This is a genomic window from Myxococcus hansupus (genome assembly GCF_000280925.3).
Lineage (GTDB): Bacteria > Myxococcota > Myxococcia > Myxococcales > Myxococcaceae > Myxococcus > Myxococcus hansupus.
The window spans coordinates 1-56,063 of record NZ_CP012109.1; the positions used below are offsets into that span (position 1 = coordinate 1).

The following is a 56,063-nucleotide window of genomic DNA, read 5'->3' on the forward strand; positions in this document are numbered from 1 at the left end:
CTCCCGGACGCCCGAGAGGCTCTCCACAGTCAGGGACGTCTTCACGGCTGACGCTTCAGCCACGCGGAGACCTCGGGGGTGCAGCGCTCACGCAGCGCCACGTCCTGGGACAGCCGCTCCAGCGTCTGGGCCGTGGCCTGCTGGGCCTCGGGGATGGGCTGGCCTTGAGCAGGGCCTGCATCTGCTCCAGGTGCTGGCGCGTGCGCAGCAGGCCCATGGCCTCGACGATGCGGCGCAGCAGCATGGGGGCGCCGCCGGTGCGGGCCACCACGTCCTTCCACTGCGTGCGCATCTGCTCCCACCACGCCTCGCGGCCGGTGCGGTTGCCCAGCAGCCCCGCCACGAAGCTGGGACACGTCCTGCGTCTTCACGGTGTCCGTGTAGAGCAGGCCGCGCGCGCGCTCGGTGAGCGCCGGGTCCTCGAAGGCGGTGAGGGCCAGCAGGTAACGCCGCTGCGTGGCCGGGTCGGGCTCCGACGGGAGCTTCTGGAGGAAGGCGTCGAAGAGCGCCGCGTCGCCCGCGCGCGCCACCATGCCCACCGCGGCGTCCAGCAGGTTGGGCTCCAGCGCGTCGCGCTCGCCCTGGAGCATGCGCGCCACGCGGGGCTTCGCCTCGGCGAGCGCTTCCTTCCCGCGCGCCAGTCCACCCACCGCGCGCACCAGCGCCGCGCGCCGCAGCTTCACCCGGTCCGCTTCGTTCGGCGCCGCCTGCCAGCCCAGCTTCTTCAGGCCGGGGCCCAGCAGCTTCTCGACCCAGGCGCGGAAGCGCACCTGGTCTTCGCCGTCCACCAGCCGGCCTTCGATGTACGCGAGCCGTCCCACCAGCTCGTCCAGGACGGAGTCGTCCTCCTCGTCGCCGAAGCGGCCGGCCAGGTCCAGCATGTCCGCCACCGACACCTCTCCCGCGCGCACCAGCGCCCACTGGTCCGCCAGCAGGGAGATGCGCTCGGAGGGCGCCAGCGCCTTCAGGTTCGTGGCCAGCTTCTCCAGGCCCGGCTTGTCATAGGCCACCCGGTAGAAGCCGGTGGAGGCGGCGTTGGCCGTCAGCCACTTCACCTCGCCCTCGCCCTCCAGCTTCACCGTGGCCTGCGCGTCGCGCAGCAGCACGCGCTGCTCTCGCACGCCGCTGGCGTCCTGGTAGCGAAGTACGACGGGCACCGGCCACTTCTCGCCGCTCGTCACGCCGGGCTCGGAATAGAAGCGGCGCTGCGACAGCGACAGCGAGCGCCCGTCCAGCTTCACGGAGACGAGCGGGAAGCCGCTCTGGCCCACCCACGCGGTGGCCAGCTCCTCCACGGGCTGCTTGGCGGCCTCGCCCAGCGCGTTCCACAAGTCTTCCTTCACCGCGTTGGCGCGTGCGTGCTTGCGCATGTACTGCCGGATGCCCTCGCGGAAGGGGGCCTCGCCGAGGAAGCCCTCAATCATCCGCAGCACCGCGCCGCCCTTCTCGTACGTAATCGCGTCGAAGCTCTCACCGGCCTCGCCCGCGTTGCGCACCTCGCCGTGGATGGGGTGCGTGGACTTGAGCGCGTCCAGGTGCAGCGCGCTGGCGCGGTGCGCGTCGAAGTCCAGCCACATGCGCCACTCCGGGCGCCACTGGTCCACAATCTTGAACGCCATCCATGTGGCGAAGGCCTCGTTCAGCCACAGGTCGTCCCACCACACCATGGTGACCCAGTTGCCGAACCACTGGTGCGCCAGCTCGTGCGTCACCACCTCCGCCACGCGCTTCTTCACCGACAGCGGCGCGGTGGCCGGGTCCAGCAGCAGCGCCACCTCGCGGTAGGTGATGAGGCCGGCGTTCTCCATGGCGCCCGCCTCGAAGTCGGGGATGCCCACCTGGTCCACCTTGGTGAAGGCATACGGCAGCCCGAAGTAGTCCTGGAGCTTGGGGAGCACCGCCAGCGCCACGTCCTGGCCAAAGCGCGTCAGGTGCGCCTTCTCCGGCAGCGCCCACGTGCGCACCGGGACGCCCTGCACGTCCTGCGCGTCGGTGCCCACCAGGGGGCCCACCACCAGGGCGATGAGGTAGCTGCTGAGCACCTCCGTCTCCTGGAACGTCACCGCGCGCAGGTTGCCCTCCTGCGTGTCCTTCACCACCGGGCCGTTGCCCAGCACGGTGAGGCCCTGCGGCACGCGCACGGTGAGGGCCCAGCGCGCCTTGAAGGCGGGCTCGTCGAAGCAGGGGAAGAGGCGGCGCGCGTCGGCGGCCTCGAACTGGGTGGCCGCCACCTTGCCCGCCTGGTACAGGCCGCGCAGGCCCTCCGTGAAGCGGCCCGTCCACGCGATGTCCAACGTCGCGGCGCCGGTGGGCAGCGCCTCGTCGAAGCGGAGCACCACCGTCTCGCTCGCCGCCACGGGCTGGATGGACGCGGGCTTGTGCTGCGTGTTGCCCGCGCGGAACGTCACCTCACCCAGCTCCAGGGCGATGGCGTGCAGGATGATTTCCTTCGACGGCGCCGACAGGTCCAGCTCGAGCGTCTGCTGGCCGGAGAAGGACTTCGCGTCCAGGTCCAGGGTCAGCGTGGCCGCGTAACGGCGGGGACGGATGGAGGTCGAAAGGCGGAAGTTCTTGTCTTCGGTCGGGTGCGCCATAGGGATGCGGAATCTAGCCTCCGCGCCGCCGCCTGCCTGGACTTATGTCAGGGGTGTTTTCAGCCACACCCTTGGCGGCCCGGAAAGCCGTTGTCTGGCGGGGCGGGGCACGAGCTGATGGAAGAGGCTGGATTCCCGCTGGAAGAAGCCTTCCGTGTGGAAGGAAGACGGCAGCTCCAGCAGAAGAAAGTCCAAGTGGTGACACAGCTCATGCAGCAGGGTGCGCAGGTAGGTGCGGAAGGCCACCACGCGCGCGTGCTTCGCCGTCCGCATCCAGAGCTGGATGAGGGGACGTTGGCCTCGCTCCAGGGTGTACATGCCGTGCAGCTCGCCGGTGGAGGAGGACGGGCGGACCTCCAGGACCTCCAGCCGGGTCCTCACCACGCCGAGCCGCTCGCACAACGCGTCGCTCAGGCGGGCGGTGGCCTGCTCCGTGTCCTCCACCCGGCCCGTGGCCAGCGCCTCGCGCAGCGCGGTCACCAGGGCTCCAGCGTCCGGGGCTCGCGCAGGCGGAGCGCGTGGACCGAATCACTCATCCGGTAGACGCGTTGCTGCGCGTGGCTGAGGTTGTCGAAGTAGGCGAAGGTCACGGGCGCGAGTCGGTTCCAGACAGCTTCCCACTCGCGCCCGCGACTGGCTACAGCCCGCCAACCTCCAGCGCGCCCCCCAGCCCGGGGAAGGGCTTGGTGAGCAGGGCCTGGAAGACGATGTCCTCCAGGCGAATTTGCGCCGGAAGCTGCGGCAGCGTGAGGCCGGAGCGGACCACGGTGTTGCTGACGATGACCCAGACACGCCGGCGGCCGATGGCGCTCTTGAGCGCCGGAGCGTCGATGCGCACGGGCGTGCGGGAGTTGGGCTGGAAGTCCCGCTGCGGGAGGATTTCCGCCGCCGTGTCGTAATAGGCCGGCCGGTTGAAATCCGTGTACAGCCGCGGGTTGTCCGGCGTGGCGCTGCCGGTCAGCGACAGGCGCGCGGCCGTGCGCAGGGTGAGCGTGGGGGACGGGTTGACCACGACGAGGCTGGCGGCGACCTCGTTGACGACGATGTCCAGGTTCTGAGTGTTGACGGACTCCTCCGGCAGGTCGAGCGCCACCTCCGCGTAGACGGGCTCCAGCAGCGAGGTGACGGGCACCACCTGGTCGAAGGGCTCCGTCTGGATGGCGATCTCCGCCGAGCACGCGGACAACAGCAGCACGCAGGGGAGCAGCAGCAGGGCGCGCATCATCGGAAGCTCCAGGACAGGTCGACGACGGGAGGACGGGCAGGCTTTCACCGGGAAGCGCCGGGTCGCTCATGTCCACGTAGGTGGCGCCCAGCCCCAGGCCGAAGTGCTCACCGCCGTAGCGGATGCCCGCGGCGGCGCGCAGGGTGGAGCCGCCCTTCACGCGCACGCCCGCTTCACCCACCACGGACCAGTGCCCGGAGAAGTTGAAGGCCACCGCGCCGGTGAAGGAGAGGTAGTCCGACGTGTAGATGCCGTAGCGCGCCTCGCCCTGCACCAGGAGCGGGCCCAGCGCCATGCCGTAGACGGCGTAGAACGACGGGCCGGACAGCTCCGGCTCGAAGCGCTGGAGCGCGGGCGTGTCCGCCTCCGACGTCACGATGCCCGAGTAGACGGAGGCGCCCACGAAGCGCGTGTAGCGCGCGCCCAGCACGAAGCGGTGGGATCCCGAGGCCATGGCCCAGCGCACGCCCAGGTTGGGCGCCAGCAAGGCGTTGGCATACAGGGACGTGTCCACCGCGAAGCCCGCGAACAGCGGGATGGCCGTGCGCTGGAGCCCCAGGACGGGCGCGTCGATGACCTCCGCCGCGTCCGTGGTCAGCAGGCGCGCGGTGTTGGTGCGGACGCCGCCAGCATCATCTTCGGCGGCGGCGAGTGAGGGAGACAGCAGGGCGGCGAGCGCCCAGGCTGCGAAGGGATGAGGTTTCAAGCCACGCGCCCCAGGAAGGAGGAGTGGGCCCCACGTTACGGCGAATCCGCCGCGCGCCGAATGCCTGCTCGCTTCCGCGCCCACGAACTGTCGGGTGGCACGCCCGAGCAGTCACGGGCGACCTCCCCGTGGGCGTGTGGTCTCGCGCGGTCCGTGTGGAAGCGGCGCGCGAGGCAGGACAGGCGGTGTTCTCGTTTGCAGCCCACTGGATGCGGCACATACCTTCCAGGCCCGTGGAAGGACCTCCAGCGCCAGGGGACGTGTCGAACCGGCATCCGCGCGAGCGGGTGTTGGCGCTCTTGCGCTTGTACGGCTGGAACGCCACGTCGTTCCAGGTGCTCCAGCCCATCTACCATTACTGGTTCGACCCGGCGGGGGACGCGTGCGTGGCGTACGTGGACACCGGCGGCGCCTGGGTGGCCGCCGGGGCGCCCATCGCTTCGCAGGAGCGGCTGGCCGCGGTGGCGGAGGGCTTCCATGCGGCGGCGCGGGCGGCGGGCCGGCGCGTGTGCTTCTTCGCCACGGAGGCGCGCTTCCATGAGCACGTGCCCATGGCGTCGCTGTCCATTGGCGAGCAGCCCGTCTGGGACCCGGCGAACTGGGACGCCGTCGTGCGTGGCAGCCGCAGCCTGCGGGAGCAGCTTCGCCGCGCACGGGCTCGCGGCGTGACGGTGCGCGAGGTCCCCGCCGCGGAGCTGGAGAACCCGCGCAACCCCGTGTCCTGGGCGGTGGCGCAGTTGAAGCGGCGCTGGCTGCTTTTCCGGCGCATGGCCCCCATGGGGTTCCTGGTCAAGCTCCACCCCGACGACTTCGCGCGCGAACGCCATGCCTTCCTGGCGGAGGTGGGCGGCAAGGTGGTGGGCTTCCTCTCGGTGGTGCCCGTGTACGCGCGGGATGGCTGGTTCCTCCAGGACCTGCTCCGGACCGCGGACGCGCCCAACGGCACCTCGGAGTCCCTGGTGGACGCGGCCATGCGGGCCGCGGCGGACAGGGGGCGGCGCTACGTGACGCTGGGCCTGGCGCCGCTGTCCGGGCCCGTGCGGCCGTGGCTGCGGCTGGCGCGGACGTGTGGCCGGCCCCTCTTCGACTTCGAGGGCCTGCGCGCCTTCAAGGCGAAGTTCCGCCCTGATGCCTGGGTGCCCCTCCTGCTGTCCTATCCAACGCCGCGAGGCGGACTGCTGGCGGTGTACGACGCGCTGCGCGCCTTCGCGCAAGGCAGCCTGCTGCGCTTCGGCGTCGCCACCTTGCTGCGCAGGCCCAGGCTGTTGGTGCACGCGCTGGCCGTGTTGCTCGTCCCCTGGACGGTGCTGCTCGCGCTGCCCGCCACCGCGCGGTGGTTCCCCTCCGTGCAGGTGCAGTGGGCGTGGGTGCTGTTCGACGTGGGCCTGACGGTGGGGCTGTTCTCCCTGGTGCGCCGCTGGCGGGACTCCCTGGCCACGGCGCTGGGCGTCCTGACGGCGGCGGATGCCTGCCTGACGTTCGCGCAGGCCGTCACCTACAACGTGCCCCTGGCCCAGGGGCTGCTGGATGGCGCCATCATCACCCTGGCCGTGCTCGCGCCCGCGGCGGCGTCCGGGCTGCTCTTCGCTTCCCGGGACTTGAGCCTGCCTGGGCGCTAGATGAACGCGCCGCTGTCGAGCGGCTCGTCCTCGGTGGGGACGGTGGCGCCGTGGCCGGGATGCAGGAACACCTCGCCGTGGTCCACCCGCGCCACCAGGTGGAAGCTCACCATGTAATCGCGGCTGGGCGGCCAGCCCTGCTCCAATTCGAAGTGCGTGTCTCCAATCTCCACCACGGTGCCGAGCCTCCGGCCGTGCTCGTCCCGCACCGCCATTCCCTCGCGCAACTCACCCGGATCCCACATGACGCCCTCCTGGATTGTCTTCCCTTGAGGAAAGATGCACGCGCCGGGGGTGTTCGGCAGCCCACGCAAGGTGTCTGCCATTGCTCCATTGATGGACATTCCCGGGAACGGACCCTGGACCGCGGCTCCGGTACAGTGCTGTTTTCAGGAAAGAACTGACCCCAGCCACGGTGCCGCGACTTCCTCGCGGTGTGCCCGGTGTCTGGTGGGGAGGGGAGACCATGCGCCCGCCGTGTGGCGTTGCACTGTCGCTCGCCGTCCTGCTGTTCGCCCATTCCGGGCAGGCTCAACCCCAGGACAGGGAGGTGGTGTCCTCGCCCGCTGACCTGCCACCCGGCGTGTCCGCGGTGCTGTGGAAGCTGTCCGTCCCGCCCCACCTCGCTCCCACGCCTGAGCGCGTGCTCCTGGGCGAGAAGCTCTTCAACGACCAGCGGCTGTCGGTGGACAACACGGTGTCGTGCTCCACCTGTCACGACCCGCGCCTGGGCTTCGCCGACGCCAAGCCGGTGTCCGAGGGCGTGAAGGGGCAGAAGGTGACGCGCAACAGCCCCACCATCCTCAACGCGCTCTTCAATGCCTCCCAGTTCTGGGACGGCCGCGCCTCCACGCTGGAGGACCAGGCGAAGCTGCCCATCCTCAATCCTCGGGAGATGGGCATGCCCGACGAGGCGGCGGTGGTGGCCAAGGTGAAGACCATTCCGGAGTACGTGCGGGACTTCCAGAAGGTCTTCAACCGCGAGGTGAACTTCGACGACCTGGCGGTGGCCATCGCCGCCTTCGAGCGCACGCTCTATTCGGGCAACGCGCGCTTCGACCGCTTCATCACCGGCGACGCGAAGGCGTTTTCCGCCGCGGAGCGCCGGGGCTGGGCGCTCTTCAACGGCAAGGCCCGCTGCAACACCTGCCACGCGGGCAACGTGGTGTCGCCGCTGTTCAGCGACCAGAAGTTCCACAACATCGGCATCGCGGCGCACAAGACGGACTTCCCGCAGCTCGCCCGCGAGGGATTGAAGGTCGTCCGCACCGGCGACGAGAAGCAGATTGACGAGCTGGCGCTGGAGACGCGCTTCTCCGAGCTGGGCCGCTTCCTGGTGACGAAGCAGGAGAACGACGTGGGCGCCTTCAAGACGCCCACCCTGCGCAACATCGCCATCACCGGTCCGTACATGCACGACGGCTCGCTGGTGACGCTGTGGGACGTCATGGACCACTACAACAAGGGCGGCGTCCCCAACCCGTACCTGGACGGCGGCATGCAGCGGCTGGGGCTGACGGAGACGGAAATCGACGACGTGGTGGCCTTCCTGTTCACCCTCACCGACGAGCAGTTCGTGAAGTTCGCCACCCAGGAGCAGGCCCGGCAGCGCGGGCTGAAGAGCAAACGCCCGGAGCGCGATACCGCGGTGGCCATGGGAAAGAAGGGGAACCTGGGTGACCTGGCCCCCAACCCGGACCTGGCGGTGAAGAACCCGGCGGACATCGGTGTGTACGGCACCGAGGCCCAGGTGAAGCCCGCTTCGACGTCCAAGCCCTAGGAGACGCCGTCATGGGGAACAAGTTCCGCAGCATCGAGACGAAGCACTACGCAGAGCGCGACGCCTTCTTCGATGACTTGAAGAAGCTGGACCGCCGGGCCTTCCTCCGCGTGGCGGGCATCTCCGCCGGCATCGCCGCGGGCATGGGCTTGCGCACGCCGCACAGCTTCCAGTTGGTCAACGTGGCGGAGGCGCAGGGGACGAAGCCGCGCTTCTCCTTCGCGTACATCTCCGACACGCACCTGTACGAGAAGAAGCTCAACGACCGCTTCGTGCGCGCCATCCTCAAGGCCGTGGATGACGTGAATGGCCTGGACCCGCAGCCGGACTTCGTCCTCTTCGGCGGAGACCTGGCGCAGTTGGGCAAGCCGGGCGAGCTGAAGCTGGGCGCGGAGATTCTGAAGAGCGTGAAGGCGCCCATCCGGATGATGACGGGCGAGCACGACTGGTTCCTCGACATGGGCGAGCTGTGGACGGACCTGTTCGGCCCGCCGAACTATTCGTTCGACCACAAGGGCGTCCACTTCGTGGTCCTCAACTCCATCCTGGAGAAGGACTTCTGGACGGAGCGGGGCCTGTCGCCCGAGGAGCGGATGCAGATTGTCGCGGGCCTGGACAACGGCATCCAGTCCCGCTTCGAGGTCGGCGCGCCGCAGCGCGAATGGCTGCGTCAGGACCTGGCGAAGGTGAACAAGGCGACGCCCATCATCGTCTTCAGCCACTCTCCGCTCTACAAGTACTACCGGCCCTGGAACTTCTGGACGGACGACGCGGACGAGGTGCAGGCCCTCTTCAAGCCGTTCCAGACAGTGACGGTCATCCACGGGCACACGCACCAGCTCCTCAGCAACCGCATTGGCAACATGAGCTTCCACGGCATGTTGTCCACCGCGTGGCCCTGGCCCTACGCGCCCGAGGGCCTGCCTCAGTTGACGGTGCAGATGAACCGCTCGGACCCCTTCAGCCAGTTCGACGGCTGCGGTGACGGGCGGATGGACGTGTTGGAGTCGGGGATGGTGGACAAGCTGTACAACCTCTGGGAGCGCAACCCCATCTCCGTGCGCGCGAGCTACCTCGCGTCGGGTGGGAAGCGGGACGTGCCGCCCCGGACCAAGCTGCCGAGCTACTGAGCGCGAGGGACACCATGACCTTCCGGATGAAGCTGCTTGTGGGAACGGGTGCCGTGCTGTCGTTCGCGGGGGGCGTGGCGCTGGCCACCGGCCCCGTGTCGCCGCCCGCGCGGGGCACCCAGGCGCCCGAGGTGAAGAAGCACGAGCTACCGGTGTCGAAGGACGGCAACCTCGTGGTGGGGCTGTGCGACGGCGAGACGTCCATGGAGGTGAAGGGCGTCAAGGCTGGCGAGTCACTGACGCGCGCCCAGGCCCAGCACGTGTCGGGCGCGCTGATGGAGGAGTGGCTGCGCAAGAATCCCAACGCCCACTGGGACGCGGTGCCCCTGGTGGCGCAGGCGCCCGCGCCGGGCTCCACCACGCCGCGCACCCAGCAGCCGCGCACGCCCGCGCCATCCAAGGGCACGGTGCGTGAGGGCGGCGTGACGCCGGAGAGCGGCGGCGCGGAGGTGAAGAAGCAGCAGGCGGTGCCCATCCAGGACGGCCACACCTACGGCGCGTTCTCCGACCGGGACGAGGCCATCTGGGCCGCCTCCACCGAGCAGTTCGTGGATGAGGGCCACCGCGTGTTCCATGACGCGCAGGCCATTGGCGGCACGGTGGGAATCTCCTGTGACATGTGTCACCCGGACGCGTCCAACACCCACCCGGAGACGTATCCGAAGTACCAGGTGCAGCTCGGCCGCGTGGCGCTGCTGCGCGACATGATCAACTGGTGCATCGAGAACCCGGTGCGCGGCAGGCCGCTCGCGGATGGCGACCCGCGCATGCGCGCGATGGAGGCGTACATCTACGCCAAGCGCAAGGGCGTGAAGCTGGAGTACGGGAAGAAGTAGGCCCGCTCAGCGCCCCAGGCCAGGGACGGCGCCACGCGTTCGCTGGAAGAGCCACCGGGGCTCCCACAGGAAACGCGTGGCCTGCACCACCTGCGGGTGGCCCAGCAGCACGGCGAGCAGCGCTCCCGCCACCAGCGCTAGCGCGACGCCCAGCGGCCCTTGGAGGTGCGCGAAGGCGCCCGTGGCCTCGGCGCCTCGTACGAAGAACCCGTGCAGGAGGAAGGCCGCCAGGCTCCTCCCGCCGAAGCGCGTCAGTGCGCCCTCGTTGCGCGGGGCGAGCGTGAACAGCGCCCACGTCAGCGCCAGCGCGCCGCAGAAGAGTGTCAGTCGTGTCGCCATGCCGGCGAGCGCGGGGGTTCCCAGCGCGGCATACCCGCTGCTTCCGTACAGCCATTGCGTGTTGGGGGCCGGCAGCCAGCCCAGGGCGATGGTGCAGACACCCACGCCCAGCCCAGCGGCCACGGCGGAGGCCAGCGCGACGCGCCAGGTCCGCGAAGCCGAGGACGTCAGCAGCCAGGTTCTGGGCATCAGGTGCCCCGCGACGAAGCAGGGCAGGAACACGAAGGTCCGCGACAGGCTGAACGGGTAGCCCACCCAGGCCAGCATCCCCGCGCCGAGCGACAGCGCGACGGCCCAGGTCAGCGGTTGGGGCAGGCGCCGCAGCAGCGGGAGGACCCAGCGCCAGCTCGCGAGACTCACGAGGAACCACAGCAGCCAGTACGGCTGAATCCCCCAGTGCGGACTCCACTCGCGGCCGAGCACCCACACGTCGAAGGCGACGTACAGCACCTGGAAGACGGCCAGCGGCGCGAGGAGCCCCCACCCGATGGCCTCCAGCGCCTTCGCGCCCGTCTCCGCGCGCGACAGGTGGCCGGAGAGGAACGCGAAGGCGGGGATGTGGAACAGGTACAGGCCGGAGTAGAGCGCCCTCGCCAGCGGCTCACGCGTCAGCAGCGGTTCGAGCGCGTGCCCCATCACCACCAGGAGGATGAGGAGGCCACGCACGTTCTCGAACAGCGGGATGCGGCCAGCGGTCGTCACGCCTCAATAGAGAAGCCCATTTTGAGGCTGCACGGGAGCGGGAAGCTTCGTTTCCCCCAGCATCTGGCGCAGGTTGATTTCAATGGTCCTGCACAGGGCCGTCATGGGGGTATCGCTGACGTCGTCCTCGAACGGCGTCTCGATGTCCCGGCCCACCGCATCCAGCCCGATGAAGAGGAACGCGATGACGGCGGTGACGAACGGGGTGAGCCAGCCCAGGTCCGCCACGACGCCCAGGGGCAGGAGCACCAGGTAGGCGCGCGTGATGGCCAGCAGAAGGATGTCGTACTGACGGGGCAGGGGCGTGTTCTTGATGCGCTCGCACGCGCCCAGCAGGTCGGTCAGCTCGGACAGCGTCCGGTCCATCGTCACGTGCAGGAACATCACCTTCTGCGTGTCCGACACCTGCCCGTAGATGCGGCGCAGGCGCGTGCCCATCCAGAGAATCAGCGCGGAGGGGACGTTCTGCTCCTCGCGCAGCGCCTCGATGACCTCGGGCCGGAAGAAGGGGACGATTTCTGGCAGCGGGTCCTGCCGCCGCAAGTGGCAACGCATGGCGTTCACGAAGCCCATCTGCGCGTACACCAGCTCCCGCGCGTCCTCGGTGACGTCTCCGTGCATGTTGGAGATGACGCCGCGGGCCTCGCCCTGGGCCTCGCCCGAGTCACCGAACTCCGCGATTTTGGCCCGGGGGCTTCCCTGCTCCGGGTGAACGCGCGCCTGGCCGAACTGGTCGCGAACCGCGCCGTCGCTCGCCCGGGTCCCCGCCACCGTCAACACGGAGCCGCCACGCTCCACCGCGGTCTTCAGCAACGGTGAGACGGGCGACGGCAACTCCAGCCCCGCCGGCGTGCTGCCCCCGTTGGTCTCCGGGTTGGGCAGCAGCGTCAGCACCTGACGGGCGAAGGTGCGCGACCAGTTCACCACGCCGCCCCAGAGCGTGCGTGCCTCCCACCAACGGTCGTACGCGGAGCCGTTGCGGAAGGCGAGCAGCACGCCCAGCGCCGCCGCCAGAATCGATACCGGCATGGCGGGGACGGCCATCCACGATGCGTCGAACACGCGGTAGCCGATGTTCACCGCCAGCGCGAACAGCACGTGAATCGCAACGGCTTTGCCGGTGTAACGCAGGATGATCTGCCAGGACAGCCTCCGGCCGACAATCATTCGAGGAATGCTCCAAGTTGGGTGAGGGTGCCTTGCGCAATGCGTCTAATGACGCGAACGCGGATCGGCAACGCGCGCCACCCCGTCCGCCGCGCGCGTGTGTCCTGCGGCGCGCGGACGAACCTCGGAGTGTCCGGGAACGAGCAGAGCCGCTACCCGGGTCCCTGGAACCCCCCGGAGCGGAACGTGAGCACGAGCGTGTCGCGGTGGCCCGTCCCCTCCAGGGGCTGGATGGGCGTGCTCTCGTGGATGACGCGGGCGTCATCGAGCAGCAGCGCGGACCAGGGCTCCGTCAGCGTGAAGCGCAGGCCGTTGGGGCCGTCGGCCTCGAAGACGCGCGTCTCGCCGCCCTTGATGTTCTCGCGGCCCACGAGCAGCACCGCGACGAAGTCCACGCCGTCCCGGTGCGCGCCCTCCGGCGTCGGCCGGCCGATGCCGTCCGTGGTGTCGATGCGGAACTGGTGGGCTTCGACGAACCAGGGGCGCTCGCCCTTGAGCTGGGAGCAGGTGGCGGCGATGCCGCGAATCAGCCCCGCCCACACGGGACGAGACACGACGTCCGGTTGCACGGGTTCGAACCAGCGTTCGAGCCCGCCGTGCAGCGCGTTGTATTCCACCGGCTGCCAGTGCGCGCGGTGTGGCACCTGCGTCACCGATGCGCCGTCCACGATGAAGCAGGCGTGCCGCCGCGAGCGGTAGCGGCCGCCGTCCCGGAGGAAGCCGTCCAGGGGCAGGTCGTTCCAGGACGGTGGCAGGGCGTCCAGCGCGGAGGACACGAGCCCGGCGAGCTCGCAGAGGCCGTCGCGTCCGAGCACGGCGTAGCCGCGCTCTCGCAGCGCGGCGGGGACTTCGGTCGCGGGGATGATGGGAGGCTGAAAGCTCATGGCGGTCGTCGGATTCAGAGAGGGGTGTTCGCCGAAGGCGCGGGGGCGGGCGGGGGTGGGGACGCCTGTTTCAAGGACTCGCGGAACGCGCCGTCCCGTGCCGCCACGCACACGGTGTAGCCGTCCAGGGCGCCGCAGGTGACGCGGTCGCCCAGCCGCTCGAAGAGGGGCCGCTTCGCCGCGTCGACCACGTAGACGGTGTCCTCCGCGAGGCGCCCGTGCTCCACGTCGTCCATGAGCGCGGCGCAGACCTCCGCGACGCGGGGCTCGTTGAGCCGGGCGGAGTACCCGCTGTTGGTCGTCAGGCCCCGGCGGTAGGCGAGGTCCCCGAAGCGCACGTAGGTGTGCTCCGGGAAGCCGTTCTCCACGCAGGGCCGCTGCGAGCCGAGAATGACGGGAGGCACCAGCGTCACCTGTCGGTAGGCCGCGTCCACGCGCTCCCATTCCGGGGCCTGGAGCCGTGGCCAGGGAGCGCCCACGAACATCCTCTGGGACCAGGCGTCCGGAGCGTCCACGACCTGGAGCAGGACCGCGCCCAGCAGCAGCGCGGTGGCCACGCCGGGCCGCTGCCGCCAGCGCCAGAGGACCCACGCCACGCCGCCTGTGAGGAGCAGGTAGTAGAGCGGCCAGATGAAGCGCCCCGACGCGCGGAAGGCGCCGAGCATGGGCATGACGGGCTCCATCAGCTTGCGCATGGTCAGCACCGTCCGGCCCGCCACCGTCATCGTCGACGAGAAGCCGAGCACCGTCAGCGCGAGCGCCACCAGCACCAGCGGCAGCAGGGGCTTCACGCGCTCCCAGCTTCGGGGCCTGTCACTGAACACCCATCCGAACAGTCCCGCGACACCGAGCGCGAGCGCGCCCGTGCCCAGATAGCCGAAGCCTTCGTACTGCCCGCTGTTGACGGGCAGCGAGGGCAGCAGCCGGGAGCTGCCCAGCGGGTTGATGAACGTGAGCAGGTCCGCGCTGAAGATGCCGAAGCCAATGGTGCCGGTGCTGACGCCCTGGCCCACGTAGCCGAACGCGAGGAAGGGGACGCTCACCGCCAGGCCCAGCCCCGCGAACACGCCGCCGGCGGCCCTTGAAGACAGGTGTCCTTCCCGCCACGCCTGGACGAGCAGCGCCACGCTGAGCGCGAAGACCATCACCGTCAGGTACGGGTGCGTCCCCGCGGCGAGCACGTTGAGCAGCAGCGCCCAGCGCAGCGAGCGTCTCGCGGCGGCGGCGGCCTCCCGCGGACGCAGGTACAGCCAGAGCATGGCGGTCAGCATCCAGTGCGCGCACAGCGTGTCATGTCCCACGCGGGCGAGGAGCACGGGCGCCGTCACGAAGAACGCCGCGCCCAGCACGCGCTGGAGGGGCTTGCGGGTGAAGAGGCCCATCAGCTTCACGGCCATGGCGCCCTGGAGCGCGAAACACAGCGCGAGCCACGGCCCGATGAACTGGAAGTCCCGAGGCAGCCACCGTGCGAAGGGCTTGAGCAGGAGCGAGAGCCAGGGGTTCGAGTCCGAGAAGCCCACCGTCATGACGTGGGGGGCCATGAGGCTGGGCGTGCGGCCCAGCGGGAAGCTCCAGGGCGCGTCACGGAAGTGCAGCCACCCGAGCACGTGCTGCGCCGGGTCCCCGATGCCCAGCCCATCCAGGTTCGTGGGGTCGAGCGTCGGCGCGCCTCCCGCCACGAGGAACCAGAGCACACCCACCACCGCGCCCACCCAGGGCAACAGCCGCTCCCCCTTGTCGCCGGGTTCTGTGGTCACCACCTGCGTGTACTCCTGGAGTCCTCGCGCGGAGCTCGGCCGCTCCGATGGACGCACGTGGCGGGACCCATACTCCCTCGCGGGCCATCACCGCCAGTCCGATGCGATGCACTCACGGCGAGCGCCGCGGCGCCGACAGGTCGCTCGCCGTGGCGCCGGCGGTATGGTCGGGGGAATGGGAGGGGGCTCGGCCTGTTGGTGGGCCACCTCGGGCTTCAGGAGATGCGGACATGAGAAGGGCGTACGTGGCGTCGTTGCTGACAGGCCTGCTGACCACCTCCGTCGCGAAGGCCGAGGAGGCACAGGACCCCTTCCTGTGGCTCGAAGAGGTGCAAGGCGCCAAGGCGCTCGAGTGGGTCCGCGCCCAGAACGCGAAGACGCTGGCGGTGCTGGAGAAGGACGCGCGCTTCGAGCCCTTCTACACGGAGGCGCTGGAGCTGCTCACCGCCACCGACCGGATTCCCACGCCGCGCTTCCGCGCCGAAGGTGTGGACAACTTCTGGCAGGACCGGACGAACCCGCGCGGCCTCTGGCGGCACGCCACCGTGGAGGGCTACGCCGGCGCGAAGACGTCCTGGCAGACGGTGCTGGACGTGGACGCCCTGGCGAAGGCCGAGAACGCGAACTGGATTTGGAAGGGCAGCAACTGCCTGCCGCCCGCGGACCAGCGGTGCCTCGTGTCGCTGTCGAACGGTGGCAAGGACGCGGTGGAGCTGCGCGAGTTCGACGCCACCGCGAAGCGCTTCGTGGAGGGGGGCTTCCAGGTGCCCGAGGACAAGCTGTCCGCGGCCTGGCTGGACGCGGACACGCTGCTGGTGGGGCGGGACTGGGGCGAAGGCACGCTGACGGAGTCGGGTTACCCCTTCGTCCTCAAGCGCTGGAAGCGCGGTACGCCGCTCGCGGAGGCGCAGGAGCTCTTCCGGGGGGAGCGCACGGACGTGTCCGCGTCGCCCATTCCCCTGCGGGACGCGGAGGGCACGCTCCAGGCCGTGCTCGTCAGCCGAGGACTGACCACCTTCGAATCGGAGTACTACCTGCTGGGAGACGCGGCGCCCGTCCGGCTCCCCTTTCCCCGGAAGGTCTCCATCCAGGCCTTCGTGGAGGGGCAGGTCGTCTTCACCATCGAAGAGGACTGGGGCCGCTTCAAGCAAGGCGCGCTGCTGGCGTACCCGCTGGCCGCGCTGAAGGCGGACCCGGCGAAGGCGACGCCCACGCTCATCTTCCAGCCCGGGCCGCGTCAGGCCATCGAGTCCGTGGGCGCGACGCGCGGCCGGGTGCTGGTGAATCTCTACGAGGACGTGAAGGGCGCGCTCGACGTCTACACGCCGTCCAAGAATCGCTGGAGCCGCAAGCGGCTGGCGCTGTCGAAGGATGCCTCCGTCGCCATCACCGCGACCAGCTCGTCACATGAGCGGTTCTTCGTGAAGTCCCAGGGGTTCCTCGCGCCGACGTCGCTCTGGCTGGCGGACGCGAAGGCGGGCACGGTGAAGAAGGTGAAGTCCCTGCCGGCGCGCTTCGACGCCTCGAAGCTCCGGGTGGACCAGTACTGGACGCAGTCGAAGGACGGCACGCGGATTCCGTACTTCCTGGTGCGGTCGAAGGCGCGGAAGCTCGACGGCACCACGCCGACGTTGGTGTACGGCTACGGCGGCTTCCAGATTTCCAAGCCGCCCGTCTACCTGCCCGAGGAGGGCAAGTTGTGGATGGAGCGCGGCGGCGCGTATGTCGTCGCCAACATTCGCGGCGGCGGAGAGTTCGGTCCGCGCTGGCACCAACTGGCCCTGCGCGAGCACCGCCAGCGCGCGTTCGACGACTACGCGGCGGTGATGCAGGACCTGGTGCGGCGCAAGGTCAGCTCGCCACGCCGCATGGGCATCTACGGTCGCTCCAACGGCGGCGTCCTCACCAGCGTGGCGATGACGCAGCACCCGGACCTCTTCACCGCGGCCGTCATCGAGAGCCCGCTCATCGACATGATGCGCTACCACAAGCTGCCGGCGGGCGCGTCGTGGGTGGGCGAGTACGGCAACCCGGAGGTGCCAGAGGACGCGGCCTTCATCTCCAAGTACTCCGCCTACCAGAACCTGCGCGAGGGCGTGCGCTACCCCACGCCGTACATCACCACGAACACCAAGGATGACCGCGTCCACCCGGGCCACGCGCGCAAGTTCGCGGCGCGGCTGGAGGCCATGGGGCTGCCGTACTTCTATTACGAGAACACCGACGGCGGGCACTCCAACGACTCCGACCCGATGCTCAACGCGCGCCGGTGGGCCCTGCACCATGTCTACTTGTCGCGCTTGTTGATGGACTGAAGTGCCGGGCCCAAAGCAGGGCACGGATGATCGTTAAGTCACGTTAATCCTGATTTGTGGATTTTCCTGGAATAGGGCTGGTAGGGTGCTGATTGCAGCGCTTCCCCTTTCCAGGAGTTCCACAGGATGTCTCACTTCAAGATGCGGCTTCTCTCGTTGTCTGTCCTGACCCTGTCCCTCACGGCCGTTGGCTGTGGCCCCGCGGAGGAGGTGGCGCAGGAGTCGACGTTGGAGCAGTACTTCGATGAGGAGACCCTCCATGGCGGGCACGAGCACGACGGGGAGGTCTCCGCCATGGCGTCTCACGCGGCCTGCACGGGATTCTGTAACGACGAGTGCGTGGCGTATGCTCGCTGTCGGGCGCCTGGCCTCCCGTTTGGCCTGTTCACGTGGGGCGACAAGCGGGCCATCATCAATAGCAACCACGCGCACGTGGGCTGCGTCGCGATGATCCTGGGCTCCAACCCCGCCGGACACACCGCGTACGTCCAGGCCGTCAACACGTCCGTCAGCCCCCGCCGCATCACCCTGAACGAGTCCAACTGGGGCTCGCGCACGTGCAACACGCGCGCGGGTACGAAGGACAGCCTGAACATCACGAACTACTGGTGCCCGGGCTCGGTGCACACGGCGAGCTGCTCTGGCCCCATGTAGTCGGGCTGCCCGCCGGGTATTCGGGCACCGGGTGGGCCCTCGTTGTCAGGCTCACCCGGCCGTACCGGTCTTCGCCCCGCCAGGGTCCAGCGCCTCGGGACAGCACCTCCGAGGCGTCTTGGCCCCGCGATGGGAAGGCCATGCTGCTGACGCTTTCGACGACGCATTCCCCAGCGACCGACCTGGGGTACCTGCTCCACAAGAACCCGGAGCGGCCCCAATCCTTCGAGTTGTCCTTCGGTCAGGCCCACGTCTTCTATCCCGAGGCCACCGCCGAGCGCACCACCGTGGCGCTCCTGCTCGAAGTGGACCCTGTCGGGCTCGTGCGCAATCGCCGCGGGCCTCCTGGCGAAGGGGGCGCGCTCGAGCAGTACGTGAATGACCGGCCCTATGTGGCCTCCTCGTTCCTGAGCGTCGCGCTCGCGCGCACCTTCCGCTCGGCGATGTCGGGAGACAGCAAGGAGCGGCCTGAGCTGGCGGGGCAGCCGATTCCGCTCGTGGCCCGCCTCGCCGTGCTGCCCTGTCGCGGTGGCGAGCCCTTCCTGCGCAAGCTCTTCGAGCCCCTGGGCTACACCGTCACCGCCACGCGGCACGCGCTCGATGAGACGGTGCCGGACTGGGGTGACAGCCGCTACTTCACCGTCACGCTGGAGGCCCGCATGCGCGTGAGCGAGCTGCTCACCCACCTCTACGTGCTGGTGCCGGTGCTGGACGACGACAAGCATTATTGGGTCGGCGACGAGGAGGTGGAGAAGCTCCTGCGCCATGGCGAGGGCTGGCTCGCGTCGCACCCGGAGCGGGACCTCATCGCCCGGCGTTACCTGCGCCACCGCAGGAGTCTCGCGCGCGAGGCGCTGGAGCGGCTCGCAGGGGACGAGGCTCCGGAGCAGGCGGAGCGCGCGCAGGTGCGCAACCAGGAAGAGGCGGTGCTGGAGTCGCGGCTGAGCCTCAACGAGCAACGGCTCGCGGCGGTGGTCTCCGTCCTCCAGGAGCGCGGCGCCACGCGCGTGGTCGACCTGGGCTGCGGCGAGGGCAAGCTCCTCAAGGCCCTGCTCCAGGACCGGCGGTTCACGGACATCCTCGGCGTCGATGTGACATTCCGCACCCTGGAGATTGCCCGGGAGCGGTTGAACCTGGAGCGGATGCCCGAGCTTCAGCGGCGACGGGTGACGCTGCTCCATGGCTCCCTCATGTACCGGGACGCACGGCTCGCGGGCTTCGAGGCCGCGGCGGTTGTCGAGGTCATCGAGCACCTGGACCCGCCTCGGCTCGCGGCCTTCGAGCGAGTCCTCTTCGAGTTCGCGCGACCCAACACGGTGGTGCTCACCACGCCCAACGCCGAATACAACGTGCGCTTCGAGTCACTGCCCTCCGGCGCCTTCCGTCACCGGGACCACCGCTTCGAGTGGTCTCGGAGCGAGTTCGAGACGTGGGCCCAGCGCATGTGCGAGCGCTTTGGCTACAGCGTCCATTTCCTTCCCGTGGGGCCCGTGGACCCAGACGTCGGTGCTCCGACCCAGATGGCGGTGTTCTCCCGATGAAGCTCACCATTCCCGAACTGTCCCTGGTCCTGCTCATCGGCCCCTCCGGGTCGGGCAAGTCCACCTTCGCGCGACGGCACTTCAAGCCGACCGAGGTCCTCTCCTCGGATGCCTACCGCGGCATCGTCTGTGACGACGAGAACAGCATGGAGGCGACGAAGGACGCCTTCGAGACGCTGCGCTTCGTCGCGGCCAAGCGGCTCGCGCGAGGGCTGCTCACCGTCATCGACGCGACCAACGTGCAGCCGGAGGCACGCAAGCCCCTGGTGGCGCTGGCGCGCGAGTTCCACGTGCTCCCGGTGGCGGTGGTGCTGGATGTCCCGGAGAAGACCTGCCACGAGCGCAACCGTCAGCGGTCCGACCGGAGCTTCGGTCCCCACGTGGTGCGCAACCAGCTCCAGCAACTGCACCGCTCACTGCGCGGCCTGGAGCGAGAGGGCTTTCGCCACGTGCATGTGCTGAAGCCCGAGGTGCTGGAGTCGATGGAGTTCGTCCGCCAGCCGCTCTGGAACAACCTCAAGCACCTGCACGGGCCGTTCGACATCATTGGTGACGTCCACGGCTGTCGCGAGGAGCTGGAGGCGCTGCTGGGCAAGCTGGGCTACGACGTGCGCCCGCGCGCGGACGGCACCCCGGGGTTCGACGTGCGTCCGCCGGAGGGCCGCAAGGCCATCTTCGTGGGCGACCTGGTGGACCGCGGGCCCGACACACCCGGCGTGCTTCGGCTCGTCATGGGCATGGTGGAGGCGGGCAGCGCGCTGTGCGTGCCTGGGAATCATGAAGTGAAGCTGATGCGCAAGCTGCGGGGCCGGGACGTGAAGGTGTCTCACGGCCTGGCCCAGTCCCTGGAGCAACTGGAGCGCGAGCCGCCCGAGTTCCACAAGGCGGTGGTGGACTTCGTCGACGGGCTCGTCTCGCACTACGTCCTGGACGACGGGCGGCTGGTGGTGGCGCACGCGGGGCTCAAGGCGTCCATGCAGGGGCGCGGCTCCGGCCAGGTGCGTGAGTTCGCGCTGTACGGAGAGACGACGGGCGAGACGGACGAGTTCGGCCTCCCGGTGCGCTTCAACTGGGCGGCGGAGTACCGAGGCAAGGCAACAGTGGTGTACGGGCACACGCCCGTGCTCGAAGCGGACTGGCTCAACAACACGCTGTGCGTGGACACGGGCTGTGTGTATGGCGGCAAGCTGACGGCGGTGCGCTACCCGGAGCGGGAGCTCGTTTCGGTGCAGGCCGCGCGCGCCTACGCGGAGGCCATCCGGCCGCTGGGACAGGTCGCGGTGGGAGATGGGCTCAGCGCGCAGCAGGCGCACGACGACGTGCTGGACATCGAGGACGTGCTGGGCAAACGCGTGGTGACCACGCGGCTGGGCCAGAGCGTGACGGTGCGCGAGGAGAACGCCACCGCGGCGCTGGAGGCGATGAGCCGGTTCGCCATCGACCCGAAGTGGCTCGTGTACCTGCCGCCGACGATGTCGCCCTCGGAGACGAGCCAGGCGCCGGGCCATCTCGAACATCCCGCCGAGGCGTTCGCCTACTACCGCAAGGAGGGCGTGGCGAAGGTGGTGTGCGAGGAGAAGCACATGGGCTCGCGCGCGGTGGTGGTCGTGGCGCGCGACGAGGCGGCGGCGCGCCGGCGCTTCGGGGTGACCACGGGCGAGACGGGTGTCTGCTACACGCGCACGGGCCGGCGCTTCTTCTCGAACGCCACGCTGGAGGCGGCCTTCCTGGAGCGCGTGCGCGCGGGGCTCACGGCGTCCGGATTCTGGGAGGCGCACCAGACGGACTGGGCGTGCCTCGACGGCGAGCTGATGCCGTGGTCGCTCAAGGCCCAGGAGCTGCTGCGGGACCAGTACGCTGCGGTGGGCGCGGCCTCGCGCGCGGCGCTCACGGACGTGGTGTCGGTGCTGGGGCAGGCCACGGCGCGAGGCTTGGAGGTGGGCGCGCTGTCCGCCCGCTTCGGTGAGAAGGCCCGCAGCGTGGAGCGGTACGTGGACGCCTACCGGCATTACTGCTGGCCGGTGCGCTCGCTCGAGGACGTGCGGTTCGCGCCCTTCCACCTGCTGGCCACGGAGGGGGCGGCCCACGTGGACAAGGACCACGTCTGGCACATGGAGGCGCTGGCGAAGGTGTGCCAGGTGGACCCGGGGTTCCTCCTGGCCACGCCGTACCGGGTGGTGGCGCTGGAGGACGCGGACGCGGTGGCCGAGGGTGTGCGCTGGTGGGAGACCCTCACGGCGCGAGGCGGCGAGGGCATGGTGGTCAAGCCGCTCGACTTCATCGTGCGCGGGCGCAAGGGATTGCTCCAACCCGCCATCAAGTCACGAGGCCCGGAGTACCTGCGCATCATCTACGGCCCGGAGTACACCGCGCCCGAGCACCTGAACCGGCTGCGCCAGCGGGGACTGTCCACGAAGCGCTCGCTCGCGCTGCGGGAGTTCTCGCTGGGCGTCGAGGCGCTGGAGCGCTTCGCGCGCGGCGAGCCGCTGCGCCGCGTCCACGAGTGTGTCTTTGGCGTCCTCGCACTGGAGAGCGAGCCCGTGGACCCACGGCTTTGACGTATGCTTCATGTCCTGGCGCCCGGTGTGCTCAGGGGGAGGGACCCAGATGAACTTCCACGACGCGCCGTCCCCAGTCCTGTGGTGGGAGTCCAACCTGTGGTGGGTGCTGGCCTGCGCGATGTCCGTGGGCCCGGTCGTGGGCTCCTGGCTGCTTTGGAGCCCGCGTCAGTCGGGTGATGGCTTGCTGAAGGCGGCTGTCCCTGGCGCGCGCCGTGTCCCTGGGTGGGTGGACTCCGCTGCCTGGGCGCTGATGGCAGGCGCCCTCATGGGGCCCATGCTGTTTGTCGCGTCGTGGCTGATGGCGGAGCTCTCCCTGGAGCCGTTGTGTGAGGTGGTCGCGGGGGGCCTGCCTCCGTTCTCGTATTCACCCCTGCCGTGGTTCTTCGCGGCGCTGGGCGCCTGCGTGGGCGGTGGCGTCTACGTGTGGCGGATTCGCCGCCCGAGGGATGCGCGAGACGTGCTCCTGGCTGCGTCATCGAGCGTGGACCCGGCCCGCCTCTCTGCCTGAATCGTTCACCGTGAACTCGCGCTGATAGATGCCGTGGACCTCATCGAGGACCGCCTGCGCGCTGTGGGCGAAGGGCAGGGGCGTGACTTGGCCCTTGATGAGGAAGCTCCCGTTGGGGACACCGGGGCTCCCCAGGGCCGCGCTGTGAATCCGGCCCGCGCCCACTCTGGGTGGCTTGAAGAGGAACCGGGCCACGAGGCCGAGCGGCCACGGCATCCCCGCGCTTGCCGTGAGCGGCGTCTTGTTGGGCCCGGGGCACGCGGAGACGCTGGAGATACCCTGCGTGGACAGCTCATCCGCCAGCGCCTGCGTCCACAGGGACAAGGCCAGCTTGGAGCTGGCGTAGGCGCCCAGGAGTGGGCGGAACTTGCCCGTGGGGTGCGCGAGGCGCTTCGGTTCGAAGGACTTCACGTACAGCAGCGCGTTGGAGGACGTGTGGACCACCCGCTTCAACTCGCTGTTCGCCACGTTGGGAGCCAGGGCTCGCGTGAGCACATACGGCACGACGGTATTCACCTCGAAGCACAGCTCACGGCTTTGCGCTGAGAAGAGCAGCTCCCCGGGACCGACCGCCGCGTTGTTGAACAACACGTCGATGGAAGGCTCCTTCCGCGCAAGCTCCTGGAGGGCATCCCGGAGGCTCTGGAAGTCCGACAGGTCCGCACGGTAGGTCCGCAACCGGCCGGCTTCTTCAGCGGCGAGCACGTCGGGCGCCTCGGTGATGGGCGAGCGCACCAGCACCGCCACGTCCCAACCTTCCGCCAGAAGGCGTTGTGTCAGCGCGAGTCCGACACCTGTGCGCGCACCTGTGACCAGCGCCGTCCTCTTGCCGGGTCGCATGTCTGCTCTCCTTGTCGAGAATGTCTTTCGGTGCCCCGCTATATGGTGGCCACCGGATTTCCAAACAAGGACGCACTTTGAAGATACCGCCCTCGCCGATGGCGCTCCCCCCGGATGTCTGCAAGGAGGTCGGCGAGGTGCTGGCCCGCGTGGGAGACAAGTGGTCCATCCTCGTCATCCGGCACCTGCGCGAGGGCCCGGTCCGATTCAACGACCTGCGCAGGGACCTCGGCGGGATTACCCACAAGGTGCTGACGTCCACCCTGCGAGGACTGGAGCGTGACGGCTTCGTCCTGCGCACCGTTACGCCCACGGTGCCGCCGCGCGTGGACTACGCGTTGACGGAGCTTGGCCAGGAGTTGATGGAGCCCATCGACATGCTGGCGACCTGGGCGCTGCGCCGCCGTGCCGCCGTCCACCACGCTCGCGCCGCGTATGACGCTCGTGAAGAGCCTCCTCCGCGACGCGAGCCGAGCTGAACCCGTGGCAGCTTGCGGCTCAGGGGCGCTGCTGGGCCAGCATCCAGGCGAACACCTTGGGCTCCTTGTAGATGCGGTCCCAGATGTAGTGATTGCCATCATGGAGCAGGGTGAAGAGCAGGGGATTCACCGGCCCCGCGCCCGTGCTGTCGGTGTTCGTCTGCCCGGCAATCCACTCCCACTTCCCGGTACCGGGCCGGAAGAACGCCGTCGCCGTGATGGCTGGAGAGGGATAGGTGTCCATGACGGTCCCCGTGCCGCCCAGAGTCTGGCCGAAGTGCGTGAACCAGGCGGCGGTCGCCGTGTAGAAGATGTCGTTGTCGAGCAGGCCATGTGAGGCCCAGAGGGGCAGGTCCGCCTGGACAATCGACAGGGCATCAGCGGCGGTCGCGCCGTAGCCGCCGGTGCAGACGGGGATGGCGGCGGCGAGCTTCGCCGGGAATCGCGATGCATAGTTGAACGTCCCCGCGCCGCCCATGCTGAGGCCCGTCAGGTAGACGCGCTTCCTGTCTGTCTTGAGCGTCGACAGGATGTGCTCGAAGAAGGGGTCCAGGTGGTGCTGGACTTCATAGGCGCTCCAGAACCCCGACCTGCCGGTTTGCGGAGCGACCAGGATGAAGGGGTAGTCCTTCCCCTCCCGGTCGATGTACGCGAGCGGCCCGTTCCGGCGGACCCACTTCAGTTCGGCGCTGTCGCCATTTCCCTGCTCGCCCATGCCGTGGAGGAAGAAGACGACGGGCCAGTTCTCGCCTTCCTCGTAACCGGGAGGCAGGTACAGGACATGGCCATAGCCACCCGGCGTCGACGAGGACCGGTAGACCTCCTGCACGGTGCCTCGTCCCGTGGCGGCGGGCCTGACGTGGACCTGCGTCCTGTCGCTGGCGGTGGCGCCGTCATCGTCCGTCGCCGTCAGCTCGAACGCGTAGAGCCCCTGCACCAGACCGGAGGCCGTCGCGGTGAGCGCCGTGGCGCCCGTCAGCGTCGCGGTGTTGGGGCCGGCGACCTGCGTCCATTGCCTCGCCACCACCGTCCCATCGCTGTCCGTCGCCGTGCCCGTCAAGGTGACGGTGTTCGTGGGCAGCACCACCGTTTGGTCCGCTCCCGCGGAGACCGTGGGGGGAAGGTTGGCGGGCGGCTCACCCGTCACGGGGGCGCCGTAGATGACGACCTCGTTCATGCCCGCGTAGCGGGTCCTCGACAGATGGATGTACCGCGTGCGTTGGGTGACGGGCACCACCCACCAGGCCTGCCACCGGGTCAGGGTGATGCTCGTCATCGGTGTCCACGCGCCCGGCTCGCCCACCGCGAAGGAGACCGTCCCGCTGTCGAAGGTGTCGAAGACCGCGATGTCCGTGAGGTCGTGCGGCGCGCCCAGGTCGATGATGAGACCCATGGGGTACGCCGCGTCGTTGAAGATGACGTCGCCCCAGGTCGTGAGGGGATTGGAGCCTGTCCCCGCACGGGGGTCCCCGACGAGCGCCTGCTCATCGAACAGGTTCTGGTACGGACCCGCGACCGGGCGGAGGCCGTCGGGCTGCACCATGGCCGCGGTGATGGTCAGCTTGCTGCTCGTGACCAGCGGCATCGCCGTGTCGGCCAGAGGGCCTTCGGGCTCGGGGCTGCCGCAACCGGACAACAACGCCAGGGCAAGGGCCGCTCTTGTGATGCTGTCATGAATTTGCATGGGAATCCCAATGGCAAGAGGGGAACCCGCCATTGGAGCAATGACAGTGCTTCAGGGGAAGTCTTTGTTTGCGCGAATGGATGGCGGGAGCTGCCTTTTCCAGTTCGCGCAATGCCCCTGACGTGCGTGTAGGCCCCCTGGGCCGTGCGGGCCAGATGAGGGGCATCCCTTAGGGGCGCTGGTATGGAAAGGAGGCCCCCTCCAGAATCGCCAGTCTCCTTTCGGACGAAAGCTCCAATCACATGCGAACGATACGCCTCGGTGCCGCGCTGCTCTTGTTGGCTGCTTGTGATTCCACGACGCCGGACCCCGCTCCGGATGACCCGCCCGGACTTCACCGGGTGACGCGCATGCAGGCCACGCGGGGTGTCCAATTGGAGGTGCTCGACTTCGGCGGCGAAGGACCGGCCTTGGTGTTCCTCGCGGGCATGGGCAGCACCGCGCACGTCTACGACGAGCTGGCCCCCGAGTTCCGCGCCACCCATCACGTCTACGCCCTCACCCGGAGAGGCTTCGGGGCCTCGGACTGGCCTGACTCGGGTTACGACACCGCCACCCTGGGCGGCGACGTCGTGAAGGTGTTGGATGGGCTGGGTCTTTCGAAGGCGTCCTTCGTGGGCCACTCCCTCGCGGGGGACGAGCTGACATGGCTCGCGCTCCATCACCCCTCGCGCGTGGACGCGCTCGTGTACCTGGACGCGACGGACAGCCGGGGGCGAATCGCCGCGTTCCTGGAGGGCTCGCCGCTGCCGCCGTTGCCGTTCTCCGTGCTGGACGGCCTCCCTTCACGCGAGGCCGTGGCGGAGCGGCTGGCGCGGGACCTGGGCGGAAGACTTCCCTCGCATGAGCTCGAACAGTCCTACGTGTTCGACGCCACCACGGGCGCCTACGCGGGAGAGCGCCGCCATGCCAGGGCCACGGAGCAGTGTGTCCGGGGGGCCGCCGTCCAGGACCTCACGCGCGTGCCGGGGCCGGTGTTGTCCCTGCATGACGGTCAGGGTTTCACCGGTTGGGTGGAGGTGCTCGCCACGAGCGAAGCACTGCCCACGGACTTCCGGCAGCGGCTGCGTGACTTCCTGCCCACCCTCCGCCAACACGAAGCGGAACAAGAGGCCGCGCTCCAACGCCACCCAGGCTGGCGGCATCTGTACCTGGAGCGCGCGGGCCACTACATCTGGCTCACGAACCGCGCCGACGTGGTGACGCGGATGCGTGAGTTCTTCGCCAACACCACCGCGCCATGACGGCGGGCGGCACCGCGGCCGTCTGCCCGTGCGACCCGCGCGGGCAGACAGGTGCGCGGCGGGTTAGCTGCGCTGCGCGTAGTACTCGACGATGAACGGCTCGTTCACGTCGACGGGAATCTCCTCGCGCTCGGGCAGGCGGGTGTAACGCAGACCCTCGCCATTGCCCAGCACCTGCACGTAGCCGGGCACGGGGCGCGACTTCATGCGGTTGAAGGACTCCTGCACCACGGCGAGCTTCAGGTGCGCCGCGTGGTACCGGACCTCGCTGCCGGGCTTCAGCCGGAAGCTGGGGATGTCCGTCGCCTTGCCGTCCACCAGGAAGTAGCCGTGGCGCACGAACTGGCGCGCCTGACGGATGCTCGTGGCCAGGCCCGCGCGCAGCACCATCGCGTCCAGCCGGCTCTCCAGCAACTGCAGCAGCACCGTACCGGTGTTACCCGGCGCACGCCGCGCTTCCAGGAAGGCCGCACGGCACTGCTTCTCCAGCAAGCCGTAGTACAGCTTCAGCTTCTGCTTCTCGCGCAGACGGCGCGCGAAGTCGCTCACGCTCGTACGCGCGGTGGCACCGTGCTGACCAGGGGGGTAGGGCCGGCGCAACACCGGGTCCTTGTCCGGGTCCTTCGCGGTGATGCGCGAAAGCGGAATCCCCAGTCGACGACACATCTTTCCCCGCGGTCCCAAGTCGCGTGCCACGTCGTATTCCTCCGACCCTCTCCCGGTGTGAATATCGGGATGAATTTGATAATCAGTATCAATTTCATTACCTTCGGATCAGGGTCGCCGTCAAGTCCGGAATTTCAGGTGGGGTGGGGGCGGTAAGACGCTTCAGGTAACATGTCTCAGCCAGAGGCGAGCCTGCGCCCTGGTGTGAACAACTCCTCGGAGAAGCACCCCATGTTGCGCATCCGCGCGGATCAACTGGGCATTCTGCGTGATGACGCGGTCCGGCGCAGGGCCCGGGAACTCATCGAGCGCTACACCGTGAGTGCCCGGTTGGCGCTGTCCGAAGGCCGCGAGCAGCCACCCGCGGTGAAGGACGTTCGGGCGGCGGTGACGACCGTGGTGGAGCGTGGCGTCACCGGTGAAGCGGAGGTCCATGGCTACGTGGCGCTCGCGGAGGCGGAGGCGTTTCCCGTCGAGCGAGGCGATGCGGCGTGTTGTTTCCTGGCCTACCTGGACGACACCGACGTCACGGACCCTGGTGAACGTGTGCGGCGGCTGCTGTTGGCCGCGGAGGAGCGGCGTGTGATTGCGGAAGAGAACCGCCGTGTGGAAGCGGCGTTCCTGTCTCGGCGTCCGGCCTCGGGAGGCACGTCATGACGGGAGGCTTTGCCTCGGACCCCGCCATCCAACCTTGCTCGCGCGAGCGGTCCTTCATCGAGGTCGTGGTGGTGGGGGATGACCAGGCGCCGCTCCCCGACATGGTGTTGGAGCTGCGCGAGCCCGGCTCGCACCGCGTCGTCCGCGCGCGGACGGACAAGCACGGCCGGTTCCGTTTTCGTGGCTTGAAGCCCGGCGCCCATGACGTGCGGCTGCCGGGCGTGGACCCGTCGCTGTGGCGCCCGCTGGGCTGGATGGCGTTGAAGCCGGAGGGGGAGGCGGCCTCGGAACCCCCTTGGGCGGAGCCTCCTCCCGATGAGGCCATCACCTGGACGTGCCGGGGCCATGAGACGCTGGGCATCGTGGCCGCGCGTCTGGGGCTGCGTCCGTCCCGGCTCGTCGAGCAGCAGCAGGGCGCTGCGCCCGCGCAGGACGTCCCGCTCGCGCAAGGCGCGGTGCTCCAGGCGGAGCCGCCGCCCGTGCGGTGGGAGTCCGTGGCCACGGGGCGCCGGCAGGTCCTGCATCGCATCGGTCTGCCCGTGTCGCTCGTGTTGCGGATGCGTGATGACCTCCATGCGCCGCGTGGCCGCCGGCCGTATCTGCTGAAGATTTCGCTGGAGACAGGCGCCGCGCTTCCGCACCGGCGGGGCACCACGGATGAGGAGGGGCGCGTGGTGGAGTTGTTGCCGCCCTCCGCGTCCTCGGGCGAGCTGCTGCTGGACCTGGGCTCGGGCGCGCCCGTGAAGATGAAGCTCCGGTTCGCGGCGCTGCCCATCCCCGCTGAGGACGCGGGGCTCCAGCCACGGCTGGAGAACCTGGGCTATCCCTGCGGCGGTGAGCGCGGCGCGCCGGGGCCGCATACCCGCGCGGCGCTCCAATGGTTCCAGTACGCCTCCGGGTTGCCCGTCACGGGCGAGGCGGACGCGGACACCCGTCTCCTGCTCTTCGCGCTGCACCAGTCCTGAGCGGACGCAGCTTCACGAGGTCATCACCATGGCGTGTCCCCACCTGGATGGCAGCCCCGCGACGATGGGCATCCCCCAGCACCTGTGCCCGGGCTGTGGCCCTGTCTGCGCCGCCTGTTGGCCGACACACGTGTGTCCGGCCACTGCGTCTCCATCCATGGACGTGGAGGAGGAAGAGGAGGAGGACATCCAGGTAGAGCCCGACCCCAACAGCATGGACGTGGACGAGGACGCCACCCCGAACAGCATGGAGGGCGTGGAGGGGTTGTTCGACCTGGATGACTGGGACGAGGAGGAGCTCCTCGACTCAGGCACGTTCGAGCGCAGAAGCACCGGGGACATGTTGAGCGAGGTGTCGCAAGCGGTGTCCGCGGACGAGGCCCACCTCCCGGAGACCGACCTTCCCGACGAGGACCTCACCCAGGACGAGCCCTCCGAAACCGTTGTTCCGCTGGGGGCGACGAGCACGTTGGCGCCCGTGGAGAAGGCGAAGCGCCCGGTACAACTGCGGCTCCTGCTGTGGAACGTGGCCAATCTCGGCGGCAAGTTCGGCTATCCCTACCCACGTCCCCAAACCACCATCGATGCGACCGCGCGCATCATCCACGCGGCGAAGCCCGACGTGGTGACCATCCTGGAGGTGCTGGAGCGCGGACAACCGGACCGTGCGCCCAAGCCCCCCGTGGCCATCTCCGCCAGGCCTCCTCGTGGAGCCCAGAACAAGGACTGGGAGGCGTTGCTCGACCACTTCGATTGCCTGGAGGGGGAAGGGATGGCCGATGTGCTGATGTCCCAAGTCGGGCCTGCCTTCATCAACAGGGTCCAGGCCGCCATCTGGCCAGGCGCCGCGCCCCACGCGGATGAGCCCGCTTCGGCCTTCACCATTCCCGGCTTGACCGTGGAGTGGGTGAATCAGGCGTGGGACGCCACCTGCAAGAAGCAGCTCGCGGCGGCGTTTCCGAAGCCGGCCACGGAAGAAACCGCTTCGGCCGATGAAGAAGACGACGAGGCGGAGACCGCGCAAATCCTCGCGGAAGGCATCGCCAACCGACGCCCGGGGCCGGAGCCGGCGCTGGCGGACTGGCGCTCCAAGGTGATGCCGCTGCTGGTGCAGGAGGAGTACACGCACTGGTACCAGCGCGCCGAGCGGAACTACGAGACCTCGGGGAGAACGAAGAGGGGCTGACCCCCGCGGAGGCGAAGGCCCGCGACTCTCGGTGCTCCGTCGCGCTCGATGAAATCCGCGAGGTCATCAGCTACCGCTGGAGGCACTTCTTCTTCGCCTTGATGGGAAAGAAAGCGCCAGCTTGGAAGAAGAAGCCGGCCAAGGAGTCCAAGGATGCGCTCGACCTCCAATTCCTCTGGTACCAGCTTCTGCTGTCGAACCAGAAGGGCGCCACCGAGGACTACGAACGACGCGTGAAGGAGTATGAAGCGCGCCAGGCGCAGAAGAAGAGCAAGTCGACGGCGCACCCGGGCATCGAGGAGTTCATCGCCATCCGGGATTCGCTCAACGCCCTGGGGGCGCCACCTATGATTCGTGGCCGCCCAAGGTCCCCGAAGAGGCCGTGGAGGGTTTGTACACCCGGGCGGAGACGTATGGCGTCCTGTGGCGCAAGGACCGCATCCAGGTGTCGTTGGAGGACGTGAAGTACCTGCGAGACCACGCGAAGGACGCGGAGATGAAGCCCGTGGTCTTCGACAAGCGCGAGCCCCTGGTCGTGCCCATCCAGGTGCTCGAGGCGGAGGGCGCCCCGCGGCTGGGCATCATTCCCTGGCATGCACCGGCCCCCAGCACCGGCAACTCCGCCGCGCGCGCCAAGGACTTTCCCGCGTTCATCCAGTACTGCCAGCAAGCGCGCAAGGCCCAGCACCTGGAGGTGTTGCTCTCCGACCTCAACGTCGACACCGAGAAGCCCCGGGAGTTGGTGGAGCACTGTGACATCGAGCTGAGCTGGGGCGAGCTCTTCACCGGAATTCGCGGCCCGAACGCGCCCGACACCGACCTGTTGGCGCACAACGAGGGTTGGTCGACGCTGCCCAAGAGCAAGTTCCGGCCCTGGGCGGTCAATGATGTCGACGTCGCGAAGCGGCTCAGCCCGTCGTGGAGCAAGTCCATCGAGCAACTCAAGGAGCAAGCCGGTTCGATGGAGCCAGGGCCCGAGCGGTCCGGGCTGGAGTCGAGCGCCAAATGGATGTCTGGCTTCACGAACCTGCTGGATGCCTTGAAGAAGCGGATGGGGAGCAACGACTTCGAACCCGCGGTGATGCCCAAGAGCGGGAAGCTGGTTCCGCAGCGGTTTGGTTCACCCAAGGCGTTGCTGGGGCACATCGAGAGCTTCGCGTCACCCCCGCAGCGCCGGTTTGGCGCGAGCGCCTACGACAAGATTTGTCCCATCTCCACCCAGTCAGGAACCTGGCAGCTCGTCTATCAATCGGGCTTTGTCGTTCCGTTTCCTCACGCGTTCCTCTACGCGGATGAACCGGAGCTGCTCTTCATGCCGGAGGCGTCGTTGCCGGTGCGAGTGCGTCCCTGGGTGCGCTTGTTGGAGGGCAGTGAAGAGGGACGGGCCATCCTCGACGAGCTGCGCCCCAAGGCGAAACGGCCCGCGAAGAACAAGACCGAGCAGGAGCGGTACGAAGCCCTCATGGCCGCGGCGCGGAACCTGAGTGACCACATGCCGGTGGTGGCGGACCTGCTGCTGATGGACACGTCCGTGCCGCTCCTGCCCGTGGAAGAGAAGCCCTTCGTGCCCGTGCCGATTCAACCCGTGCCCAAGCGCATCGAGGACCTTTGCGCGAACTACGAGGCCGCGCCGGAGGGCTCGGACCGGGACAAGGCCTTGAGTGCCCTGCTCGAGGGCTGGGGTGGTGCCTCGGGGGAGGAGCGGAACACCGCTGCCACGCGGCGGGTCGAAGGCGCGCTCCAGCATCACGAGGCCGTCTCCGAGGCGCGAGACAAGACGGAGGACCTGGAGCTTCGCCACACGTCGCGCAAGCAGAAGGCGCTGCCCGGAAAGGCCTCGAATGCGAAGAAGCTGACCACCCACCTGGCGGAGCAGCATCAGCACGTGGTGCCCAACCTCGGCGGTGGAGACTGCCTCTTTCGCAGCCTCGCGCAGCTCGTGTTCGGAGATGAGAGCCGGCATGCGGAGATTCGTCAGGCGGTGGTGAACCACCTGGAAGACCTGCTGGCGGGCCAGAGCCTGGATGCGGGCAATCAGGTGGGGCCGGAGAGCCTGGCGAACTTCCGCCAGGCGATGCAGGAGCTGCTCGACTGGCACCGGGCGGAGTGGCCGGAGGCGCTCGCCTACCAGCAGGTCCACGGCATTTCGGAGTGGCAGCAATACCTCCTGGGGATGCGCCACGCGGGTGAGTGGGGTGACCTCATCGCCATCAGCGCCGCCTCCCACCTGTTCGGGGTGCGCTTCCGGGTGCACGCCCGGCTCGTGGGCGGCGCGTTCTGGACGGACGAGGTGAACTTCGTCAACGCGGCGCAGGTCGAGGTGCGCGAGTACACGCTGCTGAACTCCGGCAACTACCACTTCGAGCTGGTGCTGGGGGACGACGTGGGGGCGCTGGGGGCCGGCTTCGTGGCGACCCCGCCGGGATGGGGGGCCCTCGCCGTGGCGAGGCGCCTGGTGGCCGATGCTCCCGTCGTCGCGAAGTCCAGCCATGCGATGGACGTGACGCAGGACGAGGTGTCGTCCCCTTCAACGGTGACGGATGGCGAAGGCCGCGTGCTGAACGGCAAGGCCTCCCATGGTGCGAAACTCGCTCATGCGCCCGTCATTCTCTGGGACTCGAACTTCCATTGGCAGCTCGTGGATGCCGTGGCCAATCCAGACTGCCTCTTCGTCTTCGGAGAGAACGAGGCCTGGAAGAAAACGCCACCCCACCCGAGACAGACCAATACCCAGGCGCTGCTTCGCCAAGAGCCCAATGCCATTGGCTTGCGGACCTGCTGGAAGCCTTCGGCCAGGCCCCTGGAAAAGGGCAACATGGTGGAGGGGGAGCACGCCGTGCGGAACGTGCCCGCCATCACCGAGGACCTGGACGAGGTGATGACCGCGCTCAAGACGAAGAAGTTCCGCGCGCTCGTCATCCCCTGGGACATGCACGCGAACAGCGTGGCCTTGGGAATTGGCGTCGCCAATCTGCCGGGGTACGCGCCGTCCACCTACAAGTTCCTCAACGCCGAGATTCTCAAGCTCATCGATTGGGCCAAGAAGCACCTGGGCACCGTGCAGGTGCTGTCGCGAAACACGGGGCTCGTGCCTTCGGTGGCGCAGAGCCACCCGAAGACGCTGTTCATCGACGAGACCTCCGAGGCGATGCGGCATGCGGGACCACCGGATGGGAGCAGCTCGTTCGTGCTGGGCGCCGAGGACAACATCCTCCGCGTGAGCACGTTGCTCTTCCCGGGGGCGGAGTCCGCCGAGGATGGGTTGCTCACGGACGACACCGAGCAGGACAACGTGAAGCGGCTCGACCGGGACTTCGACGACATCGAGCAGAAAATCAAAAGCGGGCACTTCCACAGCGTGTCCGTGCCCGCCGATTCGGACGGAAAGTTCATCCTGGGCGAGCAGTTGGGCCGGCTGAAGACCTCCGCTCCGAAGACCTGGCAGCACCTGGAGTCGAGGCTTCAGCGACTCGTCGAGCTGTGCGAGGCGACGCGCGTGGTGGACAACAGCGCCTCGGGCGCGACGACGTCACTGGGGCACCCGGGCTCCGGTGATGAGGCCGAGGCGTTCAAGCGGAAGGGGAAGCGTCCCTCGGGCGAGTGGGGCGGGGGCGACGTGGGCCCTGCGTCGGCGAAGCGGCCGAGGAAGGTCTCGAAGCTGAAAGGGAAGTTGCCCACCGACGCGTTCGACGACGAATCAGAGCTGCCGGAGCCGAGCCACCTTCAGACTGAAGATGCGCTGGGGCTGGAGCCCGCGAAGCCAAAACAGAAGCGCAAGCGCTCTTCCGAGGACCTGGAGTCGCAGGCGCAGGAGGACGACGAAGCCACGCAGGAGATGGACAACGCCGACCTCATGCAGGACGTCGCCTACAGCCAGGACGAGGAGGAAGAGGTGCGAGAGGATGACGTGCCCGTGCCTCCTCCCAAGAAGAAGAAAAGTCGCATCGAGATTCCGTCCGAAACCCCTCCACCAGGGGATGAGGAGGAGGGGGACTGAGTTCAGAAGGGCCGCGTGGCTCGCTCAGGGGACGCGCGGCGCCGTCTCCCGGAAGACGGCGCCCGCGAGCACCGCGACGACGGTGACGCCGGCGTAGGCGACGAGTCCGGCGGAGACCATGGCGAACAGGGAGGTGAGTCCCGCGTCGAGCCCCGCCGCGACGAACCACCCGGCGCCCGCGCTGATGACCAGGCGCGAGGTGCCCGCCAGGAAGGGCCACAGCACGCGGCCCGCGCCTTGCGCGGCGAACGCGAGCACGAAGCCCAGTCCCAGGAACCCGTAGAACGGCGCCACGATGCGCAGGTAGTCCAATCCCGGCGCCACGACGGCCGGCTCGCGGCTGAAGGCATGCAGCCAGACTTCCGGCGCCAGGGAGGCGGCGAGCCCGATGACCGCCGCGGCCGCGAAGCCCAGTCCTCCCCCCAGCCACGCGATGCGCCTGGCGCGCTCGTGTTGCCCCGCTCCCACGTTGGTGCCCACCAACGTCAACACGGCCGTCCCCAGACCGAAGAGGACCGGGATGATGAGGTAGTCCAGGCGCGAGGCCATGCCATAACCGGCGAGCGCCTCCACGCCGTACAGGCCCACGACGCCCGTGATGACCATCACCATCACGTTGGGTTGCAGCGTGCTCACCGCCGTCAGGAGCCCCACTCGGAGGATGTCGCGGAGCAGGCGCGGCTCCACCGGGCCTCGCTTGAGACGGACCGAGGCCTTTCCGGAGGCCAGGTACCGCAGCAGCCAGAGCGTCGCGCCCACGTAGAACAGGGACATCGCGAGCCCCGCGCCCGCGAGGCCCATGGCGGGCACCGGGCCGAAGCCGAAGATGACCACCGGTGTGACGACGAGGAACACGGCGGCGCCCACCAGCGTCATCAGCGCCGGGACACGCACGTCACCCGCGCCGCGCAGCGCCGCCGCGAGCAGGTTCACGAGCCAGAAGGGAATCGAGCCCAGGAACACGTAGTTCGAATACTGGAGCGCGGCGTCCAACGCTCCCGCCTCGCCGCCCAGCGCCCGGTACAGGGCGGGCCCTGTCCACCAGGCGAGGATGCTGAAGAAGAGGCCAATGCCCAGCGCCAGCACCACGGCATGCCAGACCAGGGCGTTCGCGTCGTCTTGTCGGTTCGCGCCCAGGGCGCGCGCCACCGCGGAGGCCACGCCGCTGCCAATGCCTCCGTTGGACATCATCGTCATCAACATCACGACGGGAAAGACCAGGGAGACGCCCGCCAGCGCGTCCGTGCCCAGGAAGCTCGCGTACCAGTTCTCCGCCACGCCCACCAACGACTGGGCAATCAGCACCAGCGTGGTGGGCACGGCCAGGTGGAGCAGGGGCTTCAGCAGGGGCCCTCGCAGCATCGCTTCTTGAAGGGCGGTGCGGCCGGAGGGCGCGGGGCTGGGGGCTGCGTCTGGACGTGGGGCTGCGTCGCTGCTCGCTGCGTCACCCATGGGATGTCACCTCACGCGCCCGGCGCGACAAGATAGCCACCGGTGGAGAGGCCTCGTTTGACCATGCGGCTCACCTCATCGGCCAGCACTTCCTCCTCACCTGCTTCCAGCGCCTCCAACGTGAGACGCACCACGTCTGTAGGATTCGACTTCGGCGCGGAGACCGTCCGAGCCATGTCTGTGTCGATGAACCCGACATGCAACGCGACCACCTGAGTCCTCTGTTCGCGCAATTCCTGGCGCAAGCCATTGGTCATGGCCCATGCGGCGGCCTTGGAGGCGCTGTAGGTCGAGGTGCCCGGGAAGGAGTGCCAGCTCAACACGGACAACACGTTGATGATGGCGCCTCCGCCGTTGCGGGCCAGGATGGGGGCAAAGGCGCGGCTCGTCGCGAGCGGCCCCAGGTAGTTGGTCTCCATCTCGTTGCGAGCATGCGTGAGGACGTTCTCGTGGGTCAGGCCCGCGGGCTGGCTGATGCCCGCGTTGTTGATGAGCAGCGTCACGTCACCTGCCTCCCGCACCAGGGCCTCGAGCTGCTCGGGGCGTGTCACGTCGAGGCGCACGGGGACGATGCCCGGCACTGTGCTGGGGCCAGGCTCGCGAGCCGTCGCGTAGACCTTGCTCGCGCCTCGTTCGAGCAGACCCTTCGCGAAGGCGAGCCCGAGGCCGCGATTGGCTCCGGTGACCAAGGCCACTGCGTTCTGGAGATGCATGGTTCGGCTCCTGAATTATGACGGTCGTCATATTTTGCGGCGCGAGGCCGCGGTGAAAAGACTTGCCACGGAGTGCTCAGCGGCGCTTGTTGCTCACGGCGCGTTTCGCGGCGGTCCGGAAGGACTGCGCCAGTTTGGAGTCATTGACCGCGCGGGAAATCAGCAACGCGCCGACCATGGTGCTGAGCGCGGCCAGTGCCTGCTCCTGGCGTTGGTCGGCCGCGCCTGCGGGGAGCTGACCTTCGAGCAGCTCCAACATCCTCCGGACCTGCTCGGTGGTGACCGACCGGACCTCGCCGGACTGGCGCCGGGTCTCCGAGCCGAGCGCGGCGAGCGAGCAGCCCCGCTCCGGATGCTTCGCGTGCGCGTCGGACAGATAGGTGTCGAGCAGGGCCTCCAGTCCCTTGTCGGTGGGGGCCTTGCGGATGGCCTCCTGGAGCGAATGCATCGACTCCGCGGCGGCAGCTTCGAGCGATTCGGCGAGCAGCGCCTCCCGGGACGGGAAATGGGCGTAGAAGCCGCCGTGTGTGAGGCCGGCGTCCTTCATGATGTCCGCCACGCTGACGCCCTGGTAGCCCTCCTGGCGAATCGCACGGGCCGCGCTCCGGAGGATGCGCTCGTGGGTCTGTTCCTTCTTGGAGGTGCCCGTCATATGATGCTCATCATAAAAACGAGCCGCCGGATGTCAACGGAGAGTGCGGCGGCCCTCGGGAGAGGGCCCCTGTCCGCTCAAGGATGGATGGCGACCTTGAAGACGCCGTCGCGGCGCTCTCCGAAGAGGGCGTAGGCCTCCTGGATGTCGTCGAGCTTGAAGCGGTGGGTGATGAGTGGCGACAGGTCCACCCGCTTCTGCCGGACCACCTCCATGAGGCGGCGCATGCGCTCCTTGCCTCCCGGGCAGAGGGTGGTGACGATGCGGTGGTCTCCGAGTCCCGCGGAGAAGGCGTCGTAGGGCAGTTGGAGCTTGCCGGAGTACACGCCCAGGCTGGACAGCGTGCCCGCAGGCCGCAGGCAGCGCAGCGCGCTCTCGAAGGTCTGCTGGGTGCCCAGGGCTTCGATGGCCACGTCGGCGCCACCGCCCGTCAATCGCTTCACCTCGGCCACCACGTCCTGTTGCCGATAGTCGAGCACCACGTCCACGCCCATTCGCCGCGCCATCTTCAGCCGCCCTTCATCGCCATCCACGCCCACCACGAGCGACGCGCCCATCAACCGCGCGCCAATGGAGGCGCACAGGCCAATGGGCCCCTGCGCGAAGACGACCACGGCATCACCGATGCGCACGCCGCCCGACTCCGCGCCGCTGAAGCCCGTGGAGGCGATGTCCGCGAGCAGGAGGACCTGCTCGTCCGTGAGTCCATCGGGAATGGGCGCGAGGTTGGCCTGCGCCGCTGGAATCCGGATGTACTCCGCCTGGGCGCCATCCTGGGTGTTGCCCATCCGCCAGCCTCCGAGCGCCTCCCAGCCCTCGCCGTGGCCACACTGCGACAGGTGTCCCGCCAGGCACGCCCTGCACTGTCCACACGGGGTGATGGCGCCCACGAGGACGCGCTGCCCTGGCTGGTAACCCGTCACCCCGGGCCCGAGCTCCTCGATGACGCCCGCGGGCTCATGCCCGATGACGAGCCCTTCCCGCACCGGGTACTCGCCACGGACGATGTGGAGGTCCGTTCCGCAGACCGTCGTCAGGGTCATCCGGATGACGGCTTCGCCCGGGCCCGCGTGAGGTTTCTCGACCTCCTCGATGCCAAAGCGATTCACGCCACGAAAGACATTGGCTCGCATGTGCTCCCCCAAGGCAGGTGGTTCGCCTTGATTGAAGTTTCAACACGGCACCCCGCGTCCGGTGCGGCCAGCGCTGCAGGCGCTCGTGGCGACGCAGCGGTGGAGGCCGGTGGCTCGGGCACTCACCGAGCGACACGGTGGCTGGCGCCGCCTCGCGCGCGCCGCATCCTCCTCATGTGGGCCGGGGCCCGTTCGACAACAGGCCCTGGCCGAATCCGTTCGCCCCTTCCGGCGCCTGCTTCCTGGAGCCCCTGTCATGGACGTCTCACCTGAAACCGAGCAACCCCGTCAGGCCCAACGTGGGGACATGGACTCCGCGCCGCGCCTGCTGTGGTTCAGCGAGCTTTCCCGAGAGGACGTGGCCCTGGCGGGCGGCAAGGGCGCGAACCTGGGAGAAATGACGCGCGCCGGGCTGCCTGTGCCGCCGGGCTTCGTCGTCACCGCTCCGGCCTTTCAAGAGGCGATGGCCCCCGTGCGTGACCGGCTGCGCGCGCTTTGGGGGCAGGTCGACCCGGATGACCCGGCTTCACTGGCGCGGGTGACGGAGCAGCTCCGGCGCAGCGTGCGCGAGGTCTCCATTCCCGCGCGGCTGCGAGCGCGAATCCTGGAGGCGTATCACCAGCTCGGGGACGGGCGCGCGGTGGCGGTGCGCTCCTCGGCGACGTCCGAGGACACCCAGGACACCTCCTTCGCGGGAATGCACGAGTCATTCACCAACGTGGTGGGGGACGACGCGTTGATGAGCGCGCTGCGGGCGTGCTGGGCCTCTGCCTATGGCGAGCGGGTGGTGGCCTACCGGAAGGCGGAGGGGCTCACCGAGGAGCCCGCCATCGCGGTGGTGGTACAGGCCATGGTGGACTCGGCCCGCGCGGGCGTGATGTTCACCGCGGACCCGTCTTCGGGCGACACGGGTCGCATCGTCATCGAAGCGGCCTGGGGGCTGGGCGAGGTCGTGGTGGGCGGTCAGGTGGAGCCAGACACGTACCTCCTGCTCAAGCAGGGCCCTCGGGTGTGCGAGGTCCGGGTGGGGGACAAGAGCATCCGGCGCGTGCGCGACGCCGCGGGGCACGAGCAACTCGAGACGCTGAGCCCGGAGCAGGCACGGCAACGCGTGCTGAGTGACGTCGCCGTGCTGGAGCTGGCACGCCTGGGATTGCGCGTGGAGCAGCATTACGGCGCGCCGCAGGACATCGAGTGGGCGGAAGAAGGCGGCCGGCTGTTCCTGGTGCAGACGCGCCCGATTACGACGTTGAAGCCGGCGGGGGGGCCGGCGGATACCCATGCGGCGGAGCCTTCGGGCAAGACGCTCGTGCAGGGCCTGGGGGCTTCTCCGGGCGTGGCCTCGGGGCAGGTGCGCGTCCTGGGGGCTCCCTCGGAGGGGAGCCAGCTCCAGACGGGCGAGGTGCTGGTGGCCCAGATGACGTCACCGGACTGGGTGCCCACCATGCGGCGCGCCTCGGCCATCGTGACGGACCGGGGCGGCATGACGTGCCACGCCGCCATCGTCAGCCGCGAGCTGCACAAGCCCTGCGTGGTGGGCACGCGCACCGCGACGCGCACGCTGCGGGACGGCGAGGCGGTGACGGTGGATGGGACGACGGGAGCGGTGCGGGGGGGGAAGGAGGCGCCTCAGGCCGCTGGGCCGGTGGCGTCCACCGCGGTGGTGGCGGCGACAGCGGTGCTCGCCACGCGGCTCTACGTCAATCTGGCCCTGCCCTCCCAGGCGCGCGAGGCCGCGGCGCTTCCCGTGGATGGCGTGGGCCTGCTGCGCGCGGAGTTCATGCTCACCGATGCGCTGGGCGGTGTGCATCCACGGAAGCTGATTGCCGACGGCCGGAGCCGTGAGTTCGTGGACCGGATGGCGCACGCGCTGCTCCAGACGACGCGAGCTTTCCACCCTCGCCCCGTGGTGTACCGGACGACGGACTTCCGGACGAACGAGTTCCGAGGCCTGGAGGGCGGCGCGGAGTTCGAACCCGAGGAGTCCAACCCGATGATTGGCTTCCGGGGCGCGTACCGCTACCTGCGCGAGCCCGAGGTCTTCCTGTTGGAGCTGGAGGTGCTCGCGCGCGTTCGCGAGCAGACGCCCAACCTCCAGGTGATGCTCCCCTTCGTCCGCACGCGCTGGGAGCTGGAGGCCTGCCTGGAGCTCATCGCGCGAAGTCCGCTGGGGCGGCAGCGCGGCTTGAAGACATGGGTGATGGCGGAGGTCCCGTCCATCGTCTACCGCATCGCTGACTACGCGAAGTGTGGGATTGCGGGCGTGTCCATTGGCTCGAATGATTTGACGCAGTTGATGCTCGGCGTGGACCGCGATTCGGAGTCCTGCGCGGAGTTGTTCGACGAGGCGGACGCCGCGGTGCTGGCCGCCATCGGGGACATCATCCAGGCGTGCGAGGAAGCGGGCCTGACGTCCTCGCTGTGTGGCCAGGCGCCCTCGAACCGGCCGGACTTCGCGGAGCACCTGGTCCGCGCGGGGATTACGTCCATCTCCGTGGACCCGGCGGCGGTGCTCGCGACACAGCGGGTGATTGCGGCGGCGGAGCAGCGGCTGCTGCTGGCCGCGTCGAAGCGCGCCACGTTCCAGGGTTGTTAGGTCCGTCCCGAATGCATGAAGTCGCGCCGGGGCGGCTGCGCGCCATGGCGAAGGCGGTGCTTGTTCCAGAGGAAGTAGGGGGAGAGCGCGAGGGTGCGCAGCACCAGATAGACACACATGAAGGGCAGCAGTCGCAGTCCCTGGTCGGTGGCGCTCGCGACGGCGAGCGCGATGGAGGGGTTTCCAAAGACGGCGGCGAGCGCGAGCGCGGTCCGGTCCTCGGGCCGGGGGCCGCCCAGCAGATGGCCCAGCAGCGCCGAGCCCAGGGTCATCACCAGCATGCCCAGCAGCGTCCAGCCATTCACCTCTCTCAGTCGAGGGGCGCTGATGACCAGCAACGCGAGCACGGCGCAGATGAACACGGCCTTGAAGAGCCACAGCAAGGGCCGCAGCAGCGTCCGGGCCAGCGCCGGTCTCCATGCGCGCAACGTCCATCCCGCGACGAGCGGCACCAGGAAGGGCAGCATGACCTTCTCGAGGAGCCTGGCGGTGGGCGGCGCCCGGAACACCTCCGGGACGAAGTCGCTGAGCAGCCGGAGTGAGAGCGGCAGGAGGACGATGGCGGCCAGCGACAGCGTCAAGGACAGCGCCACCGTGAGGCTCAAGTCGCCCCGCTGCCGGTAGGCCGCGATGGCGACACTGGGCACGCCGGGGCTGATGGCCATCAACAGGAGGATGCCGGCGGCGAGGCGGGGCAGGGGAAGGACGTGCACCACCACGAGGGCGAGCAGCGGGACGGCCAGCAACACGGTGGGAAGTCCTCGCGCATAGGCGGGCAACCGCATCGCGCGTCTCACGCCGCTCGCCTCCACCGCCAGGCCGAGCACGAAGCCCATCAACACGACGAGGTGCTGGACCGCGAACTCGATTGCATGCCGCAAGCCCAGGGCGGCGGTCACCTCGATGCCCATGCGTGGAGGATGGCCATGCGGTGCCCCTGGGGGCACGATGACGGCGGTCGGCCGGGCGCGCGGTCCTTGGCGCGGATGGACTTCGCCATCTTCGACCAGACGGGCACCAAGCCGCTCATCGTCATCGAGACGAAGCCCCTGGGCACCGACCTCAAGGCCCGGGCTCAGCAATTGGCGCGCTACCTGTCCCAGCTCCCGGAGCTCCACTTCGGCATCATCACGGACGGGTGCCACTACCTGTTCTTCGGGGACCTGGACAATCCGAACGTCATGGACCCGGAGCCCTTCTTCACCTTCTCGTTGGAGGACACGAAGGCGGACTGGGCGAAGGTGGCGAAGTTCCTGTCCAAGTTCAGCCGCGATGCCTTCAACGCGACGACGCTGATTACAGACGCGGAGAACAGCCGCTACCGGCAGGGGATGATCGACAAGCTGGCGGCGGCCTTGAAGGCACCCGGCGAGCACGAGGCCTTCCTCAAGTGGCTCACGGAGGACATCTACAAGGGGAAGCGGACCACCGCGGTCATGGAGCGGCTCGCGGACGTCGCGAAGGAGGCCATCGAGCCGACGCTGCTCCGGGTGATGGGCGATGACTTCCTGAACAAGCTCAAGGAGCGCATCCAGCGGCTCAACGAGGGCGCGGAGCCGGTGGCCGCGCAGGAGGGCGCCAACGTCGTGAAGCCGGAGTCGGCCAAGCCCTTCGAGGCGGAGTCCCGCGCGCAGGCGGATGAGAAGGGCCGTCCCGCCGTGGAGACCACCGAAACGGAGCTGGAGTTCTACCGCGCGGTCCGGGACATCTGCGTCAAGAACGGCTACGTCGCCGACGACATCCTCTTCCGGGACACGGCCAACTATTTCAACGTGTCGTACAAGCGGCCCACGAAGTGGTTCGCCCGGTTCTTCGGCAACGGGAAGCGCAAGAGCATCGTGACCTGGGTCCCGGTGGAGGATGCGCGGGCCGTCGCCGCGGGCTTCGAGGTGGAGGCGTCGCCCGCGGCCCTGGGGACCAGCCGCGTCTACATCGAGTCGGTGCCCCAGGTCTGGGCGCTGAAGGCGCTGCTGACCCGCAGCCTGGAGCTGTCGAAGACGGCGCGGGAGGACTCCCCGGCGGCGGACGCCGCGGCGCAGGACGAGACGAAGCCCGCGTTGAAGGTCGTCACCAGCGGGTGAGCCCACCGCGCGTGGTGAGGGCGGGGTTCATGCCGCCGCCGCGCGAATCGCCGGGAAGCCCATGGCCTTGAGCGCGAAGACGCCTGCCACGGCGACAGCCTGCCCGGCGATGAGCGCGTTGCCCACGGCCGTGAGGGTCTCCGCGTGCAGCACCATGAGCAGGATGCTGCCGAGGACCCAACCGCCGTCCACGAAGAAGTGGACCAGGACGGCGCCAGGGACGGGCTGCCGCGAGACCCAGTAGTTGAACGCGCCCCAGGGCATCAGGAAGAGGCCGAGGCCGAACAGGAAGCTGGACGGCAGCGCCCAGCCCGCGAGCTGGGTGAGTGTGGGTGCAAGCAGCATCAGCGCCAGGCCCAGGCCCAGCGCGGCGGCCGTATCGACCTGGTAGACGAAGCGGGGATTCTGAAGGAACCGAGGCAGCATGGTGCTCTCCGAGTGGGTGGGGACGGGAGGCAGAGTGTTCCTGGCAGGGAATGTTCTCAATTACCTCGAAGGTCATCGTCGCGCGTCACGGGCTGCGGCAGTCTGGGCTCGAAAGGGAACACGGCGATGATTGGACCGCTGCTCAAGGAGTGGAGAACCCTGCGTGGCAAGAGCCAGTTGGCGCTCGCGCTGGAGGCACAGGTGTCGGCACGCCACCTGTCGTTCCTGGAGTCGGGCCGCTCCGGCGCCAGCCAGGACATGGTCCTGCGGTTGGCGGAGGCGCTGGGCCTGGGGCTGCGGGACCGCAACGCCCTGCTGGTGGCGGCGGGCTTCGCACCGCAGTTCGGCGAGCGGGGCTGGAACAGCGCGGAGCTGTCGGAGGTCCGCCGGGCGGCCGGTCTCATCCTCGCTTCGCATGAGCCCTACCCCGCCATCGTGGTGGATGGCACCTACACCGTGCTCGACGCGAACTCCGGAGCGCTCGCGTTGATGGGACATCCGCGCGAGGCCCTGGGGCAGGTCAACCTGATGGACCTCGTCTTCGTGCCCGGGCCCGTGCGCGAAGCCATTGGCAACTGGGAAGAGGTCGCGAGGTATCTGCTTCACCGGTTGCGAGAGGGCACGCGGCTGAGGGGCCCTCGGTCCCCCGTGGCGGCCGTGCTTGCGCGCGTGCTCGCCCAGCCAGGCGTCGAGGCGTTGACCTCACTGCGGCCCGCCAACGCGGGCTCCGTGCTGGTGCCGCTGACCTTCACCCGCGATGGGACGACGACGCGCTGGTACACAACGCTCACCAGCTTCGGCGCGCCCCAGGATGCCCTGGTGGAGGAAATCACCATCGAGCAGTTCCATCCGATGTGACGGGTTATTCCCCCGGCGGTGACGTGTTGCGGCGCGTGCGTGCCATGGCCATTTGATGGAGAGGGCTGGGCCCGGTCATCCACCCTGGGAGGCAGGCATGTTTGGCAACACGCAGGCGTTCAGCGGTTTCGCGGTGAAGGACGTGGTGGCGGCCCAGAAGTTCTACGGCGAGACGCTGGGCCTGAAGACAGACGTGTCGGACGGCATGCTGACGCTGCACCTCGCGGGTGGCCGGGACGTCCTCGTCTATCCCAAGGACAACCACACGCCCGCGACGTACACGATTCTCAACTTCCCCGTGGACGACATCGAGAAGTCCGTGGACGAACTGGGCCGCCGGGGCGTGCGCTTCGAGCGTTATGACGGCTTCGACGCGGACGCGAAGGGCATTGTCCGGAGCGACATGGGGCCGCCCATCGCCTGGTTCACGGACCCCTCGGGGAACGTGCTGTCCGTGCTCCAGACGAAGTAGGCGGGGGCCTGGAGTGCCTCCAGGCCACCCGCGGTGGGGCGAGGCGAATCAGAGCGCCTTTTCGAGCGTCGTCTGCAGCGATTGCACCCGGGTGTCCACGTCGTCGACGTTGCAGAACCGGTGGTCCAGCGTGAGGGTTCCGTCCTCGAAGGTGACCCACTCCGCGCCGTAGACGTCCTTGACGTCCTGGATGACGATCTTCTTCAGGTGGCTCACGAGCGCCTCCTTGCCCATGTCATCGATGCAGATGTTCTTGAACGCGATGACGACGGGCTGGAAGTAGAGCGTCGGCCAGGACTCGGTCCAGGAGCCGGAGTACGCGTCGTCCTTGGTGAGCGAGTCCCACTTCACTTCGATGGGAACGTCGAAGCCCGCGGCCTCGTCAATCTGCTGCTTCAGGCCCGGCAGGACGTTGGTCTCGAAGTTCTTCACGATACGGCGTTCAGCGAGTCCCATGATTCCCCCTCAAGGGTGTTGTTGCCCTTCATAGGATTATCAAGGGGCGCCTTCGCTCTAGAACAGGAAAAACGCGAGGCGGGCCGCTTACAGGAGGATGAAGTCGCGTGGCTGAAGGGGCTCGGGCTGGGGTTCGCCCAGGGCTTCTTGCAGGTTCATCTCCACGGTGCGCGCCATCGCCAGCAGGGAGAGGTCGTTGGGCTCCGTCCCGAAAGGCTCCTCCAGCTCATCGCTCAAGCGGTCGAGCCCGAAGAAGGTGTAGGCAATCATCGCGGCGAGCACGGGCGTGAACCAGCCCAGCGCCTCCGCGAGGCCGAAGGGGAGCAGCAGGCAGAACAGGTAGGCGGTGCGGTGCAGCAGCACCGTGTACGTGAAAGGCAGCGGTGTGAAGCGGATGCGCTCACACGCGGAGAGCACGCTCATCATGCCGTGGACGCGTGTCCTCAGCTCGCTCCAGGTGATGTCGGTGAGCTGCTTCTCCCGGAGCAGCGCGGCCAGCTCGCGGTCATGTTCGCGGAGCAGGGCATTGGGCCGGTTCTGGCTGGCCAGGACGCGTGCGGCTTCTGGCTCCGGGAGGAGGCGGACGAGGTCCTCGCGGGCATCGTGTCCACGCAGGTGCGCGGCCAGTGCATGGGCGAAGGCGATGTTCCGCCGCACCAGCCCTCGCGCGCCGGCGCCGCCCAGGAGCGCGATGGCTTCATGGGAGAACGACCGCAGCTCGATGATGAGCGCGCCCCAGTGCTTCCGGGCCTCCCACCAACGGTCGTAGCAAGCGTTGTTCCGGAACCCGAGGAAGATGGAGAGGGCGATGCCGAGCAAGGACAGCGGCGCCGGCGAGGTGACCTGCAGGTGCAGATGCCCTTGCTGATATGCCCAGACGACGAGCGCGGAGAGCGCCGCGATGCCCAGGACATGGGGCAGGACGCGCGGCAGGATGGTTCCTCGCACGACGAAGAGGAGCCGAATCGAGCTGAGACGGGGGCGGACAATCACGGGCAGGGGCCTTCCTGCGCCAAATGCCCCGAGTCAGCAAGTGCCCCGCTCCGAGGCCCGTTCAGCCATTAGGGAGAGCGGGGTCCGCAGGTAAGCGGATACCACTGTCCATCGCGAATGCACCCGATGGTCTGATCGGCGAAGGACCAGACGCCCTCCGAGGAACCTCGCAGTACGGTGAACTGCAACGGCGCTCCGTCGGGAAGCGCCAGGGGGCGCAGCGTCGTGTCGGACGCATGGTCGATGCCGGCCAGATGCGCGACGTAGAGGACATGGCGGCGGCTTCCGCGCGCGGAGGCCCCGGCCCGGTGGTGTGACGGGCCGAGGTGCAACCGCGCCGTTGGGGGTCGCCGAACGTACCACCCGGTTTCGACGCGGGCGGGCCGGAAGAACCGCGGGCCCGCTCGCGTCAGGGACGCACTTCGGTCCTGCGGTGGAACCCCATGTCCGTTCTCGGCGTGGTGGTGGTGGTCGTCGTCGTGGCTCCCAGGCTCTTCTTCCACGGGAAGGTGAGCGCCAGCGCGACGCCCGACAGACCCACGATGGAGTAGATGAGTCGGCTCAGCGCGCTCATCGCCGTCCGGGTCTCGCCACCGAACAGCGCGTTCACGAGGTTCCAGTTGAAGAAGCCAATCAGGCCCCAGTTGATGGCGCCGATGATGGCCAGCACGGCCATCGCCTTGGCGAGCCCTCCTCGGGTTCGGTCCGCTTCCACTCGTTCCATGGCTCGTATCCTTGGCTAGGTGTGTCCCATCCGGGCGGATGGGTGATGCCTCCCGGATAAGGTGTTGCCCGGAACCGTCCTGGCTACTGCGCCCGCGTCAATTGCCAAGGCTCGGTGCGTCGGCCGCCGTGCCGTCTCGCGGCCGTGCCCCACGCGGGGCGCGCGTCGCCGCGTGAGTGGGTTTCTGGGGCCTGCGCGGCCTGTTAGACGTGTCAGGCATGTCCTCAGCGCCACCTCGCTCGCCCCCTGTTTCGCCGCATGACTATGCGCCCGCCGTCGATGCGGTGGTCGCCCAGCTCCTGACGGGCGGCGTGCTCCGAGGGAATCGTCGTCGCGCCGAGCAGTTGTCTCGGTGCCTGATGCAGGCGCCCGTTCCGGAGACGATCGAGGCGCTGCTGGACCGGCTCTACGCGGCGCCCTCCTACGGAAAGGACGGCGTCTTCGGTGATGAGACCAGCGCGTTCGCCCTGGTGCGGTTGGCGCTTCACCTGTTCGGTCCGCCCACCCGCACGGCGTCGGTGCCAGGAGACCTGGTGGTCTCCAATCACCGTGAGGGCGCTGTCCGGAGTCCGCTCTGGATTCCCGGCCACCTGAACATCGAGGGGTCGCTCGACGTGGACGAGGGCGCGTGGCTGCTCTGCACCGGAGACGTCCGCGTGGGCGGAGCCACCGTCGACTACGAGCCGGGTTCAATCATCGCGGTGGGCGGCTCGCTCTCCACCGCGCGGATGAGCACCCTGGGCGCCGTCGTCATTGGCGGGAACCTGGACGTCGCGGACACGCTGCTGGCCTGGCGGAACGATGAGCGACTCGTCGTCGAGCAGACGCTGCGCGCGGGCCTGCTGGTGGCGTGTGACCACACCGTGGTCGCGGCGCACGTGGACGCTGTCCGCTTGGACTCGGACGCGGAGGGGTCGCTGCTTCACCAGTACCTGCGCGACGAAGTCCTGACTGGGGCTCCCGGCGACCTGCGCCTGGATGTCGAGGCCGCGGACCAATGGATTCGGAGGAACGCGTCGCCTCGGCGGTGAGGGGGCTCAGCGGGCGGGGATGTCCGCCAGCCGCCTGGAGATGCTCGCGCCGACAGCCATTGGCGCAAGGCCTGACATCCGGCGGGGGCCGCCCTGGAGTCGTGCCCGCAGTCGGGCGTACTGTCCCGGGCGGCATGCGCACACTCTACGGATTGAGCTACTCGGGTTGGACGGAGAAGGCCCGCTGGGCGTTGGACCACCACCGGGTGGCCTATCGCTACCACGAGCACCTGCCGCTCCTTGGCGAGCCGTTGCTGCGTTGGCGCACGCCCCGGGGCACGCGGCCCGCCGTGCCGCTGCTCATCGATGACGGCGAGGCCTTCCCCGGCTCGTTCACCATCGCGAGGCGCGCCGAGGAGCTGGGGCAGGGTGAGCCTCTCTTCTCCGCCGCGGACCTGCCCGCCATCCAGCGCTGGGAGGCTGACAGTGAGCAGGTGCTCTCCGCGGCGCGGGCCCGGGTGGTGGCGAGGCTGATTCAGAATCCCCAGGCCCAGGCGGAGAGCCTTCCCGCCTTCCTGCCCTCGGGCTCCGGCCGCTGCTGGCGCCCACCGCGAAGCTGGGCGCGCGCTTCGTGGCCCGCAAGCACCACGCGCCGGGTGACGCGGAGGTCGCGATTCGCGACACCGTCATCCCCGCGCTGGAGCGGCTGCGCGAGTCATTGCGAGGCCAGCCGTACCTGCTCGGCCACTTCAGCTACGCGGACATCACGGCCGCACTGATGCTCCAGTGCGTGCGGCCCGTGGATGACAGCCATCTCCCCCTGGGCCCGGGCACGCGGGAGGTGTGGTCCGACGCGGCGCTCGCGGAGCGGTTCCCGGACCTGCTCGCGTGGCGGGACGGCCTCTACGCGAAGCACCGCCGTCCCTGACCCGCGCGCGTCACGGCGTCGGCGGAGGCGTGGTGCCTTGCGGAACGTGGAGGCCCTGCTGCCCCAATCGCTGACGGACCATCTCCTGAATCTGCTCGGGCGTCTTGCCCTCGAAGTCCTTGGCGGTGAAGGCCGCGGGCACCGAGGCCGGCAGGCCCGTGGCGGTGGTGGGCGGCGCCACCTTGCGGTAGCCCGCGGGCACCTTGAAGCGTGAGTCGGGCTGCTTGCCCTGCTGGATGTTCGTGAGGTTGACCTCGGTCACCTGTCCCGAGGGGCTCGTCGTGCGCGCGCGCACGTAGGGGACTTCGGGCAGGTCGGTGGGCCGCCACAGCTTCTGCTGCGTCGGCACGCCCGTGGCGCCGGGGATGGTGCCTTCGTACACGGCGGAGGGATGCCCGTTCACCTGCTCCGTCCCCACCTGCCGGTAGCCCTGCTCCTTGAAGCAGGCGTCGTAGCTCTGCGTCTTGCTGGTGCACGACGCGGGCAGCTTCACCGGAAGGTCATCCAGGCTCCGCTCGGTGGCCACCTTGTGCGCGTGGACCAGCGTGGTGCCCGTGCGCTTCTCGAAGTCGAACAGGATGGACATGCTGCCGCCGGACATGTCGGGCAGCTCCGCGTCCATGCGCATCAGCCCCTTGCGGCCGTACACCTTGCCTTGGATGTCCGGCGGCGGCTTCTTGCCGGCCTCCAGCTTCATCTTCGTGACGACGTCCGCGGACCAATCCGCGAGGGCCGGGGAGGCCACCAGCAGGGCGGCGGCGGTGAGCGCGGACAGCCTGGGACGCGAAGAGGTCGTTCTCATGCGCGCACCACAGTCCACTGTCCGCGGGCCTGTCAAACCCAGCCCTGAAAAGCGAAACGGCGCCAGCCTCGTGAGAGGTGGCGCCGTGGGGCCTGGCAGGGTGGAGCGTGAGGCTCAGCCCGGCTGGCAGACCTGCCGGAGGATGTCGAGCGACTCCAGCGCCTTGCCCGCGCCAATCACGACGGCGGACAGCGGGTCCTCGGCGAGGAACACGGGCAGGCCCGTCTCCTCGCGCAGCAGGGTGTCCAGGTTCTTCAGCAGCGCGCCGCCACCGGCCAGCACGATGCCGCGGTCGGCGATGTCACCGGCGAGCTCGGGCGGTGTGCGCTCCAGCGTCAGCTTCACCGCTTCGACGATGCCGTTGACGGGCTCGGCGAGCGCGTCCCGGACCTCGTCGCTGGACACGGTCAGCGTGCGCGGCACGCCGGCCACCAGGTCACGACCCTTGATCTCCATGGTCATGACCTCGTCCGTCGGGTACGCGGTGCCGATGCCCATCTTGATGAGCTCCGCCGTGCGCTCGCCGATGAGCAGGTTGTACTTGCGCTTCACGTACTGAATGATGGCTTCGTCCAGCTTGTCGCCGCCGATGCGCACGCTCTTGGCGAACACGATGCCGGCGAGGCTGATGACCGCGACGTCGGAGGTGCCGCCGCCGATGTCCACAATCATGTTGCCGCTGGGCTCCGTCACCGGGAGGCCCGCGCCAATGGCCGCCGCCATGGGCTGCTCGATGAGGTAGACCTCGCGGGCGCCGGCGTTGGCCGCGGCCTCGCGCACCGCGCGGCGCTCCACCTCGGTGATGCCGGAGGGGATGCCGATGATGATGCGCGGGTTGACCAGCGTCTTGCGGTTGTGGGCGCTCTGGATGAAGTAGCGCAGCATCGCCGCCGTGATTTCGAAGTCGGCGATGACGCCGTCCTTCATCGGGCGAATGGCCACGATGTTGCCCGGGGTGCGCCCGAGCATCTCCTTGGCTTCCTTACCCACCGCGAGGACCTTCTTGCCCCCGCGCGCGTCATGCTGGACGGCCACCACCGAGGGCTCGTTGGAGACGATGCCCTGGCCGCGGATGTAGATGAGCGTGTTCGCCGTGCCGAGGTCGATGGCGAGGTCACGCGAGAAGAGGGTGTGAAGCCAGTCAAACATACGGGGGCGGGAACTTTCGGGGGGTCGGCGGAATTTCCCCGTCATCGCGGGGGCAGACGCAGGCCAAGGTACTACGCGACGCAGCACGGAGGAAGAAAAGCCGGTAGCGGCTTTCACCTCTGGCAGGAGGGCAGTCGGCCATCGGACGCAGGGCCCCGCCGGGCCTTTCAGGGAATGGGCGTCGGCTCGCCCTGCGCGGCCTCGAAGCGCGCGGCCACGAGCCCCGCCTCCAGCGGCTTCTCCTCGGGCAGCGCGGCGGGGGGCAGCGTCCCCTGGGCCTCGGCGTCGCGGTACTCGGGTGTCTGACGCAGGGCCTCGCTGGTGACGTGGAGCAGGGTGTCACGCACGGGCTCGAACAGCAGGGCGGTAAGGTACCAGGCTGGGGCGTAATCCAGGCGGATGAGGCCGTGGACGCTCCACTTGTGGGGCGCGTAGTCCCACGGGCAGCGGCCGAGCAGGCGTTTGAGCAACCAGCCCGTGCCGTACTCCGCGCCGAAGATGAGCCCCGTGTAGGCCAGGGCCCGCAGGGGCCGGGGCAGGGGCTTGAGCCGGGCGGAGACCTCCTCCAGCGCCAGGGCCGTTCCTCCGTAGATGGGGTGCATCCATAGGTAGGTGCGCGCCGTGGCGTTGCGGTCCTTCTTCAGCGCGGCGCCCGTGCCGGTGAACATCACCTCGAGCACCCACCCGACACACCCGTAGACGAGGAATCTTGAAAGCACCTCGAAAAGCTAAGTCGGGCCCGGAGAAGGGGCACTCCTGCCCCGCAGGCCCATGACGCTTGTCCGCCGGGGCTGTGCCATGGCGGACGAACTGCCCGCCCCCGGATGAGGCCACTCGTGGGGCCGACACGGGCCCACACCCGGGAACCCCGGGCCCGCCCAGGGAGGGCGGGGCCCGGTGAGGCGGGGTCAGCCCGGGATGCCGGCCGACCAGCGCTGCGTGAGGTACAGCTCGGCGAGCTGGGCCGCGGAAAGGTCCTTCTCCTCGCCCACGTAGGTGCGCTCGGTGGAGATGCCCACCTCGCCGCCGCCCACGCCGGCGTGGATGCCCACGCCCAGGTCACCGGAGACGGTCTGCTTGTCCTGGACGGTGGCCTTCACGTCGACCTTGCCGTTGAGCTGGTCCAGCGCCTGACCCACCTCACCCCGAGCGATGCTGCCAAAGGCGCCGCTGGTGGCGATGTCGTTGATGTTGCCGCTGATCTCCGTCTTCACCTCGCGGCCCGTTCCGCCGCCCAGGCCCAGCGCGGACGCGGAGGCCTGCCGCGAGTCGGTCAGCGTGAGCTTCGCCTCCATCGTGTCCCGCGCGGAGGCGCCCACCTCGCGGGCCGTGCCCTTCGGGTCCTTGATGAAGTCCGTCGGGCTGAAGCCCTCGGGCAGCTCCACGCTCTGCTCCAGCTCCACCTGGAGCTTGCCGGAGGCGTTCGCGGAGGCGCTGGTGGGCAGGGACACGTCGCCGGGAATCTTCACGCCCGCGGACGCACCCGCGTTGGCGCTGATTTCGAGGCTCTGCTTGAGGGTCAGCTTCTGGGGCTTGCCGCCCTCCATTTCGATGCGGGCGGTGGTGCTCTGGTTGACGCCGGCACCGGCGCTGGCGCCCGCGCTGAGGGCATCCGGCAGGCCCTTCATGCCCAGCTCCGCGTTGACGCTGGCCTCGGCGCCCATCTTGAACTCCACGGCGCTCATGTTCTCCGTCAGGCCCGCCAGGTCCGACAGCGGGTCACCCAGCACCTGATTCACGCCGGCGCCCAGCACGGGGTTGGTCGCGCTGGCGCCCGCCGTGGCGGTGGAGGCCGCGATGATGCGGGTGGCGTTCTTGGCCTCCTCGGCGGTGTCGAACTTGAACTCCACCGTGGCGCCAGCGGTGCCGAAGGCCTCGGCGCCCACGTCCGCCGCGCCCTTGGCGCCCAGCTTGGCGGCGACGCCCGCGCCGACCTCGCCGGTGACGGCCACCGTGTAGCCGCCGCCCTCTTCCTCACTGCGGCTGACGCCCAGCGTGCCCTTCACCTTGCCGGCCAGCGTCGCGCCGTTGGCCTCGGCGTAGAGGCTGATGGAGGTGCTCTCGCCCGGCTTGAGCTGGTCCACCTGGCGGTTCAGGTTGACGGCGTCGCCAATGGCCCGGGCCGTGTCCACCGGGTCGCGAACCACGTCGGCCGTGCCCTGGAGGACCCCGCCGATGATGTCGTTGCCAATCGCCTGCAGGGGGTTGGCCGTGGGCGCGTCCTGGATGGCCCGGCCCGCGAGGTCCAGCCCGTCCGCGGCGATGTCCGTCGCCTTGTCGAGCACCGGGCCCGCGCGCTGCGCCGCCTCCTGGAGGACGTTCCCCAGCCCGTTCGCCGTGACGGCGGTCGCGGTGGCGGTGGCGCTCAGGGTGCGCTGCGTCGCGGTGCGGCCCGCCTCGAAGACGTCCCCGGCGGCGTTGCGCACGTTGCCCGCCGCGTCCTGCACGCGGTCCTTCGTTCCCTCGACGACGTTCCGGGTGGCGCCGACCACGCCGCCAGCGACCTGTCCGACCTTGTTCTTGGTGTCCTCGACGGCGTTCTGGGTGGCGCCGACCACGCCGCCAGCGACCTGACCGACCTTGTCCTTGGTGTCCTCGACGGCGTTCTGGGTGGCGCCGACCACACCGCCAGCGACCTGTCCGACCTTGTCCTTGGTGTCCTCAACGGCGTTCTTCGTGACGTTGGCCACACCGCCGGCGACCTGACCGACCTTGTCCTTGGCGCCCTCGAAGACGTCCTTCGCGCGCTCGGCGGCCACGGAGGAGACCTTCTCCTTCACTTCCGCGGCCTTCGCGGCGGCCTGCTGCGCCGCCTCCGCCGCCTTCTGCGCCGCGGCCTCCGCCGCACGCCGGGCCGCCTCCGCCGCCCGCTTCGCCGCCGCCTCCGCCGCTCGCTTCGCGGCATCCGCCGCGCCACCAATCAGTCGACCGATTCCCATGGGGGTACCTTCTCCAGTCCGTCACGGCCGTTCCTGTTTCGCGGGGGCGGACAGGACGCGGCGTGCGTGCTTCAGGGGTGTGGTGCGGAACGGCGGAGCCTCACGACGCGCCGTCCTGGGCCCTCCACCGGGTCTGTCGCGAAAGCAGGCACGGGGACCTCCTGCCCTTTAAAAAGAGCGGGTAGGGTGGGGGGCTGCGAGGATTCTCAGGAAATGAGGCGGAGGAGTTTCGTCGGCGTGGCAGAAACCAGGCCGCCAAGCCCTGGTTTGGCGTTTTCCCAACGTGGGGGAGCGCTTTACTGGGGTGCACCCGCGTAATACAGGAGAAGCGGATGCGCTCCGCCGGCCCGACATCGTTGCTGTCCGCACCCCGGCGACGCGCGCACGGGCTGGTGCTGGTCGTGGCCTTGGGCACGGCGCTTGCCTCCCTGTCGGGGATCAACGCGGTGCGCTGGGCGGAGGCGGCGGAGGCCGCCGTGGCGCTCCGTTCCGATTCGCGCGACGACGCGCGGATGGACCGCGGCAGCGTGGCCTTCGCGGGCAAACGGCCCCGGCAGTGGCGCAGTGGGCGCCTGGCCGGGGTGGGCGCGGACACCTGGGCCTTGGTGATGAGCGCCGGGGCGGTGGGCGTGACGAAGCCCATCCTGGGCCGGGGTCGCGAGCCCTTCCACCTGGGCCTCCATGAGGCACACCGTCAGGCTCGAGAACGGCGGCAGGCCGTTGCCACGGACACCGCCCGGCTGCTGCGTTCCGCGGCCCTGGCGGTGTCTGGCGGTGACGCGGGAGACCGGCCGAGGCTCGTCACCCAGTCGTTGCGCGGCCCACCCGCCCACGGCTGAAGACGGCGCTCCGGTTCGCCCCGGCCGTAACGCGCCTGCTCCTTTCGTTTCGTTCCGCATGATGCGCGGTCCGCCGGATGCCGCCGGGCCGGTTCGAACCTTTATCTTTCGTTGGGTTTTTTCGAGGTGCACCGATGCATGGAGCCCACGAGGTCCTCCAAGCCATTGCCGTCGTCCTGTGCGTCGCGGCAGTGACGACGGTCCTCTTCCAGAAGCTTCGCCAGCCCGTGGTGCTGGGCTACATCCTGGCCGGCCTCGTGGTCGGCCCCTACCTGCCGATTCCGCTCGTCGCCAATCCGGAGGTGGTGACGACGCTCTCCGAGCTGGGCGTCATCCTCCTGATGTTCTCGCTGGGGTTGGAGTTCAGCCTCCGCAAGCTGTTCGCCGTGGGCCCCACGGCGGGTGTCACAGCCGTCATCCAGTGCAGCATCATGATCTGGCTGGGCTTCGTGGTGGGACGCGCCTTCGGGTGGACCACCGTGGAGAGCCTCTTCACGGGCGCGCTCATCGCCATCTCCAGCACCACCATCATCGCCAAGGCCTTCGACGAGCAGAACATCCGAGGCCGGCTGCGCGAGCTGGTGGTGGGCGTGCTCATCGTCGAGGACCTCATCGCCGTCCTCTTGATGGCGACGCTGACGGCCGTCTCCTCGGGCAGCGGCCTGTCGCTGGGCGAGCTGTCCATCACCACGGGCCGCCTGGTGGCGTTCCTGGTGGGCCTGGTGGTGGTGGGCCTGTTCATCATCCCGCGCGCGGTGCGCTACGTGGTGAAGCTCAACCGGCCGGAGACGACGCTGGTGGCCAGCGTGGGCATCTGCTTCGCGGTGGCGCTGCTGGCGCAGGCCTTCGGCTACTCGGTGGCGCTGGGCGCCTTCCTCGCGGGCTCGCTGGTGGCGGAGTCCGGCGAGGAGAAGGTGGTGGAGCACCTGGTGCAGCCGGTGAAGGACATCTTCGCCGCCATCTTCTTCGTGTCGGTGGGCATGCTCATCAACCCGGAGCTGGTGCGGGAGCACTGGGCGGCCATCCTGGTGCTCACGGCGGTGGTCATCGTCGGCAAGATTCTCAGCGTGGCGCTGGGCGCCTTCCTCACCGGCAACAGCACCCGCACCTCCGTGCAGGCCGGCATGAGCCTGGCGCAGATTGGTGAGTTCTCCTTCATCATCGCGGGCCTGGGCCTGTCGCTGAAGGCCACGGGGCAGTTCATCTACCCGGTGGCGGTGGCCGTCTCCGCCATCACGACGCTCACCACGCCGCTGTTGATTCGCGCCTCGGGGCCGGTGGCCAGCTACGTGGACCGCAAGCTGCCCAAGCCGCTGCAGACCTTCGTGACGTTGTACGGCACCTGGGTGGAGCGGCTGCGGGAGGCGCCTCGGCGCCAGACGTTCGGCGCGGGGGTTCGCCGGCTGGCGCGGCTGCTGCTCCTGGACGCGGTGCTCATCATCGTCCTGGTGATTGGCACGTCGCTGATGGCGGGCCGGCTCGCCGGCATCATCGAGGCGCAGCTCGGCATCGACGACCAGCTCTCGCGCTACATCATCATCGGCGGCGCGATGCTGCTCTCCATCCCGTTCCTGGTGGGCGTGGTGCAGGTGGCGCGCCGGCTGGGCGAGGAGCTGGCGGAAGCGGCGCTGCCCGGACGCAAGGACGGACGGGTGGACCTGGCGGCGGCGCCCCGGCGCGTGCTGCTGGCGACGCTGCAGTTGTGCATCATCCTGCTGGTGAGCGTGCCCATCGTGGCGATTACGCAGCCGTTCCTCCGCGGCGCCATGGGCCCGGTCGTCGTGCTGGCCCTGATTGGCGCGCTGTGCGTGACGTTCTGGCGGGGCGCCACCAACCTGCACGG

Annotated in this window: 49 protein-coding genes (1 of these 49 running past the window's edge); 25 read left to right on the forward strand and 24 right to left on the reverse strand. The window is 69.1% G+C overall.

Going from position 1 to position 56,063, the window contains the following annotated elements:
- Nucleotides 1–41: 41 nt before the first annotated feature.
- The 3 genes from A176_RS00005 to A176_RS00015 form a co-directional block, all read right to left on the reverse strand.
- Nucleotides 42–2,594, reverse strand: coding sequence for a M1 family metallopeptidase (locus A176_RS00005; protein WP_261340364.1), 2,553 nt, complete (start codon nt 2,592–2,594; stop codon nt 42–44).
- A 42-nt stretch (nt 2,595–2,636) separates the two neighbouring features.
- On the reverse strand, nt 2,637–3,074 hold the full coding sequence (locus A176_RS00010) for a Wss1p-related putative metallopeptidase (protein WP_226994121.1): 438 nt from the start codon (nt 3,072–3,074) through the stop codon (nt 2,637–2,639).
- Nucleotides 3,075–3,231: 157 nt separating this feature from the next.
- Complete coding sequence (locus A176_RS00015) at nt 3,232–3,819, reverse strand: hypothetical protein (protein ID WP_002638021.1); 588 nt, start codon at nt 3,817–3,819, stop codon at nt 3,232–3,234.
- A 452-nt stretch (nt 3,820–4,271) separates the two neighbouring features.
- Between A176_RS00015 and A176_RS39020 the strand changes: the two genes are divergently transcribed.
- Both A176_RS39020 and A176_RS00025 read left to right on the forward strand, forming a co-directional pair.
- Complete coding sequence (locus tag A176_RS39020; RefSeq protein ID WP_049872208.1) at nt 4,272–4,517, forward strand: hypothetical protein; 246 nt, start codon at nt 4,272–4,274, stop codon at nt 4,515–4,517.
- A gap of 268 nt (nt 4,518–4,785) precedes the next feature.
- Nucleotides 4,786–6,144 (forward strand): DUF2156 domain-containing protein, encoded by a 1,359-nt coding sequence (locus tag A176_RS00025; RefSeq protein ID WP_226994117.1) that lies wholly within the window; start codon nt 4,786–4,788, stop codon nt 6,142–6,144.
- Here A176_RS00025 and A176_RS00030 read toward each other — a convergent pair.
- Nucleotides 6,141–6,389: a hypothetical protein gene (locus tag A176_RS00030; RefSeq protein ID WP_002638025.1), complete on the reverse strand. Its 249-nt coding sequence runs from the start codon at nt 6,387–6,389 to the stop codon at nt 6,141–6,143. The genes A176_RS00025 and A176_RS00030 overlap by 4 nt on opposite strands.
- A 221-nt stretch (nt 6,390–6,610) precedes the next feature.
- Here A176_RS00030 and A176_RS00035 point away from each other — a divergent pair, with 221 nt between their 5' ends.
- The 3 genes from A176_RS00035 to A176_RS39510 are packed head-to-tail and all read left to right on the forward strand — an operon-like array spanning nt 6,611 to nt 9,890.
- On the forward strand, nt 6,611–7,924 hold the full coding sequence (locus tag A176_RS00035) for a cytochrome-c peroxidase (protein ID WP_021781179.1): 1,314 nt from the start codon (nt 6,611–6,613) through the stop codon (nt 7,922–7,924).
- An 11-nt stretch (nt 7,925–7,935) separates the two neighbouring features.
- Nucleotides 7,936–9,054 (forward strand): metallophosphoesterase family protein, encoded by a 1,119-nt coding sequence (locus A176_RS00040; protein WP_002638027.1) that lies wholly within the window; start codon nt 7,936–7,938, stop codon nt 9,052–9,054.
- Nucleotides 9,055–9,080: 26 nt separating this feature from the next.
- Nucleotides 9,081–9,890, forward strand: a complete 810-nt coding sequence (locus tag A176_RS39510) for a c-type cytochrome (protein ID WP_275472529.1) — start codon at nt 9,081–9,083, stop codon at nt 9,888–9,890.
- A gap of 6 nt (nt 9,891–9,896) precedes the next feature.
- Here A176_RS39510 and A176_RS00050 read toward each other — a convergent pair whose 3' ends face one another.
- The 4 genes from A176_RS00050 to A176_RS00065 all read right to left on the reverse strand — a co-directional run bounded on the left by A176_RS00050 (nt 9,897) and on the right by A176_RS00065 (nt 14,739).
- Nucleotides 9,897–10,931: an acyltransferase family protein gene (locus tag A176_RS00050; RefSeq protein WP_002638029.1), complete on the reverse strand. Its 1,035-nt coding sequence runs from the start codon at nt 10,929–10,931 to the stop codon at nt 9,897–9,899.
- A 3-nt stretch (nt 10,932–10,934) separates the two neighbouring features.
- The gene (locus tag A176_RS00055; RefSeq protein WP_002638030.1) at nt 10,935–12,098 is read right to left on the reverse strand and encodes a bestrophin family protein; all 1,164 of its coding nucleotides are present in this window, start codon (nt 12,096–12,098) and stop codon (nt 10,935–10,937) included.
- Nucleotides 12,099–12,250: 152 nt separating this feature from the next.
- Nucleotides 12,251–12,982 carry a 2OG-Fe dioxygenase family protein gene (locus A176_RS00060; protein WP_002638031.1) on the reverse strand — a complete coding sequence of 244 codons (732 nt, stop codon included), beginning with the start codon at nt 12,980–12,982 and terminating at the stop codon, nt 12,251–12,253.
- A 14-nt stretch (nt 12,983–12,996) separates the two neighbouring features.
- On the reverse strand, nt 12,997–14,739 hold the full coding sequence (locus A176_RS00065) for a DUF6311 domain-containing protein (RefSeq protein ID WP_226994122.1): 1,743 nt from the start codon (nt 14,737–14,739) through the stop codon (nt 12,997–12,999).
- A 230-nt stretch (nt 14,740–14,969) separates the two neighbouring features.
- Between A176_RS00065 and A176_RS00070 the strand changes: the two genes are divergently transcribed.
- The 5 genes from A176_RS00070 to A176_RS00090 all read left to right on the forward strand — a co-directional run bounded on the left by A176_RS00070 (nt 14,970) and on the right by A176_RS00090 (nt 22,318).
- Nucleotides 14,970–17,054: a prolyl oligopeptidase family serine peptidase gene (locus A176_RS00070; protein ID WP_002638033.1), complete on the forward strand. Its 2,085-nt coding sequence runs from the start codon at nt 14,970–14,972 to the stop codon at nt 17,052–17,054.
- Nucleotides 17,055–17,180: 126 nt separating this feature from the next.
- The gene (locus A176_RS00075) at nt 17,181–17,708 is read left to right on the forward strand and encodes a hypothetical protein (RefSeq protein WP_002638034.1); all 528 of its coding nucleotides are present in this window, start codon (nt 17,181–17,183) and stop codon (nt 17,706–17,708) included.
- Nucleotides 17,709–17,848: 140 nt separating this feature from the next.
- Nucleotides 17,849–19,249: a 3' terminal RNA ribose 2'-O-methyltransferase Hen1 gene (locus A176_RS00080; protein WP_002638035.1), complete on the forward strand. Its 1,401-nt coding sequence runs from the start codon at nt 17,849–17,851 to the stop codon at nt 19,247–19,249.
- A complete protein-coding gene (locus tag A176_RS00085) occupies nt 19,246–21,807 on the forward strand; it encodes a polynucleotide kinase-phosphatase (RefSeq protein ID WP_002638036.1) in 2,562 nt (853 codons plus the stop codon). Before A176_RS00080 ends, A176_RS00085 begins: the two co-directional genes overlap by 4 nt.
- A gap of 49 nt (nt 21,808–21,856) precedes the next feature.
- Nucleotides 21,857–22,318, forward strand: coding sequence for a hypothetical protein (locus tag A176_RS00090; protein ID WP_002638037.1), 462 nt, complete (start codon nt 21,857–21,859; stop codon nt 22,316–22,318).
- Here the strand turns inward: A176_RS00090 and A176_RS00095 are convergent.
- Nucleotides 22,283–23,158 (reverse strand): SDR family NAD(P)-dependent oxidoreductase, encoded by an 876-nt coding sequence (locus A176_RS00095; RefSeq protein ID WP_044889871.1) that lies wholly within the window; start codon nt 23,156–23,158, stop codon nt 22,283–22,285. The genes A176_RS00090 and A176_RS00095 overlap by 36 nt on opposite strands.
- A 98-nt stretch (nt 23,159–23,256) precedes the next feature.
- Between A176_RS00095 and A176_RS00100 the strand changes: the two genes are divergently transcribed.
- Nucleotides 23,257–23,637, forward strand: coding sequence for a winged helix-turn-helix transcriptional regulator (locus A176_RS00100; RefSeq protein WP_021781177.1), 381 nt, complete (start codon nt 23,257–23,259; stop codon nt 23,635–23,637).
- A gap of 19 nt (nt 23,638–23,656) precedes the next feature.
- Here the strand turns inward: A176_RS00100 and A176_RS00105 are convergent, their stop codons facing one another.
- The gene (locus A176_RS00105) at nt 23,657–25,321 is read right to left on the reverse strand and encodes a carboxylesterase family protein (RefSeq protein ID WP_044889870.1); all 1,665 of its coding nucleotides are present in this window, start codon (nt 25,319–25,321) and stop codon (nt 23,657–23,659) included.
- 242 nt (nt 25,322–25,563) lie between these two features.
- On the opposite strand from A176_RS00105, the gene A176_RS00110 reads away from it, so the two are divergent.
- A complete protein-coding gene (locus A176_RS00110) occupies nt 25,564–26,565 on the forward strand; it encodes an alpha/beta fold hydrolase (protein WP_002638041.1) in 1,002 nt (333 codons plus the stop codon).
- Nucleotides 26,566–26,628: 63 nt separating this feature from the next.
- On the opposite strand, the gene rpsD is transcribed toward A176_RS00110, so the two are convergent.
- The gene (rpsD, locus tag A176_RS00115; RefSeq protein ID WP_063787440.1) at nt 26,629–27,261 is read right to left on the reverse strand and encodes a 30S ribosomal protein S4; all 633 of its coding nucleotides are present in this window, start codon (nt 27,259–27,261) and stop codon (nt 26,629–26,631) included.
- Nucleotides 27,262–27,402: 141 nt separating this feature from the next.
- On the opposite strand from rpsD, the gene A176_RS00120 reads away from it, so the two are divergent.
- The 4 genes from A176_RS00120 (at nt 27,403) to A176_RS00135 (ending at nt 34,036) form a co-directional block, all read left to right on the forward strand.
- Entirely contained in the window at nt 27,403–27,888 is a 486-nt protein-coding gene (locus tag A176_RS00120) for a hypothetical protein (RefSeq protein ID WP_144429473.1), read from the forward strand.
- A complete protein-coding gene (locus tag A176_RS39515; RefSeq protein WP_002638044.1) occupies nt 27,885–28,853 on the forward strand; it encodes a peptidoglycan-binding protein in 969 nt (322 codons plus the stop codon). Before A176_RS00120 ends, A176_RS39515 begins: the two co-directional genes overlap by 4 nt.
- Nucleotides 28,854–28,881: 28 nt before the next feature.
- Nucleotides 28,882–30,039 (forward strand): hypothetical protein, encoded by a 1,158-nt coding sequence (locus tag A176_RS00130; RefSeq protein ID WP_144429474.1) that lies wholly within the window; start codon nt 28,882–28,884, stop codon nt 30,037–30,039.
- Between the two features lie 382 nt (nt 30,040–30,421).
- Nucleotides 30,422–34,036, forward strand: coding sequence for an OTU domain-containing protein (locus tag A176_RS00135; protein ID WP_144429475.1), 3,615 nt, complete (start codon nt 30,422–30,424; stop codon nt 34,034–34,036).
- A 24-nt stretch (nt 34,037–34,060) separates the two neighbouring features.
- Here A176_RS00135 and A176_RS00140 read toward each other — a convergent pair whose 3' ends face one another.
- The 4 genes from A176_RS00140 to A176_RS00155 form a co-directional block, all read right to left on the reverse strand.
- Nucleotides 34,061–35,488 carry an MATE family efflux transporter gene (locus A176_RS00140; RefSeq protein ID WP_002638046.1) on the reverse strand — a complete coding sequence of 476 codons (1,428 nt, stop codon included), beginning with the start codon at nt 35,486–35,488 and terminating at the stop codon, nt 34,061–34,063.
- An 11-nt stretch (nt 35,489–35,499) separates the two neighbouring features.
- The gene (locus A176_RS00145) at nt 35,500–36,201 is read right to left on the reverse strand and encodes an SDR family oxidoreductase (RefSeq protein WP_002638047.1); all 702 of its coding nucleotides are present in this window, start codon (nt 36,199–36,201) and stop codon (nt 35,500–35,502) included.
- A 76-nt stretch (nt 36,202–36,277) separates the two neighbouring features.
- The gene (locus tag A176_RS00150) at nt 36,278–36,853 is read right to left on the reverse strand and encodes a TetR/AcrR family transcriptional regulator (RefSeq protein ID WP_002638048.1); all 576 of its coding nucleotides are present in this window, start codon (nt 36,851–36,853) and stop codon (nt 36,278–36,280) included.
- Nucleotides 36,854–36,930: 77 nt separating this feature from the next.
- Entirely contained in the window at nt 36,931–37,986 is a 1,056-nt protein-coding gene (locus A176_RS00155; RefSeq protein ID WP_002638049.1) for an NAD(P)-dependent alcohol dehydrogenase, read from the reverse strand.
- 256 nt (nt 37,987–38,242) lie between these two features.
- Between A176_RS00155 and ppsA the strand changes: the two genes are divergently transcribed.
- Nucleotides 38,243–40,582 (forward strand): phosphoenolpyruvate synthase, encoded by a 2,340-nt coding sequence (gene ppsA / locus A176_RS00160; protein ID WP_002638050.1) that lies wholly within the window; start codon nt 38,243–38,245, stop codon nt 40,580–40,582.
- Here ppsA and A176_RS00165 read toward each other — a convergent pair.
- A complete protein-coding gene (locus A176_RS00165; protein ID WP_002638051.1) occupies nt 40,579–41,493 on the reverse strand; it encodes a bile acid:sodium symporter in 915 nt (304 codons plus the stop codon). The two genes, ppsA and A176_RS00165, sit on opposite strands and share 4 nt — an antisense overlap.
- Nucleotides 41,494–41,508: 15 nt before the next feature.
- Here A176_RS00165 and A176_RS00170 point away from each other — a divergent pair, with 15 nt between their 5' ends.
- Nucleotides 41,509–42,663: a type I restriction enzyme HsdR N-terminal domain-containing protein gene (locus tag A176_RS00170; protein ID WP_049872211.1), complete on the forward strand. Its 1,155-nt coding sequence runs from the start codon at nt 41,509–41,511 to the stop codon at nt 42,661–42,663.
- Nucleotides 42,664–42,690: 27 nt separating this feature from the next.
- Here A176_RS00170 and A176_RS00175 read toward each other — a convergent pair whose 3' ends face one another.
- Nucleotides 42,691–43,089, reverse strand: a complete 399-nt coding sequence (locus A176_RS00175; RefSeq protein ID WP_002638053.1) for a hypothetical protein — start codon at nt 43,087–43,089, stop codon at nt 42,691–42,693.
- A 126-nt stretch (nt 43,090–43,215) separates the two neighbouring features.
- Between A176_RS00175 and A176_RS00180 the strand changes: the two genes are divergently transcribed.
- Both A176_RS00180 and A176_RS00185 read left to right on the forward strand, forming a co-directional pair.
- The gene (locus A176_RS00180; protein WP_002638054.1) at nt 43,216–43,947 is read left to right on the forward strand and encodes a helix-turn-helix domain-containing protein; all 732 of its coding nucleotides are present in this window, start codon (nt 43,216–43,218) and stop codon (nt 43,945–43,947) included.
- A gap of 97 nt (nt 43,948–44,044) precedes the next feature.
- Nucleotides 44,045–44,419 carry a VOC family protein gene (locus A176_RS00185; protein ID WP_002638055.1) on the forward strand — a complete coding sequence of 125 codons (375 nt, stop codon included), beginning with the start codon at nt 44,045–44,047 and terminating at the stop codon, nt 44,417–44,419.
- Between the two features lie 48 nt (nt 44,420–44,467).
- Here A176_RS00185 and A176_RS00190 read toward each other — a convergent pair whose 3' ends face one another.
- The 3 genes from A176_RS00190 to A176_RS00200 all read right to left on the reverse strand — a co-directional run bounded on the left by A176_RS00190 (nt 44,468) and on the right by A176_RS00200 (nt 46,592).
- Nucleotides 44,468–44,875, reverse strand: coding sequence for a hypothetical protein (locus tag A176_RS00190; protein ID WP_044889867.1), 408 nt, complete (start codon nt 44,873–44,875; stop codon nt 44,468–44,470).
- Between the two features lie 87 nt (nt 44,876–44,962).
- Nucleotides 44,963–45,868, reverse strand: coding sequence for a bestrophin family protein (locus A176_RS00195; RefSeq protein ID WP_002638057.1), 906 nt, complete (start codon nt 45,866–45,868; stop codon nt 44,963–44,965).
- 409 nt (nt 45,869–46,277) lie between these two features.
- The gene (locus tag A176_RS00200) at nt 46,278–46,592 is read right to left on the reverse strand and encodes a DUF378 domain-containing protein (protein ID WP_002638058.1); all 315 of its coding nucleotides are present in this window, start codon (nt 46,590–46,592) and stop codon (nt 46,278–46,280) included.
- 218 nt (nt 46,593–46,810) lie between these two features.
- Between A176_RS00200 and A176_RS00205 the strand changes: the two genes are divergently transcribed.
- From A176_RS00205 to A176_RS39520, 3 genes are all read left to right on the forward strand, one after another.
- Nucleotides 46,811–47,623 (forward strand): hypothetical protein, encoded by an 813-nt coding sequence (locus tag A176_RS00205; RefSeq protein WP_063787441.1) that lies wholly within the window; start codon nt 46,811–46,813, stop codon nt 47,621–47,623.
- A 134-nt stretch (nt 47,624–47,757) separates the two neighbouring features.
- Nucleotides 47,758–48,342: a glutathione S-transferase N-terminal domain-containing protein gene (locus tag A176_RS00210; protein ID WP_226994123.1), complete on the forward strand. Its 585-nt coding sequence runs from the start codon at nt 47,758–47,760 to the stop codon at nt 48,340–48,342.
- On the forward strand, nt 48,282–48,491 hold the full coding sequence (locus A176_RS39520; protein ID WP_420811424.1) for a hypothetical protein: 210 nt from the start codon (nt 48,282–48,284) through the stop codon (nt 48,489–48,491). Before A176_RS00210 ends, A176_RS39520 begins: the two co-directional genes overlap by 61 nt.
- Nucleotides 48,492–48,501: 10 nt before the next feature.
- Here A176_RS39520 and A176_RS00215 read toward each other — a convergent pair whose 3' ends face one another.
- The 4 genes from A176_RS00215 to A176_RS00230 all read right to left on the reverse strand — a co-directional run bounded on the left by A176_RS00215 (nt 48,502) and on the right by A176_RS00230 (nt 53,381).
- Nucleotides 48,502–49,293, reverse strand: a complete 792-nt coding sequence (locus A176_RS00215) for a hypothetical protein (RefSeq protein WP_002638061.1) — start codon at nt 49,291–49,293, stop codon at nt 48,502–48,504.
- A 114-nt stretch (nt 49,294–49,407) separates the two neighbouring features.
- On the reverse strand, nt 49,408–50,442 hold the full coding sequence (locus A176_RS00220) for a rod shape-determining protein (RefSeq protein ID WP_002638062.1): 1,035 nt from the start codon (nt 50,440–50,442) through the stop codon (nt 49,408–49,410).
- Between the two features lie 167 nt (nt 50,443–50,609).
- Complete coding sequence (locus tag A176_RS00225; RefSeq protein ID WP_044889866.1) at nt 50,610–51,161, reverse strand: putative ABC transporter permease; 552 nt, start codon at nt 51,159–51,161, stop codon at nt 50,610–50,612.
- A gap of 189 nt (nt 51,162–51,350) precedes the next feature.
- Complete coding sequence (locus A176_RS00230; RefSeq protein WP_002638064.1) at nt 51,351–53,381, reverse strand: hypothetical protein; 2,031 nt, start codon at nt 53,379–53,381, stop codon at nt 51,351–51,353.
- A gap of 332 nt (nt 53,382–53,713) precedes the next feature.
- Here A176_RS00230 and A176_RS00235 point away from each other — a divergent pair, with 332 nt between their 5' ends.
- Both A176_RS00235 and A176_RS00240 read left to right on the forward strand, forming a co-directional pair.
- Nucleotides 53,714–54,220 (forward strand): hypothetical protein, encoded by a 507-nt coding sequence (locus A176_RS00235; protein ID WP_021781172.1) that lies wholly within the window; start codon nt 53,714–53,716, stop codon nt 54,218–54,220.
- Between the two features lie 134 nt (nt 54,221–54,354).
- A protein-coding gene (locus tag A176_RS00240) for a monovalent cation:proton antiporter family protein (RefSeq protein ID WP_002638067.1) crosses the window boundary here: on the forward strand, nt 54,355–56,063 show its 5' portion. Its footprint extends 391 nt past the window's final position; 1,709 of the gene's 2,100 nt are visible here — the first part of the coding sequence; its start codon is at nt 54,355–54,357; the stop codon falls past the right edge of the window.

What these genes read in the sequence shown, in the direction of transcription:
- A176_RS00005 (WP_261340364.1), bottom strand. Translation starts at nt 2,594, where the DNA reads ATGGCGCACCCGACCGAAGACAAGAACTTCCGCCTTTCGACCTCCATC.
- A176_RS00015 (WP_002638021.1), bottom strand. Translation starts at nt 3,819, where the DNA reads ATGATGCGCGCCCTGCTGCTGCTCCCCTGCGTGCTGCTGTTGTCCGCG.
- A176_RS39020 (WP_049872208.1), top strand. Translation starts at nt 4,272, where the DNA reads ATGGCCCAGCGCACGCCCAGGTTGGGCGCCAGCAAGGCGTTGGCATAC.
- A176_RS00030 (WP_002638025.1), bottom strand. Translation starts at nt 6,389, where the DNA reads ATGTGGGATCCGGGTGAGTTGCGCGAGGGAATGGCGGTGCGGGACGAG.
- A176_RS00035 (WP_021781179.1), top strand. Translation starts at nt 6,611, where the DNA reads ATGCGCCCGCCGTGTGGCGTTGCACTGTCGCTCGCCGTCCTGCTGTTC.
- A176_RS00040 (WP_002638027.1), top strand. Translation starts at nt 7,936, where the DNA reads ATGGGGAACAAGTTCCGCAGCATCGAGACGAAGCACTACGCAGAGCGC.
- A176_RS39510 (WP_275472529.1), top strand. Translation starts at nt 9,081, where the DNA reads ATGAAGCTGCTTGTGGGAACGGGTGCCGTGCTGTCGTTCGCGGGGGGC.
- A176_RS00055 (WP_002638030.1), bottom strand. Translation starts at nt 12,098, where the DNA reads ATGATTGTCGGCCGGAGGCTGTCCTGGCAGATCATCCTGCGTTACACC.
- A176_RS00060 (WP_002638031.1), bottom strand. Translation starts at nt 12,982, where the DNA reads ATGAGCTTTCAGCCTCCCATCATCCCCGCGACCGAAGTCCCCGCCGCG.
- A176_RS00070 (WP_002638033.1), top strand. Translation starts at nt 14,970, where the DNA reads ATGAGAAGGGCGTACGTGGCGTCGTTGCTGACAGGCCTGCTGACCACC.
- A176_RS00075 (WP_002638034.1), top strand. Translation starts at nt 17,181, where the DNA reads ATGTCTCACTTCAAGATGCGGCTTCTCTCGTTGTCTGTCCTGACCCTG.
- A176_RS00080 (WP_002638035.1), top strand. Translation starts at nt 17,849, where the DNA reads ATGCTGCTGACGCTTTCGACGACGCATTCCCCAGCGACCGACCTGGGG.
- A176_RS00085 (WP_002638036.1), top strand. Translation starts at nt 19,246, where the DNA reads ATGAAGCTCACCATTCCCGAACTGTCCCTGGTCCTGCTCATCGGCCCC.
- A176_RS00090 (WP_002638037.1), top strand. Translation starts at nt 21,857, where the DNA reads ATGAACTTCCACGACGCGCCGTCCCCAGTCCTGTGGTGGGAGTCCAAC.
- A176_RS00095 (WP_044889871.1), bottom strand. Translation starts at nt 23,158, where the DNA reads ATGCGACCCGGCAAGAGGACGGCGCTGGTCACAGGTGCGCGCACAGGT.
- A176_RS00100 (WP_021781177.1), top strand. Translation starts at nt 23,257, where the DNA reads ATGGCGCTCCCCCCGGATGTCTGCAAGGAGGTCGGCGAGGTGCTGGCC.
- A176_RS00105 (WP_044889870.1), bottom strand. Translation starts at nt 25,321, where the DNA reads ATGCAAATTCATGACAGCATCACAAGAGCGGCCCTTGCCCTGGCGTTG.
- A176_RS00110 (WP_002638041.1), top strand. Translation starts at nt 25,564, where the DNA reads ATGCGAACGATACGCCTCGGTGCCGCGCTGCTCTTGTTGGCTGCTTGT.
- A176_RS00120 (WP_144429473.1), top strand. Translation starts at nt 27,403, where the DNA reads ATGTCTCAGCCAGAGGCGAGCCTGCGCCCTGGTGTGAACAACTCCTCG.
- A176_RS39515 (WP_002638044.1), top strand. Translation starts at nt 27,885, where the DNA reads ATGACGGGAGGCTTTGCCTCGGACCCCGCCATCCAACCTTGCTCGCGC.
- A176_RS00130 (WP_144429474.1), top strand. Translation starts at nt 28,882, where the DNA reads ATGGCGTGTCCCCACCTGGATGGCAGCCCCGCGACGATGGGCATCCCC.
- A176_RS00140 (WP_002638046.1), bottom strand. Translation starts at nt 35,488, where the DNA reads ATGGGTGACGCAGCGAGCAGCGACGCAGCCCCACGTCCAGACGCAGCC.
- A176_RS00145 (WP_002638047.1), bottom strand. Translation starts at nt 36,201, where the DNA reads ATGCATCTCCAGAACGCAGTGGCCTTGGTCACCGGAGCCAATCGCGGC.
- A176_RS00150 (WP_002638048.1), bottom strand. Translation starts at nt 36,853, where the DNA reads ATGACGGGCACCTCCAAGAAGGAACAGACCCACGAGCGCATCCTCCGG.
- A176_RS00155 (WP_002638049.1), bottom strand. Translation starts at nt 37,986, where the DNA reads ATGCGAGCCAATGTCTTTCGTGGCGTGAATCGCTTTGGCATCGAGGAG.
- ppsA (WP_002638050.1), top strand. Translation starts at nt 38,243, where the DNA reads ATGGACGTCTCACCTGAAACCGAGCAACCCCGTCAGGCCCAACGTGGG.
- A176_RS00165 (WP_002638051.1), bottom strand. Translation starts at nt 41,493, where the DNA reads ATGGGCATCGAGGTGACCGCCGCCCTGGGCTTGCGGCATGCAATCGAG.
- A176_RS00170 (WP_049872211.1), top strand. Translation starts at nt 41,509, where the DNA reads ATGCGGTGCCCCTGGGGGCACGATGACGGCGGTCGGCCGGGCGCGCGG.
- A176_RS00175 (WP_002638053.1), bottom strand. Translation starts at nt 43,089, where the DNA reads ATGCTGCCTCGGTTCCTTCAGAATCCCCGCTTCGTCTACCAGGTCGAT.
- A176_RS00180 (WP_002638054.1), top strand. Translation starts at nt 43,216, where the DNA reads ATGATTGGACCGCTGCTCAAGGAGTGGAGAACCCTGCGTGGCAAGAGC.
- A176_RS00185 (WP_002638055.1), top strand. Translation starts at nt 44,045, where the DNA reads ATGTTTGGCAACACGCAGGCGTTCAGCGGTTTCGCGGTGAAGGACGTG.
- A176_RS00190 (WP_044889867.1), bottom strand. Translation starts at nt 44,875, where the DNA reads ATGGGACTCGCTGAACGCCGTATCGTGAAGAACTTCGAGACCAACGTC.
- A176_RS00200 (WP_002638058.1), bottom strand. Translation starts at nt 46,592, where the DNA reads ATGGAACGAGTGGAAGCGGACCGAACCCGAGGAGGGCTCGCCAAGGCG.
- A176_RS00205 (WP_063787441.1), top strand. Translation starts at nt 46,811, where the DNA reads ATGTCCTCAGCGCCACCTCGCTCGCCCCCTGTTTCGCCGCATGACTAT.
- A176_RS00210 (WP_226994123.1), top strand. Translation starts at nt 47,758, where the DNA reads ATGCGCACACTCTACGGATTGAGCTACTCGGGTTGGACGGAGAAGGCC.
- A176_RS00215 (WP_002638061.1), bottom strand. Translation starts at nt 49,293, where the DNA reads ATGAGAACGACCTCTTCGCGTCCCAGGCTGTCCGCGCTCACCGCCGCC.
- A176_RS00220 (WP_002638062.1), bottom strand. Translation starts at nt 50,442, where the DNA reads ATGTTTGACTGGCTTCACACCCTCTTCTCGCGTGACCTCGCCATCGAC.
- A176_RS00230 (WP_002638064.1), bottom strand. Translation starts at nt 53,381, where the DNA reads ATGGGAATCGGTCGACTGATTGGTGGCGCGGCGGATGCCGCGAAGCGA.
- A176_RS00235 (WP_021781172.1), top strand. Translation starts at nt 53,714, where the DNA reads ATGCGCTCCGCCGGCCCGACATCGTTGCTGTCCGCACCCCGGCGACGC.